The sequence below is a fragment of the Pseudomonas sp. FW305-96 genome (assembly GCF_058783825.1).
In genome coordinates this window covers 1-55,177 of record NZ_JBYSYW010000028.1, presented here as the reverse complement: position 1 = coordinate 55,177, position 55,177 = coordinate 1, and the positions used below count along the sequence as shown (strand labels likewise).

Annotated in this window: 56 protein-coding genes and 1 pseudogene (1 of these 57 cut by a window edge); 32 read left to right on the top strand and 25 right to left on the bottom strand. The window is 64.0% G+C overall.

Annotated features, from left to right (window positions below):
* On the top strand, positions 1–361 hold the end of the coding sequence (locus AC3WL2_RS19365) for a phospholipase D family protein (protein ID WP_102684796.1). The gene continues 1,190 nt to the left of window position 1, outside the view; the window shows 361 of its 1,551 coding nt (coding positions 1,191–1,551); the start codon falls outside the window, past its left edge; its stop codon occupies positions 359–361.
* A gap of 34 nt (positions 362–395) precedes the next feature.
* On the opposite strand, the gene AC3WL2_RS19360 is transcribed toward AC3WL2_RS19365, so the two are convergent.
* Both AC3WL2_RS19360 and AC3WL2_RS19355 read right to left on the bottom strand, forming a co-directional pair.
* Complete coding sequence (locus AC3WL2_RS19360) at positions 396–1,535, bottom strand: MFS transporter (protein WP_102684797.1); 1,140 nt, start codon at positions 1,533–1,535, stop codon at positions 396–398.
* A gap of 133 nt (positions 1,536–1,668) precedes the next feature.
* Positions 1,669–3,162, bottom strand: coding sequence for an aldehyde dehydrogenase (locus AC3WL2_RS19355; RefSeq protein WP_102684798.1), 1,494 nt, complete (start codon positions 3,160–3,162; stop codon positions 1,669–1,671).
* Between the two features lie 195 nt (positions 3,163–3,357).
* Between AC3WL2_RS19355 and AC3WL2_RS19350 the strand changes: the two genes are divergently transcribed.
* Positions 3,358–3,717 (top strand): cupin domain-containing protein, encoded by a 360-nt coding sequence (locus AC3WL2_RS19350; RefSeq protein WP_046857580.1) that lies wholly within the window; start codon positions 3,358–3,360, stop codon positions 3,715–3,717.
* A 105-nt stretch (positions 3,718–3,822) separates the two neighbouring features.
* Here the strand turns inward: AC3WL2_RS19350 and rpmG are convergent, their stop codons facing one another.
* Together rpmG and rpmB are read right to left on the bottom strand one after the other, a co-directional pair.
* Positions 3,823–3,978 (bottom strand): 50S ribosomal protein L33, encoded by a 156-nt coding sequence (gene rpmG, locus AC3WL2_RS19345; RefSeq protein WP_003253507.1) that lies wholly within the window; start codon positions 3,976–3,978, stop codon positions 3,823–3,825.
* An 11-nt stretch (positions 3,979–3,989) separates the two neighbouring features.
* A complete protein-coding gene (gene rpmB / locus AC3WL2_RS19340; RefSeq protein ID WP_023629974.1) occupies positions 3,990–4,226 on the bottom strand; it encodes a 50S ribosomal protein L28 in 237 nt (78 codons plus the stop codon).
* A 372-nt stretch (positions 4,227–4,598) separates the two neighbouring features.
* Here rpmB and AC3WL2_RS19335 point away from each other — a divergent pair, with 372 nt between their 5' ends.
* Positions 4,599–6,188 (top strand): ABC transporter substrate-binding protein, encoded by a 1,590-nt coding sequence (locus tag AC3WL2_RS19335; protein ID WP_102684799.1) that lies wholly within the window; start codon positions 4,599–4,601, stop codon positions 6,186–6,188.
* 57 nt (positions 6,189–6,245) lie between these two features.
* On the opposite strand, the gene radC is transcribed toward AC3WL2_RS19335, so the two are convergent.
* Complete coding sequence (gene radC, locus AC3WL2_RS19330; RefSeq protein WP_102684800.1) at positions 6,246–6,926, bottom strand: RadC family protein; 681 nt, start codon at positions 6,924–6,926, stop codon at positions 6,246–6,248.
* Between the two features lie 127 nt (positions 6,927–7,053).
* On the opposite strand from radC, the gene coaBC reads away from it, so the two are divergent.
* The 8 genes and pseudogenes from coaBC to AC3WL2_RS19290 all read left to right on the top strand — a co-directional run bounded on the left by coaBC (position 7,054) and on the right by AC3WL2_RS19290 (position 13,457).
* Positions 7,054–8,265, top strand: coding sequence for a bifunctional phosphopantothenoylcysteine decarboxylase/phosphopantothenate--cysteine ligase CoaBC (gene coaBC, locus AC3WL2_RS19325; protein WP_102684801.1), 1,212 nt, complete (start codon positions 7,054–7,056; stop codon positions 8,263–8,265).
* Positions 8,266–8,270: 5 nt separating this feature from the next.
* Complete coding sequence (gene dut / locus AC3WL2_RS19320; protein WP_102684802.1) at positions 8,271–8,726, top strand: dUTP diphosphatase; 456 nt, start codon at positions 8,271–8,273, stop codon at positions 8,724–8,726.
* A gap of 135 nt (positions 8,727–8,861) precedes the next feature.
* Positions 8,862–10,235, top strand: a pseudogene (locus tag AC3WL2_RS19315) (phosphomannomutase/phosphoglucomutase); the annotation flags it as partial.
* 30 nt (positions 10,236–10,265) lie between these two features.
* On the top strand, positions 10,266–11,171 hold the full coding sequence (argB, locus tag AC3WL2_RS19310) for an acetylglutamate kinase (protein WP_023629901.1): 906 nt from the start codon (positions 10,266–10,268) through the stop codon (positions 11,169–11,171).
* A 206-nt stretch (positions 11,172–11,377) separates the two neighbouring features.
* On the top strand, positions 11,378–12,058 hold the full coding sequence (locus tag AC3WL2_RS19305) for a CsgG/HfaB family protein (RefSeq protein WP_102684804.1): 681 nt from the start codon (positions 11,378–11,380) through the stop codon (positions 12,056–12,058).
* Between the two features lie 30 nt (positions 12,059–12,088).
* Complete coding sequence (locus AC3WL2_RS19300; RefSeq protein WP_102684805.1) at positions 12,089–12,457, top strand: DUF4810 domain-containing protein; 369 nt, start codon at positions 12,089–12,091, stop codon at positions 12,455–12,457.
* Positions 12,454–13,113: a DUF799 domain-containing protein gene (locus AC3WL2_RS19295; RefSeq protein WP_102684806.1), complete on the top strand. Its 660-nt coding sequence runs from the start codon at positions 12,454–12,456 to the stop codon at positions 13,111–13,113. The genes AC3WL2_RS19300 and AC3WL2_RS19295 overlap by 4 nt, the downstream gene beginning before the upstream one ends.
* A gap of 137 nt (positions 13,114–13,250) precedes the next feature.
* Positions 13,251–13,457, top strand: a complete 207-nt coding sequence (locus tag AC3WL2_RS19290) for a hypothetical protein (RefSeq protein ID WP_102684807.1) — start codon at positions 13,251–13,253, stop codon at positions 13,455–13,457.
* Between the two features lie 56 nt (positions 13,458–13,513).
* On the opposite strand, the gene pyrE is transcribed toward AC3WL2_RS19290, so the two are convergent.
* A complete protein-coding gene (gene pyrE / locus AC3WL2_RS19285) occupies positions 13,514–14,155 on the bottom strand; it encodes an orotate phosphoribosyltransferase (RefSeq protein WP_102684575.1) in 642 nt (213 codons plus the stop codon).
* Between the two features lie 80 nt (positions 14,156–14,235).
* Here pyrE and crc point away from each other — a divergent pair, with 80 nt between their 5' ends.
* Positions 14,236–15,015, top strand: coding sequence for a catabolite repression control protein Crc (gene crc / locus AC3WL2_RS19280; protein ID WP_023629898.1), 780 nt, complete (start codon positions 14,236–14,238; stop codon positions 15,013–15,015).
* A 47-nt stretch (positions 15,016–15,062) separates the two neighbouring features.
* On the opposite strand, the gene AC3WL2_RS19275 is transcribed toward crc, so the two are convergent.
* Together AC3WL2_RS19275 and rph are read right to left on the bottom strand one after the other, a co-directional pair.
* Positions 15,063–15,431, bottom strand: coding sequence for a DUF4870 domain-containing protein (locus AC3WL2_RS19275; protein WP_102684576.1), 369 nt, complete (start codon positions 15,429–15,431; stop codon positions 15,063–15,065).
* Between the two features lie 24 nt (positions 15,432–15,455).
* Positions 15,456–16,178 carry a ribonuclease PH gene (rph, locus tag AC3WL2_RS19270; RefSeq protein WP_046857587.1) on the bottom strand — a complete coding sequence of 241 codons (723 nt, stop codon included), beginning with the start codon at positions 16,176–16,178 and terminating at the stop codon, positions 15,456–15,458.
* A 225-nt stretch (positions 16,179–16,403) separates the two neighbouring features.
* Here rph and AC3WL2_RS19265 point away from each other — a divergent pair, with 225 nt between their 5' ends.
* Entirely contained in the window at positions 16,404–17,267 is an 864-nt protein-coding gene (locus AC3WL2_RS19265; protein ID WP_102684577.1) for a YicC/YloC family endoribonuclease, read from the top strand.
* Positions 17,268–17,280: 13 nt separating this feature from the next.
* Positions 17,281–17,901 carry a guanylate kinase gene (gene gmk, locus AC3WL2_RS19260; protein ID WP_102684578.1) on the top strand — a complete coding sequence of 207 codons (621 nt, stop codon included), beginning with the start codon at positions 17,281–17,283 and terminating at the stop codon, positions 17,899–17,901.
* 132 nt (positions 17,902–18,033) lie between these two features.
* Here the strand turns inward: gmk and AC3WL2_RS19255 are convergent, their stop codons facing one another.
* The 3 genes from AC3WL2_RS19255 to AC3WL2_RS19245 all read right to left on the bottom strand — a co-directional run bounded on the left by AC3WL2_RS19255 (position 18,034) and on the right by AC3WL2_RS19245 (position 21,848).
* Entirely contained in the window at positions 18,034–19,575 is a 1,542-nt protein-coding gene (locus tag AC3WL2_RS19255) for an APC family permease (protein ID WP_046857590.1), read from the bottom strand.
* 112 nt (positions 19,576–19,687) lie between these two features.
* A complete protein-coding gene (locus AC3WL2_RS19250) occupies positions 19,688–20,461 on the bottom strand; it encodes a gamma-glutamyl-gamma-aminobutyrate hydrolase family protein (protein WP_102684580.1) in 774 nt (257 codons plus the stop codon).
* Positions 20,462–20,465: 4 nt separating this feature from the next.
* The gene (locus AC3WL2_RS19245; protein WP_102684581.1) at positions 20,466–21,848 is read right to left on the bottom strand and encodes a glutamine synthetase family protein; all 1,383 of its coding nucleotides are present in this window, start codon (positions 21,846–21,848) and stop codon (positions 20,466–20,468) included.
* Positions 21,849–22,055: 207 nt separating this feature from the next.
* Between AC3WL2_RS19245 and AC3WL2_RS19240 the strand changes: the two genes are divergently transcribed.
* From AC3WL2_RS19240 to AC3WL2_RS19220, 5 genes are all read left to right on the top strand, one after another.
* Positions 22,056–22,931, top strand: a complete 876-nt coding sequence (locus AC3WL2_RS19240) for a LysR family transcriptional regulator (protein WP_102684582.1) — start codon at positions 22,056–22,058, stop codon at positions 22,929–22,931.
* A 235-nt stretch (positions 22,932–23,166) separates the two neighbouring features.
* Positions 23,167–23,430, top strand: coding sequence for a DNA-directed RNA polymerase subunit omega (gene rpoZ, locus AC3WL2_RS19235; protein WP_008091595.1), 264 nt, complete (start codon positions 23,167–23,169; stop codon positions 23,428–23,430).
* A gap of 59 nt (positions 23,431–23,489) precedes the next feature.
* Positions 23,490–25,598 (top strand): bifunctional GTP diphosphokinase/guanosine-3',5'-bis pyrophosphate 3'-pyrophosphohydrolase, encoded by a 2,109-nt coding sequence (gene spoT, locus AC3WL2_RS19230; RefSeq protein WP_102684583.1) that lies wholly within the window; start codon positions 23,490–23,492, stop codon positions 25,596–25,598.
* Positions 25,599–25,621: 23 nt separating this feature from the next.
* Positions 25,622–26,002, top strand: a complete 381-nt coding sequence (locus AC3WL2_RS19225; RefSeq protein WP_102684584.1) for a RidA family protein — start codon at positions 25,622–25,624, stop codon at positions 26,000–26,002.
* Positions 26,003–26,056: 54 nt separating this feature from the next.
* Entirely contained in the window at positions 26,057–26,782 is a 726-nt protein-coding gene (locus tag AC3WL2_RS19220; protein ID WP_102684585.1) for a hypothetical protein, read from the top strand.
* 46 nt (positions 26,783–26,828) lie between these two features.
* Here the strand turns inward: AC3WL2_RS19220 and AC3WL2_RS19215 are convergent, their stop codons facing one another.
* A complete protein-coding gene (locus AC3WL2_RS19215; protein ID WP_102684586.1) occupies positions 26,829–27,686 on the bottom strand; it encodes an SDR family oxidoreductase in 858 nt (285 codons plus the stop codon).
* A 191-nt stretch (positions 27,687–27,877) separates the two neighbouring features.
* Here AC3WL2_RS19215 and exbB point away from each other — a divergent pair, with 191 nt between their 5' ends.
* The 6 genes from exbB to AC3WL2_RS19185 all read left to right on the top strand — a co-directional run bounded on the left by exbB (position 27,878) and on the right by AC3WL2_RS19185 (position 34,607).
* Entirely contained in the window at positions 27,878–28,858 is a 981-nt protein-coding gene (gene exbB, locus AC3WL2_RS19210) for a tonB-system energizer ExbB (protein ID WP_102684587.1), read from the top strand.
* Positions 28,859–28,861: 3 nt separating this feature from the next.
* Complete coding sequence (gene exbD / locus AC3WL2_RS19205; RefSeq protein ID WP_023632733.1) at positions 28,862–29,290, top strand: TonB system transport protein ExbD; 429 nt, start codon at positions 28,862–28,864, stop codon at positions 29,288–29,290.
* Complete coding sequence (locus AC3WL2_RS19200; RefSeq protein WP_046857596.1) at positions 29,287–30,021, top strand: energy transducer TonB; 735 nt, start codon at positions 29,287–29,289, stop codon at positions 30,019–30,021. The genes exbD and AC3WL2_RS19200 overlap by 4 nt, the downstream gene beginning before the upstream one ends.
* 94 nt (positions 30,022–30,115) lie before the next feature.
* Positions 30,116–31,042 carry a hydrogen peroxide-inducible genes activator gene (locus AC3WL2_RS19195; RefSeq protein ID WP_102684588.1) on the top strand — a complete coding sequence of 309 codons (927 nt, stop codon included), beginning with the start codon at positions 30,116–30,118 and terminating at the stop codon, positions 31,040–31,042.
* Between the two features lie 4 nt (positions 31,043–31,046).
* Positions 31,047–33,125 (top strand): ATP-dependent DNA helicase RecG, encoded by a 2,079-nt coding sequence (recG, locus tag AC3WL2_RS19190; protein ID WP_102684589.1) that lies wholly within the window; start codon positions 31,047–31,049, stop codon positions 33,123–33,125.
* A 78-nt stretch (positions 33,126–33,203) separates the two neighbouring features.
* Positions 33,204–34,607, top strand: coding sequence for an aminoacyl-tRNA deacylase and HDOD domain-containing protein (locus tag AC3WL2_RS19185; protein WP_102684590.1), 1,404 nt, complete (start codon positions 33,204–33,206; stop codon positions 34,605–34,607).
* Positions 34,608–34,697: 90 nt separating this feature from the next.
* On the opposite strand, the gene AC3WL2_RS19180 is transcribed toward AC3WL2_RS19185, so the two are convergent.
* The 4 genes from AC3WL2_RS19180 to AC3WL2_RS19165 all read right to left on the bottom strand — a co-directional run bounded on the left by AC3WL2_RS19180 (position 34,698) and on the right by AC3WL2_RS19165 (position 37,043).
* Positions 34,698–35,075 carry a helicase gene (locus tag AC3WL2_RS19180; protein ID WP_102684591.1) on the bottom strand — a complete coding sequence of 126 codons (378 nt, stop codon included), beginning with the start codon at positions 35,073–35,075 and terminating at the stop codon, positions 34,698–34,700.
* Positions 35,076–35,208: 133 nt separating this feature from the next.
* On the bottom strand, positions 35,209–35,505 hold the full coding sequence (locus AC3WL2_RS19175) for an HU family DNA-binding protein (RefSeq protein WP_046857600.1): 297 nt from the start codon (positions 35,503–35,505) through the stop codon (positions 35,209–35,211).
* Between the two features lie 188 nt (positions 35,506–35,693).
* Positions 35,694–36,842, bottom strand: coding sequence for an NAD(P)/FAD-dependent oxidoreductase (locus tag AC3WL2_RS19170; RefSeq protein ID WP_102684592.1), 1,149 nt, complete (start codon positions 36,840–36,842; stop codon positions 35,694–35,696).
* Positions 36,843–36,875: 33 nt separating this feature from the next.
* A complete protein-coding gene (locus tag AC3WL2_RS19165) occupies positions 36,876–37,043 on the bottom strand; it encodes a rubredoxin (RefSeq protein WP_102684606.1) in 168 nt (55 codons plus the stop codon).
* 193 nt (positions 37,044–37,236) lie between these two features.
* Between AC3WL2_RS19165 and AC3WL2_RS19160 the strand changes: the two genes are divergently transcribed.
* On the top strand, positions 37,237–37,794 hold the full coding sequence (locus AC3WL2_RS19160) for a chorismate--pyruvate lyase family protein (protein ID WP_102684607.1): 558 nt from the start codon (positions 37,237–37,239) through the stop codon (positions 37,792–37,794).
* Entirely contained in the window at positions 37,794–38,684 is an 891-nt protein-coding gene (ubiA, locus tag AC3WL2_RS19155; RefSeq protein ID WP_102684593.1) for a 4-hydroxybenzoate octaprenyltransferase, read from the top strand. Before AC3WL2_RS19160 ends, ubiA begins: the two co-directional genes overlap by 1 nt.
* Before the next feature lie 54 nt (positions 38,685–38,738).
* Here ubiA and AC3WL2_RS19150 read toward each other — a convergent pair whose 3' ends face one another.
* The gene (locus AC3WL2_RS19150; RefSeq protein ID WP_102684594.1) at positions 38,739–39,110 is read right to left on the bottom strand and encodes a COG4315 family predicted lipoprotein; all 372 of its coding nucleotides are present in this window, start codon (positions 39,108–39,110) and stop codon (positions 38,739–38,741) included.
* Positions 39,111–39,284: 174 nt separating this feature from the next.
* Between AC3WL2_RS19150 and phoB the strand changes: the two genes are divergently transcribed.
* The 3 genes from phoB (at position 39,285) to AC3WL2_RS19135 (ending at position 42,866) form a co-directional block, all read left to right on the top strand.
* Positions 39,285–39,974 (top strand): phosphate regulon transcriptional regulator PhoB, encoded by a 690-nt coding sequence (phoB, locus tag AC3WL2_RS19145; protein ID WP_003253341.1) that lies wholly within the window; start codon positions 39,285–39,287, stop codon positions 39,972–39,974.
* Positions 39,975–40,046: 72 nt separating this feature from the next.
* The gene (phoR, locus tag AC3WL2_RS19140) at positions 40,047–41,318 is read left to right on the top strand and encodes a phosphate regulon sensor histidine kinase PhoR (RefSeq protein ID WP_256582483.1); all 1,272 of its coding nucleotides are present in this window, start codon (positions 40,047–40,049) and stop codon (positions 41,316–41,318) included.
* A 207-nt stretch (positions 41,319–41,525) separates the two neighbouring features.
* Entirely contained in the window at positions 41,526–42,866 is a 1,341-nt protein-coding gene (locus AC3WL2_RS19135; protein ID WP_102684596.1) for a hemolysin family protein, read from the top strand.
* Between the two features lie 50 nt (positions 42,867–42,916).
* On the opposite strand, the gene AC3WL2_RS19130 is transcribed toward AC3WL2_RS19135, so the two are convergent.
* From AC3WL2_RS19130 to AC3WL2_RS19095, 8 genes are all read right to left on the bottom strand, one after another.
* A complete protein-coding gene (locus tag AC3WL2_RS19130) occupies positions 42,917–43,816 on the bottom strand; it encodes a peptidoglycan DD-metalloendopeptidase family protein (protein ID WP_102684597.1) in 900 nt (299 codons plus the stop codon).
* Between the two features lie 151 nt (positions 43,817–43,967).
* Positions 43,968–44,879 carry a response regulator gene (locus tag AC3WL2_RS19125; protein WP_102684598.1) on the bottom strand — a complete coding sequence of 304 codons (912 nt, stop codon included), beginning with the start codon at positions 44,877–44,879 and terminating at the stop codon, positions 43,968–43,970.
* A gap of 162 nt (positions 44,880–45,041) precedes the next feature.
* On the bottom strand, positions 45,042–45,812 hold the full coding sequence (phoU, locus tag AC3WL2_RS19120) for a phosphate signaling complex protein PhoU (protein ID WP_023630537.1): 771 nt from the start codon (positions 45,810–45,812) through the stop codon (positions 45,042–45,044).
* A 73-nt stretch (positions 45,813–45,885) separates the two neighbouring features.
* Positions 45,886–46,719: a phosphate ABC transporter ATP-binding protein PstB gene (gene pstB, locus AC3WL2_RS19115; protein WP_031315066.1), complete on the bottom strand. Its 834-nt coding sequence runs from the start codon at positions 46,717–46,719 to the stop codon at positions 45,886–45,888.
* 72 nt (positions 46,720–46,791) lie between these two features.
* Positions 46,792–48,462, bottom strand: coding sequence for a phosphate ABC transporter permease PstA (pstA, locus tag AC3WL2_RS19110; RefSeq protein ID WP_038707069.1), 1,671 nt, complete (start codon positions 48,460–48,462; stop codon positions 46,792–46,794).
* 17 nt (positions 48,463–48,479) lie between these two features.
* Entirely contained in the window at positions 48,480–50,768 is a 2,289-nt protein-coding gene (locus tag AC3WL2_RS19105) for an ABC transporter permease subunit (protein ID WP_102684599.1), read from the bottom strand.
* Positions 50,769–50,911: 143 nt separating this feature from the next.
* Entirely contained in the window at positions 50,912–51,910 is a 999-nt protein-coding gene (locus AC3WL2_RS19100; RefSeq protein ID WP_102684600.1) for a phosphate ABC transporter substrate-binding protein PstS, read from the bottom strand.
* Between the two features lie 166 nt (positions 51,911–52,076).
* On the bottom strand, positions 52,077–53,366 hold the full coding sequence (locus tag AC3WL2_RS19095; RefSeq protein ID WP_102684601.1) for an MFS transporter: 1,290 nt from the start codon (positions 53,364–53,366) through the stop codon (positions 52,077–52,079).
* A 362-nt stretch (positions 53,367–53,728) separates the two neighbouring features.
* On the opposite strand from AC3WL2_RS19095, the gene AC3WL2_RS19090 reads away from it, so the two are divergent.
* Both AC3WL2_RS19090 and AC3WL2_RS19085 read left to right on the top strand, forming a co-directional pair.
* On the top strand, positions 53,729–54,127 hold the full coding sequence (locus tag AC3WL2_RS19090; RefSeq protein WP_003253317.1) for an acyl-CoA thioesterase: 399 nt from the start codon (positions 53,729–53,731) through the stop codon (positions 54,125–54,127).
* Positions 54,128–54,200: 73 nt separating this feature from the next.
* Positions 54,201–55,097, top strand: coding sequence for a D-hexose-6-phosphate mutarotase (locus AC3WL2_RS19085; RefSeq protein WP_102684602.1), 897 nt, complete (start codon positions 54,201–54,203; stop codon positions 55,095–55,097).
* The last annotated feature ends 80 nt before the right edge of the window (positions 55,098–55,177 follow it).

Below are 55,177 nucleotides of genomic sequence, written 5' to 3'. Positions count from 1 at the left end.
TCCACGACCACGGCTGGGTTTCCACGGCAGCTCCGATTCGAGCCTGCACAGCAAGGCGATGGTGTTCGACCGAAGCAAGACCTTCATCGGCTCGTTCAACTTCGACCCGCGTTCCGTGCTGTGGAACACCGAAGTAGGCGTGATGGTGGACAGCCCTGAGCTGGCCGAGTACACCCGCGAACTGGCGCTACAAGGCATGGCTCCAGCGCTGAGTTACCAGGTGAAGCTGGTGGACGGAAGGATGGTCTGGGCGACCGAGGACAACGGCCAGCGGCACATGTTGGTGACCGAGCCCGGGGGGATATGGCGACGCTTCAATGCCTGGATCAGCAAGGCGGTCGGGTTGGAGAAGATGTTGTAGAACGCAGCGCGGGCAAGCCCGCGATTGCAATCGGTCAGGCAGACGCCGGCTCGAAGGCATCCCGCCGCCGCGTCAGCAGCACCAACCCCGCCGCGCCCACTGCCATCAGCAACGGCAGCGCATGCCCGCTGATCCACTGGCTTCCCGCCCCGGCCAGCAAAGGTCCGAGCAGGCAACCGATACCCCACAGCTGCGCCACATGGGCATTGGCACGCACCAGTTCGTCATCCCGGTAGCGCTCGCCGATCAGCACCAGCGACAAGGTGAACAACCCACCCGCACTGGCACCGAACAGCACCCACAGCGGCCAGATCACCGGTGTGTGCAACAGCAGGGGAATCGCCAGGCTGGACACCATCAAGGTCAGTGCGCAACCGCTGAACAACGTGCGCCGCGACATGCGGTCGGCCAAGGCGCCAATCGGCAATTGCAACACCGCATCACCCACCACCACGGTGCTGACCATGAACAACGCCACCTCCGTGGTGAACCCTTGCTGCAGGCAGTACACCGGCAGCAACGTCAGGATCATCGCCTCGAATGCCGCGAACAGCGCGATGGCCCAGGCGATCACCGGCAGACGCCGACAGAAGCCGAACAGGTCGGCGAAGGTGACGCTGCACGCCTCGGTGGTCGGTGCACCGCCGCGCCCCAGCAGGATCAGCGGCGCGACCAGCAATAACCCGGTCGCGGCCCAGAAACCGAAATCGTCGTCCGAACCCAGAAAACCCAGCACCAGCGGCCCGGCCAACTGGCTCAGCGCATAGCTGCTGCCATACAGCGCCACCAATCGGCCACGCCACTGCTCGACCACCAACTGGTTGATCCAGCTCTCACCAAGGATGAACACCACCGTCAGCGACATACCGATCATCAAACGCAGCACCAGCCACAGGGCATAGCTGGGCAGCACCGCCACCAGGCCGATCGACAGCGCCCCACCCCACAGGCACAGGCGCATGGCCATGGGCACGCCGACCCAGCCGGCAAGGCGGCTGGCCAGGCTGGCACCGACCAATACTCCGAGGGCCGGCATCGCCGCCATCACACCGATGGCGAACCCACCGTAGCCCCAGCCCTCCAGGCGCAGGGAGACCAGCGGCATGCTCACGCCGAGCGCAAGCCCGACACTGAGCACCGACGCCAGGACGGCAAAGTAGGTTCCCCAACGCATCACAGCCTCCTTTCAGCGCAAATCGTGTATGACAGAGACGACAAAGCCGGGACGGCGTGAACCGGCCCGGCTGTCTGCGGCTCATCGCGGGGCAAGCCCGCTCCCACGAGTACCGCGATGAGACGTTACTGAATCACAGCTTGATCCAGGTCGCCTTCAGCTCGGTGTACTTCTCCAGCGCGTGCAGCGACTTGTCACGGCCGTTGCCCGACTGCTTGAAGCCACCGAACGGCGCGGTCATGTCGCCACCGTCGTACTGGTTGACCCAGACACTGCCGGCGCGCACGGCGCGAGCAGTCTTGTGTGCCTTGGAGATGTCCGAGGTCCAGATGCCTGCCGCCAGGCCATATGGCGTGTCGTTGGCGATGGCCACGGCCTCTTCGGCGGTATCGAAGGTGATCACCGACAGTACCGGGCCGAAGATCTCTTCCTTGGCGATCTTCATGGCGTTGGTCACGCCGTCGAAGATGGTCGGCTCGACGTAGGTGCCGCCGCTCTCCTCGAGGGTACGCTTGCCACCGGCCAGCAGCTTGGCGCCATCCTGATGGCCGGCCTCGATGTAGGACAGCACGGTGTTCATCTGCTGGGTGTCGACCAGCGCGCCGACGGTGGTCGCCGGGTCCAGCGGGTTGCCCGGTTTCCAGGCCTTGAGGGCCTCGACCACCATGGGCAGGAACTTGTCCTTGATCGAGCGCTCGACCAACAGGCGGGAACCTGCGGTGCAGACTTCGCCCTGATTGAAGGCAATGGCGCTGGCGGCAGCCTCGGCGGCGGCCTGCAGGTCAGGGGCGTCGGCGAAGACGATGTTCGGGCTCTTGCCACCGGCTTCCAGCCAGACACGCTTCATGTTCGACTCACCGGCATAGACCATCAGCTGCTTGGCGATCTTGGTCGAGCCGGTGAACACCAGGGTGTCGACGTCCATGTGCAGGGCCAGGGCCTTGCCCACGGTGTGGCCGTAGCCTGGCAGCACGTTCAGCACGCCAGCCGGAATACCGGCCTCGATGGCCAGCTGGGCGATGCGGATCGCGGTCAGCGGCGACTTTTCGGACGGTTTGAGCACGATGGAGTTACCGGTGGCCAAGGCAGGGCCCAGCTTCCAGCATGCCATCAGCAAAGGGAAGTTCCACGGTACGATGGCACCGACCACACCCACTGGCTCGCGGGTCACCAGGCCGAGCTGGTCGTGCGGGGTCGGCGCGACTTCGTCGTAGACTTTGTCGATGGCTTCGGCGGTCCAGTGGATGGCGTTGGCCGCCCCCGGGATATCGATGGTGGAGGAGTCACCGATCGGCTTGCCCATGTCGAGGGTTTCGAGCAGGGCCAGTTCCTCGACGTTCTTGCGCAGCAAGTCGGCGAAGCGGATCAGCTTGGCCTTGCGCTTGGCGGGGGCCAGGCGCGACCAGGCGCCGGATTCGAACACGGCGCGGGCGTTGTCGACAGCGCGGTTGGCGTCGGCCAGGTCGCAGCTGGCGACCTTGGCCAGGAAGCGTCCGTCCACCGGGCTCAGGCAGTCGAAGGTTTCACCGGATGCGGCATCGGTGTATTCGCCGTTGATGAAGGCGCGACCTTCGATCTTCAGTTGCTGGGCACGCTGTTCCCAGTCCGCACGAGTCAGGGTGGTCATAGGAAACTCCTCTCTTGTTAAGGTGCAACGCCGCACTGAGGACTCACGGGCGCTGTCAGAAATTCTGGCCGGGTGACGACGCACACGGGCACCTGCCACCCTAAACCAGGGCGGGGAAACTATCAATATATTTGACACCAACGGCTCAAATGCCTACTGATGTTCATTTTATTAAACAACAACAGGGTAACCACCATGAGTATCACCAGCATCGTCGACTTTGCCCAGGTTCTGACCGAAGCCGAACGCTACCGCCCAGCGGCGGAGAAAATCCTTAAGGGCGAGCCTGACCAGGCTGTCTACAACCACTACGCCAGCCCGTGCGGGCAATTCGCCGCGGGCGTCTGGGAGGGCGAGGTGGGCCAGTGGACGGTGAACTACACCGAGCACGAGTACTGCGAGATCGTCCAGGGTGTGTCGGTGCTGCGCGACCAGGACGGTGGCGCCAAGACCTTGCGTGCCGGCGATCGCTTTGTGATCCCCGCAGGCTTCAAGGGCACCTGGGAAGTGCTGGAGCCGTGCCGCAAGATCTATGTGATGTTCGAGCAGAAATGAACCGATCGCGGGACCCGGCTTTATGCAGGCCCCGCGATGACTTTGCTGGAGACATAAAAAAACCCGCCACCTTGCGGTTGCGGGTTTTTTCAGGTTGCCGATCAATTACTTGATCTTGGCTTCCTTGTACACCACGTGCTTGCGGACGACCGGATCGTACTTCTTGATCTCGATCTTGTCCGGAGTGGTGCGCTTGTTCTTGTCGGTGGTGTAGAAGTGGCCGGTACCGGCACTCGAAACCAGACGGATCAATTCACGCATGATGTTCTCCTTTAAACCTTGGCGCCAGCGCGACGGATGTCGACCAGAACGGCATCGATGCCGCGCTTGTCGATGATACGCATGCCTTTGGCGGAAACGCGCAGACGCACGAAGCGCTTCTCGGATTCAACCCAGAAACGGTGGTGCTGCAGGTTCGGCAGGAAACGACGACGGGTTTTGTTGTTTGCGTGGGAAATATTGTTCCCAGTTACCGGACCCTTACCGGTAACTTGACAGACTCTCGACATGCCTCAGCCCTCTAAAACCACATGCCCAACCCGGCATGGGTTGGCCGCTTAATCTCTCAGTCAATGGCGCCAAGGCGCCGTGTTCCTGGGGGTCTTATCGGTCGGGTGCGCTTACGCGACAGACCGAGCCCCTAGAAAAGAGCGCTGCTTTATACCAGAAAGACTCCGCCACAACAACAGAATATGAGAGTTCCGGTCGGGCCGAGCGCGCCTGGGCAGCATAACGACTGGGGCGGCAAGCTGTCGACCGCCCGTCGCCGAATTAATGCGAAAGGGTGTGGTCATTTGCCCATGCCCGCACTAGGGTAGGACATTTCCTCAATTTTCCAGACTGCACCGGCAGATGGGCCACCGACCAGCCAAGGAGTCACCATGCGTGCCGCCGCCCTTTCCCTCCTGTTCACCACCCTGTGCGCCGCGGGCTTTGCCCAGGCCGCAGCGCTGTCGGTGTGCACCGAAGCCAGCCCCGAAGGCTTCGACGTGGTGCAGTACAACTCGCTGACCACCACCAACGCCTCGGCCGACGTGCTGATGAACCGCCTGGTCGAGTTCGACGCCGCCGAGGGCAAGGTGGTGCCGAGCCTGGCGCAAAGCTGGACGGTGTCGCCTGACGGCCTGGTCTACGACTTCAAGCTGCGCCCGGACGTGAAGTTTCACACCACCGCTTACTTCAAGCCGACCCGCGAACTGGACGCCGACGACGTGCTGTTCAGCTTCCAACGCATGCTCTACCCGGCCCACGCCTGGCACAAGACCGCCCCGGGCGGCTACCCGCATGCCCAATCTCTGCAACTGGGCAGCCTGATCAAGGCCATCGACGCACCCGAGCCGCACACCGTGCGCTTCACCCTGACCCACGCCGACGCCACTTTCCTGGCCACCCTGAGCATGGGCTTTGCCTCGATCTACTCCGCCGAATATGCCGACAAGCTGCTCAAGGCCGGCACCCCCGAGAAACTCAACAACCAGCCAGTGGGCACCGGCCCGTTCGTCTTCCAGCGTTTCCAGAAAGACGCCGTGGTGCGCTACCGCGCCAACCCTGACTATTTCGCCGGCAAGCCGTCGATCGACCCGCTGATCTACGCCATCACCCCGGACGCCAACGTCCGCCTGCAAAAGATCAGGCGCGGCGAATGCCAGGTGGCCCTGTCGCCCAAGCCGCTGGACATCGCCGAGGCCGGCAAGGACGGCAACCTCAAGGTCGCCACCACCCCGGCATTCATGACCGCCTTCGTCGCCATCAACAGCCAGCACCCGCCACTGGACAAGCCTGAAGTGCGCCAGGCCATCAACCTGGCCTTCGACAAGCCGGCCTACCTCAAGGCCGTGTTCGAAGATACCGCCACTGCCGCCAACGGTCCCTATCCGCCGAATACCTGGAGCTATGCCAAGGACTTGTCCGGCTACACGCTCGATCACAAGAAAGCCAAGGCACTGCTGGCCAAGGCCGGCCTGGCCAAGGGTTTCGAGACCACTATCTGGACCCGCCCGTCGGGCAGTCTGCTCAACCCCAACCCCAGCCTGGGCGCACAGATGCTGCAGGCCGACCTTGCGAAAATCGGCATCAAGGCCGAGATCCGCACCATCGAGTGGGGCGAGCTGATCCGCCGCGCCAAGGCCGGCGAGCACGACCTGCTGTTCATGGGCTGGGCGGGTGACAACGGCGATCCGGACAACTTCCTCAGCCCGCAGTTTGCCTGCGCCGCGGTCAAGTCCGGGACCAACTTCGCCCGGTTCTGCGACAACCGCCTGGACCAGCTGATCAACGCCGGACGCACCACCAACGACCAGAGCGTGCGCAGCCGCCTGTACCAGCAGGCTCAGACGCTGATTCAGCAGCAGGCGCTGTGGCTGCCGCTGGCGCATCCGACTGCGGCCGCGCTGCTGCGCCAGGACGTACAGGGTTACCAGGTGAGCCCGTTCGGGCGGCAGGATTTCAGCAAGGTCTCAGTCAACCGCTGACGCCCAATCGCGAGGCAAGCCCACAGTCATTGTGAACGCGAGCTTGCCCCGCGCCGCCTAACCGGCCAGCCATCCATGCTCGACCATCGACAACGGCTCGCCATCACCCACGATGACGTGGTCCAGCACCCTCACATCGATCAATGCCAGCGATCGTTTCAAAACAAGCGTCAGGTGCACATCATCCTGACTTGGCTCGCAATTGCCCGACGGATGGTTGTGACAGAGGATCAAGGCCGCAGCGTTGTGCAGCAAAGCCCGTCGCACCACTTCGCGCGGATAGATGCTCGCCCGGTCGATCGTGCCGCGGAACAGGATCTCGAACGCCAGCGGCCTGTGCTTGGTGTCCAGGAACAGACAACCGAACACCTCGCTGGCCTCATGCCGCAGCATCGCCTTCAGGTAACGCCGCACAGCCAGCGGGCTGTCCATGACCGACTCGCGCTCGATGGACGTCGCCAGGTTCCTGCGCCCGATTTCAAGCAAGGCCTGCAACTGGCTGTATCTCACTGGCCCCAGCCCCAGTTCGCCAAGAAACGCCTGTCGATCAGCCTCGAGCACCTGACGCAAGCCGCCGAATTTCAGCAAGAGCCCGCGCGCCAGCTCCAGCACGTTGCGCCCTTTCACGCCGGAGCCGAGAAATACTGCCAGCAGTTCTGCATCGGAAAGGCTGCCAGACCCGCGCTGCAACAACTTCTCCCTCGGCCGTTCTTCAGCCGGCCACTCCCTGATGTTCATTTCCCCTCCTCGCCTGCCACTACGGCCCCTTTGGACGCTGTGTTAATCTAGTTCGCTTCGAAAATGCGACGATCTGCCGCAGGCAGCCGTCGTCGCCACCCGCTTTCACTGGAATAAGGCAAGGCCTATGCAGCGGTTGTATCGCAAGCGCATCGTTCTCGGCGTGGGTGGCGGCATCGCCGCCTACAAGAGCGCCGAGCTGATTCGCCGACTCCTGGAACACGGCGCGCAGGTGCGCGTGGTCATGACCCGTGGTGGCGCCGAGTTCATCACCCCGCTCACGCTGCAGGCGCTGTCCGGCCACCCGGTCCATCTGGACCTGCTCGACCCTGCGGCCGAAGCGGCCATGGGCCATATCGAGCTGGCCAAATGGGCCGACCTGGTGCTGATCGCCCCGGCCACCGCCGACCTGATGGCACGCATGGCCCAGGGCATGGCCGACGACCTACTGACCACCCTGGTACTGGCTACCGACGCCACCGTCGCCGTCGCCCCGGCGATGAACCAGGCCATGTGGCGCGACCCGGCGACCCAGGCCAACCTCGAGCTGCTGAAAAGCCGCGGCATCCAGGTATTCGGCCCGGCCTCCGGCAGCCAGGCCTGTGGCGACGTGGGCCTGGGCCGCATGCTCGAAGCCACCGACCTGGCCTGGTGCGCCGCCGAAAGCTTCAAGCGCCAGGCCCTGACCGGCAAGCACGTGCTGATCACCGCCGGCCCTACGCAAGAGAACATCGACCCGGTGCGTTACATCACCAACCATAGTTCAGGGAAGATGGGCTTCGCCCTGGCCGAGGCTGCCGCCGAAGCCGGGGCCCGGGTGACCCTCGTCACCGGACCTGTGCACCTGCAGACCCCCGACCGGGTCAGCCGTATCGACGTGGTGAGCGCGCGGGACATGCTCGCGGCCTGCGAAGCTGCCATGCCTTGCGACCTGTTCATCGCCTCGGCTGCGGTCGCGGACTACCGCCCTGAGGTCGTCGCCTCACAGAAGCTCAAGAAAGATCCCACTACCGGCGACGGCATGCTGCTGCAGATGGTGCGCAATCCCGATATCCTTGCGACCATTGCCGGCCGCGCCGATCGCCCGTTCAGCGTCGGTTTCGCCGCCGAGACCGAGCACCTGCTCGACTACGCCACGCGCAAGCTCAAGGACAAGAACCTCGACCTGATCGTCGCCAATGATGTGGCCAACCCCAGCATCGGCTTCAACAGCGAGGAAAACGCCCTGACCGTGATAGACCGGCAGCAGCATCAAACCCTCTTCGCGCAGACCAGCAAAGGCAAGATTGCCCGTCAGCTGGTCGCCTTCATCGCCGAACGGCTCAACCAGGTTCAATAAGTTACATGCACGCTCTTCAAGCCAAGATCCTCGACCCTCGCCTGGGCACCGAATTCCCCCTGCCGCAGTACGCCACTCCAGGCTCGGCAGGCCTCGACCTGCGCGCCCTGCTCAAAGAAGACACCGTCCTCGAGCCAGGCCAGACCCTGCTGATCCCCACCGGCCTGTCGGTGTACATCGGCGACCCGGGCCTGGCGGCCATGATCCTGCCGCGCTCAGGCCTGGGCCATAAGCACGGCATCGTACTGGGCAACCTGGTCGGCCTGATCGACTCCGACTACCAGGGCGAGCTGATGGTGTCCTGCTGGAACCGCGGCAGCACGCCGTTCACCATCACCGTCGGCGAGCGCATCGCGCAGCTGATCCTGGTGCCGGTGGTGCAGGCGCACTTCGATATCGTCGAGCAGTTCGACGAAACCCAGCGTGGCGCCGGCGGCTTCGGCCATTCGGGCACCCGCTGAGCCGACGACAGACCGTTCGGGCCATGGATGGCGAACTCTGCGGCGAAACCACCGTCCAAGCGTTCAGTTTGTGCCTGCCCAGAAGCCTTTGAATACTTGGAGTCCCCAGAGATGAACGACATGGCCCAGCTGGTCCCCGCACTGCCCGACAGTATCTTCCGCGCCTATGACATCCGTGGCGTGGTCGGCAAGACCCTGCATGCCGAGACCGCTTACTGGATCGGCCGCGCCATTGGCGCCCAGACCCTCGCCCAGGGCGAACCGCAGATCTCGGTCGGCCGCGACGGTCGCCTGTCCGGCCCGATGCTGGTCGAGCAACTGATCAAGGGCCTGGCCGACGCCGGTTGTCAGGTCAGCGATGTCGGCCTGGTGCCGACCCCGGCGCTGTACTACGCCGCCAATGTGCTGGCCGGCAAGTCGGGCGTGATGCTCACCGGCAGCCACAACCCGTCGGACTACAACGGTTTCAAGATCGTCATCGCCGGCGACACCCTGGCCAATGAACAGATCCAGGCCCTGCTGACCCGCCTGAAGACCAATGACCTGACCCGTGGCGATGGCCGCGTGGAAAAGGTCGAGATCCTTGAGCGCTACTTCCAGCAGATCGTCGCCGATGTGAAACTGGCCAAGCGCCTGAAGGTGGTTGTCGACTGCGGCAACGGCGCGGCCGGCGTGGTCGCTCCGCAACTGATCGAAGCGTTGAACTGTGAGGTGATCCCACTGTTCTGCGAAGTCGACGGCAACTTCCCCAACCACCACCCGGATCCGGGCAAGCCCGAGAACCTGGAGGACCTGATCGCCAAGGTGAAAGAGACCGGCGCCGATATCGGCCTGGCCTTCGATGGCGACGGTGACCGCGTAGGTGTGGTGACCAACACCGGCAGCATCGTCTACCCCGACCGCCTGCTGATGCTGTTCGCCCAGGACGTGCTGTCGCGCAACCCGGGCGCCGAGATCATCTTCGACGTCAAATGCACGCGCCGCCTGACCCCGCTGATCGAACAGCACGGTGGCCGCGCGCTGATGTGGAAGACCGGCCACTCGCTGATCAAGAAGAAGATGAAACAGACCGGCTCGCTGCTGGCCGGCGAGATGAGCGGGCACATCTTCATCAAGGAGCGCTGGTACGGTTTCGACGACGGCATCTACAGCGCCGCGCGCCTGCTGGAGATCCTCAGCAAGGCCGGGCAGGACGCCGAAAGCCTGTTCGCCGCGTTCCCCAATGATATTTCCACGCCGGAAATCAACATTGATGTGACCGACGAGGGTAAATTCAGCATCATTGATGCACTGCAACGCGACGCCGATTGGGGCGAAGCCAGCCTGACCACCATCGACGGTGTGCGGGTCGACTACCCCAACGGCTGGGGCCTGGTTCGCGCCTCCAACACCACACCGGTGCTGGTGCTGCGCTTCGAGGCCGACAGCGCCGCAGAACTCGACCGAATCAAGGCTGTATTCCGCACGCAGCTGCTGCGGGTCCAACCAGGCCTGCAACTGCCGTTCTGACGACTATCCGTTCCTTACCTGGAGCCCTGCATGACCCTCGATCGCGATGCCGCTTCCCATGTAGCCGAGGTTTTGTCCGAAGCACTGCCTTACATCCGCCGCTTCGTCGGCAAGACCCTGGTGATCAAGTACGGCGGCAACGCGATGGAGAGCGAGGAGCTCAAGACCGGCTTCGCCCGTGACATCGTGCTGATGAAGGCCGTTGGCATCAACCCGGTGGTGGTGCACGGTGGCGGCCCGCAGATCGGCGACCTGCTCAAGCGCCTGTCGATAGACAGCCACTTCATCGATGGCATGCGCGTGACCGACGCGGCGACCATGGACGTGGTGGAAATGGTCCTGGGCGGCCAGGTGAACAAGGACATCGTCAACCTGATCAACCGCCACGGCGGCAGCGCCATCGGCCTGACCGGCAAGGATGCTGAGCTGATCCGCGCCAAGAAGCTCACCGTCACCCGCCAGACGCCGGAGATGACTACCCCGGAAATCATCGACATCGGCCATGTCGGCGAGGTCGTCAGCGTCAACACCGACTTGCTGAACATGTTGGTCAAGGGTGACTTCATCCCGGTGATCGCGCCGATCGGCGTGGGCGCCAACGGCGAGTCGTACAACATCAACGCCGACCTCGTGGCCGGCAAGGTGGCCGAAGCGTTGAAGGCCGAGAAGCTGATGCTGCTGACCAACATCGCCGGCCTGATGGACAAGCAGGGCGAGGTCCTCACGGGGCTGAGCACCGAGCAGGTCAACGAACTGATCGCCGATGGCACCATCTACGGCGGCATGCTGCCGAAGATCAAGTGCGCACTGGATGCCGTCCAGGGTGGCGTGAACAGCTCGCACATCATCGACGGTCGCGTGCCGAATGCCGTGCTGCTGGAGATCTTCACCGACAGCGGCGTGGGCACGCTGATCAGCAACCGCAAACCACGCTGATCCAGCTGTAATCCTATCGCGGGGCAGGCCCGCTCCCAGCTGGGAGCAGGCCTGCCCCGCGATGCATCCATCCCCGCCCACTCAAAAAGATGGCTTATAGCCATTACCCTTGATGTTTGACTATCAAGAATCCCGGTAGACTGCCGAAACAACGTGACAGCATGCTTGCTCGTTACGAATAGTTTCTATTTACCTGGAGAACACGCGTGAAATACGCATCACAAGGACTCGTGCTGGCAGCCGCCCTGGCTGTCGGGTCCATCGCCGGCTGTGCCACCGAAACCTCCACCGCTGTTGCCGTGCAACAGGTCGAAAGCGTCAGTCGTCCCTACAGCGGCGTGCGCACGCCGATCGCCGTGGGCAAGTTCGACAACCGCTCCAGCTACATGCGCGGCATCTTCTCCGACGGCGTCGACCGCCTCGGCGGCCAGGCCAAGACCATCCTGATCACCCACCTGCAGCAGACCAACCGCTTCAACGTGCTGGACCGCGACAACATGGGCGAGATCCAGCAGGAAGCGGCCATCAAGGGCCAGGCCCAGCGCCTGAAGGGCGCCGACTTCGTGGTGACCGGCGACGTCACCGAGTTCGGCCGCAAGGAAGTCGGCGATCACCAGCTGTTCGGCATCCTCGGCCGCGGCAAGACCCAGATCGCCTACGCCAAGGTCGCCCTGAACATCGTTAACATCAGCACATCCGAAGTGGTCTATTCGAGCCAGGGCGCCGGTGAATACGCCCTGTCCAACCGTGAAGTCATCGGCTTCGGCGGCACCGCCAGCTACGACTCGACCCTCAACGGCAAAGTGCTCGACCTGGCCATGCGCGAAGCTGTCAACAAGCTGGTGGGCGCAGTCGAAAGCGGCCAGTGGAAACCACAGGCGCAATAACAAGCACAACACGACAAGGAAGACCGTTCGATGAGCATCACCTACCCGGCCTGGCGCACTGTCGCCGGGCTGCTGCTGGGCAGCGTCCTGCTGGCCGGCTGCAATTCGCCCAAGACCCTGTACCAGTGGGAAAGCTACCAGCCCCAGGTATACGGCTACCTCAAAGGTGACGCCAAGGAAGAACAGGTCACCGCCCTGGAGCGCGACCTGGAGAAGATCAAGGCCAAGAACGGCGCAGTGCCACCGGGCTACCACGCGCAGCTGGGCCTGCTGTACTCCAGCCTGGGCAAGGATGACCAGATGATCCAGCAGTTCCGTACCGAAAAAGCGCTGTTCCCTGAGTCGGCGGCCTACATGGACTTCCTGATGAGCAACGCCAGCAAGGGAGCCCAGCAATGATCAAGCGCCTGACCCAACTGATCGTCGGCGCCTGCGTGCTGGCCCTGTTCGCCGGCTGCGCCGAGCGCAAGAGCATCGACTATTCGGCCTACAAGCAGAGCCGACCGAAGTCGATCCTGATCCTGCCGCCGCTGAACGAGTCGCCCGACGTCAAGGCCACCTACAGCATGCTGTCCCAGGTCACCTATCCGCTGGCCGAGGCCGGCTACTACGTGATGCCGGTGGCGCTGGTGGACGAGACGTTCCGCCAGAACGGCCTGACCACGCCGGCCGATATCCACCAGTTGCCCACAACCAAGCTGAACGAGATCTTCGGCGCCGACGCCGGCCTGTACGTGACCGTCAGCGACTACGGCACCCGCTACATGGTGCTGAGCAGCGCGACCATCGTCACCGCCAGCGCCAAACTGGTCGACCTGAAGACCGGTGCCACCTTGTGGACCGGCAGTGCCACGGCCTCCAGCGAGGAAGGCAAGCAGAACCAGGGTGGCCTGATCGGCATGCTGGTGGCGGCGGCCATCAACCAGATCATCAGCAGCGTGCAGGATGATGCCGGCTACCCGATCGCCGGGATGACCAGCGCACGCCTGCTGACGCCCTACCCGAATGGCGGGATCCTCTACGGGCCACGTTCGCCGAAGTACGGCACAGACTGACACGACGCGCAGGCGGCCCAAGGGCCGCCTTTCTTTTCCAGTTCGGAAAAATCCTACCGCCAGCACGGACAGGCACTACAACACGCATCTCTGCCAGCCGACTAGCATTCCAACTCCACCCCATCGGAGATACAGCGATGCAGAAAGAACTGGTCAAATATGGCAGCGATGTTTCCGCAGGCAGCTACGAATGCGCCGACTGCGGACGCAAGTACTCCAACCAGGGCAAGACCTCGATGCCTCCCTACCCTGACTTCACCCCCGGCACCCACCCCAAGCGTGGCTGGAAGATCCTCACCGGCGTCGGTGATGCCGTGCAGGACCCTTACCCGAACCGCAGCTGAACCGCAGGCACGAAAAAGGCGACCCGAAGGTCGCCTTTTTCGTGCCTGCGGGCCGGTCAGATACCGTACTGCGCGCGGTAGGCCTCGACCGCCGGCAGGTGCTGCTTGAGCTGCGGATCGTCGGCCAGGAACTCCAGCACCTGGGTCAGCGAGACGATGCTGACCACCGGGATACCAAAGTCGCGTTCGACTTCCTGGATCGCCGACAGCGCGCCATTGCCGCGCTCTTCGCGGTTCAGTGCGATCAGCACACCGGCGGCCTTGGCCTGCTGGGCGTTGATGATCTGCATGACCTCGCGGATCGCGGTGCCGGCGGTGATCACGTCGTCGATGATCAGCACGTCACCGGCCAGCGGGGCGCCGACCAGGCTGCCGCCCTCGCCGTGGTCCTTGGCCTCTTTGCGGTTGAAGCACCACGGCACGTCGAGCTGGTGCTGCTCGGCCAGGGCCACGGCAGTGGCCGCCGCCAGGGGAATGCCCTTGTAGGCCGGGCCGAACAGCACGTCGAAGGGGATCTTGCTGTCGACGATGGCCGCCGCGTAGCAACGTCCCAGCTGCGCCAGGGCGGACCCGGTATTGAACAGGCCGGCATTGAAGAAGTACGGGCTGGTACGCCCCGATTTCAGGGTGAACTCACCGAAGCGCAGAACGCCGCGATCGATGGCAAAACGGATGAAGTCGCGCTGATACGGCTGCATGAAAGGTCCCGGACACCACGGATTTAGCTAAATGTGTTGAGCTCGGGTATCATACACGCACGAGATTTTTGGGGCCATTTATGCGGATCATCAGTGTGAACGTAAATGGCATTCAGGCTGCGGCCGAGCGTGGATTGCTCAGCTGGTTGCAAGCCCAGAATGCCGACGTCATCTGCCTTCAGGATACCCGCGCCTCGGCCTTTGAACTCGACGACCCAGCTTTCCAGCTCGATGGCTATTTCCTTTACGCCTGCGACGCGGAGGTGCCCACCCAAGGTGGCGTGGCACTTTACTCGCGCATGCAGCCCAAGGCAGTCATCACCGGCCTGGGCTTCGAGACAGCCGACCGCTACGGGCGTTATCTGCAAGCAGATTTCGACAAAGTCAGTATTGCCAGCCTGTTGCTGCCTTCGGGCATGAACGGGGACGAAGACTTGAACCAGAAGTTCAAGTTGATGGACGACTTCGCCAAGTACCTGGACAAGCAACGCCGCAAGCGTCGCGAGTACATCTACTGCGGCTCGTTCTACGTGGCGCAGCAGAAGCTCGACATCAAGAACTGGCGTGACAGCCAGCAGTCGCCGGGCTTCCTGCCGCCCGAACGCGCCTGGATGGACGCCATCGTCGGCGACATGGGTTACGTCGATGCCCTGCGCGAAGTCAGCCGTGAAGGCGACCAGTACAGCTGGTGGCCGGACAACGAGCAGGCCGAGATGCTCAACCTGGGTTACCGGTTCGACTACCAGATCCTCACCCCAGGCCTGCGCCGTTTCGTGCGCAACGCCCGCCTGCCGCGCCAGCCGCGCTTCTCCCAGCACGCGCCGCTGATCGTGGACTACGACTGGACGCTGACCATCTGAGAATGGCACGCACAAAAAAGCCGACCATCAGGTCGGCTTTTTTGTGTCTATCTGATCGGCCGCCAGATGAAGGGATAGCGATACGGCTGCCCTTCATTGGCCTTGACCGCTGCCAGGATGATCAGGATCAGCACCGTCACCATCAGCACGGCGAACAGCAGGATGCCGATGAACACGAACATCAGCAGGAAGCAGACGAAGCCGGCGATGGTCACGCTGATTTGAAAGTTCAACGTCTCCTTGCCCTGGGCATCGATGAACGGATCCTGCTCGCGCTTGAGGTGCCACAGCACCAGCGGGCCCAGCAAATGCCCAAGGGGCAGCACCAGCCCCAGGAGCGCCGAGAGGTGGCAGAACATCGCCCATTGCCGGACATCGGCGCTGGGCGGGGTGATCGGTAGATCCGAATCGTTCATGTCCCGCACCTCCCTGGCGTCTGCTCAGTCGGCGAGCGCCGCTTTCTGCAGTTCGAAGATCTCGTCCATGCCCTTCTGCGCCAGCGCCAGCATGGCGTTGAAGTCGGCAGGCTGGAACGGCGCGCCCTCGGCAGTGCCCTGTACCTCGATGAAACCACCGGCGCTGGTCATGACCACGTTCAGGTCGGTCTCGGCGGCGGAGTCCTCGAGGTAGTCGAGGTCGAGCACGGCCTCGCCCTGGTACATGCCCACCGATACCGCGGCAATCATGTGCTTGAGCGGGTTGCCACCCTTGAGGCCGCCACGTTTCTTGATCACCGCCAGGGCGTCGCACAGGGCAACCATGGCGCCGGTGATCGAGGCAGTGCGGGTGCCGCCGTCGGCCTGGATCACGTCGCAGTCGACGTACAAGGTGATGTCGCCGAGCTTGCTCATGTCCAGCGCAGCGCGCAGGGAGCGGCCGATAAGGCGCTGGATCTCCAGGGTGCGGCCGCCTTGCTTGCCACGGCTGGCCTCGCGCTGGTTACGCTCGCCGGTGGAGCGCGGCAGCATGCCGTACTCGGCGGTCAGCCAACCTTGGCCCTGGCCTTTGAGGAAGCGGGGAACACCGTTCTCGACGCTGACCGTGCAGATGACCTTGGTGTCACCGAACTCGACCAGAACCGATCCTTCGGCGTGCTTGGTGTAGTTGCGGGTAATGCGGATCGAGCGGAGCTGATCGGCGGCGCGACCACTTGGACGTTTCATCTGGAATACCTGTACGGGGACATTTGAATCTGCCGAGCATTATAGAGCCCGACGCCCGGCGAAGGCACGCCTGTCGTCGCGCTTGCGCAGCCTGTCGTGTTTTCCGACAGGTTTCGGGGCGACCGTTAGCATGGCTGGATTGGGCGCCCACGCCGCACTGCGCTACAATCCTGCGCCTTGCAGCCGACAGGCTCTCCGTCCACCTGAATACGCGAGGTACTCCCCATGGTGCATAGCATGACCGCTTTTGCTCGTGTCGAGCGCGCTGGCAGCCAAGGCACCCTGGTCTGGGAGCTGCGCTCGGTCAACCACCGCTATCTCGAACCCCACCTGCGCCTGCCCGAGGCCCTGCGCGACCTCGAAGGCGCCGTACGCGAAGGCCTGCGCCAAGGCCTCTCGCGCGGCAAGGTCGAGTGCACCCTGCGTCTGAGCGAGGACAGCACCGGCAAGCCACTGCAGGTCGATCGCGAACGTGCCGCGCAACTGGTCGCCGCCGCCGAAACCGTCGCCAGCCTGATCAAGCAACCGGCACCGCTCAACCCGCTTGAAGTACTGGCCTGGCCGGGCGTGCTGGTGGCCGACGCCACCGACCCGCAAGCGCTCAATGCCGAAGCCATCGCACTGTTCGACGAAGCCCTGACCGAACTCAAAGCCGGCCGCCAACGCGAAGGCGCCGAACTGGCCCGGCTGATCAACGAGCGCCTGGACAGCATGGCCGGCGAAGTCGCCACCCTGCGCGCCCTGGTGCCGCAGATGCTCGCCGCACAGCGGCAGAAGGTCCTCGACCGCTTCAGCGACATGCAGGCCGAGCTCGACCCACAACGCCTGGAACAGGAGATGGTCCTGCTGGCGCAGAAAAGCGACGTCGCCGAAGAGCTGGACCGCCTCAGCACTCACGTCACCGAAGTACGCCGGGTACTCAAGTCGGGCGGCGCCGCCGGCCGGCGCCTGGACTTCCTGATGCAGGAGCTCAACCGCGAAGCCAACACCCTTGGCTCCAAGGCATTCGACCCACGCAGCACGCAGGCGGCAGTCAACCTGAAGGTGCTGATCGAACAGATGCGTGAACAAGTACAGAACATCGAGTAAGGCCACCCCTACCATGAACCACAGCAGCGGCACCCTCTACATCGTCTCGGCCCCGTCCGGCGCCGGCAAGACCAGCCTGGTCACGGCCCTGATCAAGGACGACGAGCGCGTCCGCGTCTCGGTCTCCCACACCACCCGCGCCATGCGCCCGGGCGAGGAACACGGGGTCAACTATCACTTCGTCGTCCACGAAGAGTTCAAGGCACTGATCGCCCAGGGCGATTTCCTCGAGCACGCCGAAGTGTTCGGCAACTTCTACGGTACTTCGCGCAGCGCCCTGCAGGAAACCCTCGACCAGGGCTACGACCTGATCCTGGAGATCGACTGGCAAGGTGCCCAGCAGGTGCGCAAGCTGATGCCCGAGGCGCGTTCGATCTTCATCCTGCCGCCAAGCCAGGAGGCCCTGCGCCAACGTCTGGACGGCCGCGGCCAGGACAGCGAGGAAATCATCGCCGGACGGATGAAAGAGGCGGTCAGCGAGATGGTGCACTACGACGAATATGAGTACGTCATCATCAATGATGACTTCGATGTGGCGCTGGATGACCTGAAAGCGGTGTTCCGCTCGAACCGGCTACTGCTCAAGAAACAACAACAGCGCCATGAGGCGCTGCTGAAACAACTGGTCGGCTGAAGACAGCCGGGGTCTCTGCGAGGCCCATTCGCCGGCAAGCCGGCTCCCACATGGATCACGCCACCTCGAGTCAAGCATCGTACCTGTGGGAGCTGGCTTGCCAGCGAATGGGGCGCAAAGCGCCCCCAGCTGTTATTCCTGCAACTGGATAGTGGCCTGCTGACGCAGGGTAGCCCCCAGGAAGTACGCCGGCGCACGCAGCCGCGACAGCAGCATCAGCACGATGCCCAGCGCCGAGATGATCGCCGCGATCACGAATACCAGCCCCAGCCCCCCAACATGCGAGCCACTGCCGAAGTCCGGCGAGGCGCTGTCGATCGCCGTGCGCAGGAAGATCACCGACAGGATCAGACCACCCACCAGCGGGCACACACCGCGCATGAAGAAGTGGCGCACGCTGTCGAACAGGCTGCGGCGGAAGTACCACACGCAGGCGAAGGCGGTCAGCGAATAGTAGAAGCAGATCATCATGCCCAGGGCGGTGATGGTGTCGGCCAGCACGTTCTCGCTGAGGGTACGCATGGTCACGTAGAACAGGCCTGCGGCAATACCGGCACAGATGGTCGCGTAGCGCGGCGTCTGCGAACGCGGGCAAACAGTGGCGAAGCGTTGCGGCACTGCGCCGTAGTAACCCATGGCAAGCAGGGTGCGCGCCGGCGAGACGAAGGTCGATTGCAGCGAGGCGGCGGTGCTGGCCAGCACCGCGATCGACATCAGGATCGCCAGCGGCCCCATGACCGGGCCGGCCAGGTGGGCGAACACGTTCTCCTGGATGCGCGGATTGTTCAGGCCCAGGCCGTGCTCACTGATCCCGGCAAACTGCAGGGTGGCGATGGCGGTGAGCAGGTACAGGCCGAGAATCAGCAGCACGGTCCAGGTTGCCGCCTTGCCCGGTACTTCATCGCTGCCGATCGACTCTTCGCTGACGGTCAGGCACACGTCCCAGCCCCAGAAAATGAAAATCGACAACGACAGGCCGGCGGCAAAGGCCGAGAACGACTCGACACCGAACGGGTTGAACCAGGCCAGGTCGAACGCCAGCGGCGGCGGCGCGGTGGTCTCGCCGAACGCTGCGAAGGCGAAGCCGATCAGCACCAGCAACTGCAAGGCCACCAAGCCGTACTGCACCGTCATGGTGGTGGCCATGCCGCGACAGCAGATCCACACCGCCAGGGCGATGAACACGCAACAGGTGGTGACGTTGATCAACAGGTTGTCCGCCAACGCGGCCAGCTCCTGGTTGCCGGTGATCTGGGCCAGGAACAGGTAGAAGAAGTCCACCGCCACGCCTGCCAGGTTGGATAGCACGATGGTGGTGGCGACCACCAGCCCCCAGCCGCCGATCCAGCCGATCATCGGGCCGAAGGCCCGGGCCGACCAGGTGAAGGACGTGCCGCTGTCGGGCTCCGCCGAGTTCAGCTCGCGGTAGCCCAGGGCGACCAGCAGCATCGGCAGGAAGCCGACGATGAACACCGCCGGCAGGTGGGCGCCGACTTCACGCACGGTCGGGCCGAGCGCGCCAGTCAGGGTGTAGACCGGCGCAATGGTGGAAATGCCCAGCACGACGCTGGCCAGCAGACCGAGGCGGCCCTTGGCCAGGCCCTTGCTGCGCTGGGTGTTGCCCGAGTCGGCCGCCACGTCGGGGGGGCGGCCGGCTTCTGTGTAATCGCTCATGAGTATTTGCCGTAACTATTGGAATTGTTTTCACAGGCCCGCCGTAGCGGGCCCGCTTCCACTCATTGAAAGCTCACTGCCGGGGTGGGTCATCCGAGACTACCGGGTGACGTCAGAGGATCTTCTGGCGCACACCCTCCCGTGCAGCATGGGCAATGCAGGCCTCGCGGAACGCCTCGAACAGGCGCAGCGAAACCGGGTTTTCGGCGAAACGCCATTCAGGGTGCCACTGCACGCCGAGTACAAAGCCCGGCGCATCAGGCATCGACACCGCTTCGATCAGGCCATCCGGGGCCCGTGCCTCGACGCGCAGGCCCGGGGCCAGGCGGTCGATGCCCTGGCTGTGCAGCGAGTTGACCTCGAACCGCGCAGCCAGGCCCAGGCGCTCGAGCACCCCACCCGGCTGTATGCCGACGGGGTGACGAGGGCCGTATTGCACCTCCAGGGGTGCGTCCTCAGGTTCGCGGTGGTCCAGGTAGCCGGGCAATTCCTGCACCCGTTGGTGCAGGCTGCCACCGAGGGCCACGTTCAGTTCCTGGAAGCCACGGCAGATGCAGAACACCGGCACACCCGCGGCAATGGCCGCCTGCAGCAGCGGCAAGGTCAGGCGGTCACGTGCAAGATCGTGCCGGGTGCCTTCCGCGCTGGGCGCGCCATTGTAATGATGCGGCTCGACATTTGAAGGCGAACCGGTAAAAAGAATGCCATCGAGCCTGGCCAGCAGCGTCTGCGTGTCGCTGCCGCCGTCACGGGCCGGCAGGATCAGCGGCAGCCCGGCAAAGCCCGCGGCCTCGACATACTTGTCGCCCACCGTGTGCGACGAGTTCTTCCCCACCTGCTGGCGGCAGGCGCTGACACCGATCAAGGGGACCGCAATTGCGCTCATGGGCTTACACCGTGTGCAGGTACCAGTTGTACTCGAGGTCGGAGATCGACACTTCGAACTCGGCCAGCTCGCTTTCCTTGCAGGCCACGAAGATGTCGATGTAGTCCGGGCTGATGTATTGGTTGAGGACTTCGCTGTCATCCAGCGCGCGCAGGGCATCACGCAGGTTGTTCGGCAGGCTCTGCTCCAACTGCTCGTACGAGTTGCCCTCGATCGGCGCGTCCGGCTCGACCTTGTTGGTCAGGCCGTGGTGGATGCCGGCGAGGATCGCCGCGAGCATCAGGTACGGGTTGGCATCGGCGCCGGCCACGCGGTGCTCGATGCGCACGTTCTCGCTGCTGTCGGTCGGCACGCGGACAGCCACCGTGCGGTTGTCCAGGCCCCAGCTCGGCGCGTTGGGCACATAGAACTGTGCACCGAAGCGACGGTACGAGTTGATGTTCGGGCAGAGGAATGCCATCGATGCCGGCATGGTTTCCAGCACGCCACCAATGGCGTGGCGCAGGGCGTCGCTTTGCAGCGGGTCGGCATTGGCGAAGATGTTCTTGCCGGTTTTCTTGTCCAGCAACGAAATGTGTACGTGCAGGCCATTGCCCGCCTGGCCCGGATAGGGCTTGGCCATGAAGGTGGAGTCCATCTCATGGTCGTAGGCGACGTTCTTGATCAGGCGCTTGAGCAGGATCGCATAGTCACAGGCCTTCAGCGGGTCGGCGACGTGGTGCAGGTTCACCTCGAACTGCGCCGGGGCGCTTTCCTTAACGATGGCGTCAGCCGGCAAGCCCTGCTCCTTGGCAGCTTCGAGCATGTCCTGCAGGCAGTCGGCGTATTCGTCGAGATCATCGATCAGGTACACCTGGGTCGACTGCGGGCGCTTGCCTGAAATCGGCGAGCGCGGCGGCTGCGGGCGACCGTTGAGGTTGTCCTGGTCGATCAGGTAGAACTCCAGCTCGAACGCGGCGCAGATATCCAGGCCCAGGTCGTCGAACTTGCTCACCACCTGGCGCAGCACTTCCCGCGGGTCGGCGAAAAACGGCGCGCCGTCCAGCTCATGCATGGTCATCAGCAACTGGGCGGTCGGGCGTTTCTGCCAGGGTTCGTCGCACAGCGTGCCGGCAATCGGGAAACAGATGCGGTCGGCGTCACCGATGTCCAGGCCCAGCCCGGTGCTTTCGACGGTCGAGCCGTTGATATCCAGGGCAAACAGCGACGCCGGCAGGTTGATGCCCTTCTCGTACACCTTGTGCAGGCTGGCGCGCTCGATGCGCTTGCCGCGCACCACGCCGTTCATGTCGGAGATCAGCAGGTCGACGTACTGGGTATCCGGATGGGCATCCAGGAATTCATTCATCTCGCGGGAAGAACTGGCGCACGGGGAGACCGACGTCATGGCTGTACATCCTTTGATTCGGAGCGGCGATGTGGGAACTGCGGATGACGCCTTGTAGGGCGACGATGGTGCTGCTGTTGTTCTTTTCACTGGCCCATCGTTGGGGGCTGGTTGCCGACCGGCTGCATTGATTCCCGGGGGCCGTTCCACTATAAAATGGCCAAAACGCAACAGACATTGGCATTTAGGCAAGCAGAGCGTGCACCGATGCAATATCAGATCAACCATGCGGACCTTTCCCTGGTCCTGGCACTGGAGCGCGGCCGCTCGCTGGCCAAGGCAGCCGAACTGCTCAAGGTCGACGTTTCGACGGTGTTCCGCTCGATCCGCCGGCTGGAGTCGGCGCTGGGCACCGCCTTGTTCGTCAAGAGCCGTAAAGGCTACCTGCCCACCGACACCGCCCAGGCCCTGGCCGAGCAGGCCGAGCGCGCCGAACAGGCACTGGATGCGGCGCGCATCGCCCTGACCAGCGGCGAACAGGTGGTCAGCGGCACCGTGCGCCTGACCTGCACCGAGGCCGTGCTGCACAGCCTGCTGCTGCCGGCGCTGGCCGAGTTCATGCCCAACTATCCGGCGTTGTCGCTGGAGATGGGCACCTCCAACACCTTCGCCAACCTCAGCCGTCGCGATGCCGACATCGCCCTGCGCCTGACCAACACGCCGCCGGAGCATCTTGTCGGGCGCTGCCTGGGCTCGACCTCCTACGTGGTCTGCGGCCAGCCGGCGCTGCGCGAGCGGCTGCAGGAGGCGCCCCTGAGTGTGCCCTGGATCGCCCCCGACGATTCCATGCAGGACCACGCCACCGTGGTCTGGCGCAACCAGCAGCATCCCGGCCTGATCCCGCGCTACCAGTGCAGCGGCATGTCGACCATCGCCCAACTGGTGACCACCGGCCTGGGCGTGGCGGCGCTGCCCGACTACATGGTCCACGACCTGCCCGGCGTCGAGGCGCTGAGCGGCCCGCTGCCCGGCTGCGACACCCAGTTGTGGCTGCTGACGCGGCCCGATTGCCGTGCCCTGCGTTCGGTGCAGACGCTGTTCGAGGAGCTGACCCCGCGCCTGCGCGACGCAATGTTGCGTTAACGCGCCAAGGACGGTTGTTTTCGGGCAACAAGAACCGTTATCGTCCGAATCAGGACACGGGCTGCTTCGCGGGCAAGTCCGCTTCCACAGGGCCCGCAAAGCGATTCCAACAGCATCGGAGGAAGGCCACCCGATAAAACAGTCCTTCCCTATTGGCTGGTGATTTTTTAAACTATCGAGTCCGCCTGCCCATTCTGGGCTGCACGCCTAACCGCATTTGCTACTGAGGAAGACCATGGCCCGCGTAACTGTTGAAGACTGCCTGGAACACGTGGATAACCGCTTTGAGCTGGTCATGCTCTCGACCAAGCGCGCCCGCCAGCTGGCTACCGGCGGCAAAGAGCCACGCGTTGCGTGGGAAAACGACAAGCCTACCGTCGTCGCCCTGCGTGAAATCGCCGAAGGCATCGTCACGCCAGAGTTCATCGCCGCCGAAGAGATCGTCACCGAGGATCCGGTATTCGCCGCGTTCGAGGACGAGAACAACGAGGCCGTCTGATTGATGCCCAGTCGACACCGTGCGGCGCAAGGCCCTCTTCTACTGCAAGAGGTGAAACCATGCCGGGTATAGAAGCCCTCGCCGAACGGCTGTCGACCTATCTGGGCCCCGAACAGGTCAACCTGGTTCGTCGGGCCTACTTCTACGCCGAACAGGCCCACGATGGCCAGCGCCGCCGCAGCGGCGAGCCCTACGTGACCCATCCGCTGGCGGTCGCCAGCATCCTCGCCGACATGCACATGGACCATCAGAGCCTGATGGCGGCCATGCTGCACGACGTGATCGAAGACACCGGCATCGCCAAGGAAGCCTTGAGCCAGCAATTCGGCGAGACCGTCGCCGAACTGGTCGACGGGGTCAGCAAGCTGACCCAGATGAACTTCGAGACCAAGGCCGAGGCGCAGGCCGAGAACTTCCAGAAGATGGCCATGGCCATGGCCCGCGATATCCGCGTGATCCTGGTCAAGCTGGCCGACCGCCTGCACAACATGCGCACCCTGGAAGTGCTCTCCGGCGAGAAACGCCGGCGCATCGCCAAGGAAACCCTCGAAATCTACGCCCCCATCGCCAACCGGCTGGGGATGCACACCGTGCGCGTGGAATTCGAGGACCTCGGCTTCAAGGCCATGCACCCGATGCGCTCGTCGCTGATCCACCGGGCGGTGAAGGCCGCGCGCGGCAACCGCAAGGAAATCGTCGCCAAGATCGAGACCTCGCTGGCCAACTGCCTGGCCGCCGACGGTATCGAAGGCGAGGTCAGCGGCCGGCAGAAACACCTCTATGGCATCTACAAGAAGATGCGCGGCAAACGCCGCGCCTTCACCGAGATCATGGACGTGTACGCCTTCCGCATCATCGTCGACAAGGTCGACACCTGCTACCGCGTGCTCGGCGCCGTGCACAACCTGTACAAGCCACTGCCGGGTCGCTTCAAGGACTACATCGCGATCCCCAAGGCCAACGGCTACCAGTCGTTGCACACCACGCTGTTCGGCATGCACGGCGTGCCCATCGAAATCCAGATCCGCACCCGCGAAATGGAAGAGATGGCCAACAATGGCATCGCCGCGCATTGGCTGTACAAGTCCAACGAGGAAGAGCAGCCAAAAGGCAGCCATGCCCGCGCCCGCCAATGGGTCAAAGGCATCCTCGAGCTGCAGCAGCGCGCCGGCAACTCGCTGGAATTCATCGAGAGCGTGAAGATCGACCTGTTCCCGGACGAGGTCTACGTCTTCACCCCCAAAGGCCGGATCATGGAGCTGCCCAAAGGCTCCACCGCGGTCGACTTCGCCTACGCGGTGCACACCGACGTCGGCAACAGCTGCATCGCCTGCCGCATCAATCGCCGCCTGGCGCCGCTGTCCGAGCCGCTGCAGAGCGGCTCCACCGTCGAGATCGTCAGCGCACCGGGCGCCCGGCCGAATCCGGCCTGGCTCAACTTCGTGGTCACCGGCAAGGCGCGCACGCACATCCGCCACGCTCTCAAACAGCAGCGCCGCTCCGAGTCCATCAGCCTTGGCGAGCGCCTGCTGAACAAGGTACTGACCGGCTTCGACAGCAGCCTGGAAAAGATTCCCCAGGAGCGTATCCAGTCGATCCTCACCGAGTATCGCCTGGAGCTGGTCGAGGACCTGCTCGAAGACATCGGCCTGGGCAACCGCATGGCCTACGTGGTCGCCCGACGCCTGTTGTCCGCCGAAGGCGAGCAGCTTCCGGCCCCGGAAGGCCCGCTGGCGATCCGCGGTACCGAGGGCCTGGTGCTCAGCTACGCCAAATGCTGCACGCCGATCCCGGGCGACCCGATCGTCGGCCACCTGTCGGCGGGCAAAGGCATGGTCGTGCACCTGGAAGACTGCCGTAACATCAGTGAAGTCCGCCATAACCCGGAAAAGTGCCTGCAGCTCTCCTGGGCCAAGGACATCACCGGCGAGTTCAACGTCGAGCTGCGCGTCGAGCTGGAACACCAGCGCGGCCTGATCGCCCTGCTGGCCAGCAGCGTCAATGCCGCCGACGGCAACATCGAGAAAATCAGCATGGACGAACGCGACGGCCGTATCAGCGTGGTCCAACTGGTGGTCAGCGTGCACGACCGCGTGCACCTGGCCCGTGTGATCAAGAAGCTGCGCACCTTGACCGGCGTGGTCCGCATCACCCGGATGCGTGCGTAGTCCGCCAACCGCAAGGAGTCATCATGAGCAAGACCGTCATCACCAGCGAAAAAGCCCCTGCCGCCATCGGCACCTACTCGCAAGCGATCAAGGCTGGCAACACCGTGTACATGTCGGGTCAGATCCCTCTCGACCCGAAGACCATGGAGCTGGTCGAAGGCTTCGAAGCCCAGACCGTCCAGGTGTTCGAGAACCTGAAGTCGGTGGCTGAAGCTGCTGGCGGTTCGTTCAAGGACATCGTCAAGCTGAACATCTTCCTCACCGACCTGAGCCACTTCGCCAAGGTCAACGAGATCATGGGCCGTTACTTCGAACAGCCTTACCCGGCCCGCGCCGCCATCGGCGTGGCCGCGCTGCCGAAGGGTGCCCAGGTCGAGATGGACGCCATCCTGGTCCTCGAGTAATACCCCGGTGACGGGCCGAGGCCCGTCACCCCCTCCTGCCTCAAGGTTTTCACCATGCGCCACGCATTGCCTCTCACGCTGGCAGCCCTGCTCCTGGGCGGCTGCGCCAGCCACAAGCCTGAAGATTTCAACGGCACCTGGATCAACCAGGCCGCCATCGATGCCGCCAGCAAAGGCACCAGCCTGCGCCAGGCCCTGGATGCCAAGGGCCCGGTGTTCGAGTGGAAGATCGACGTCAAGAACCAGCAGGCCAGCTTCAGCAATGGCTTCGAGGCCGCCGACGGGCGCCTGAGCGCCAACGAGAAGGACTGGCAGGTCACCTTCGAAGGCGACCTGACCGAACAGCTCAAGCTCGATGGCGACGAACTCGTGGCGATCGACCCCTCCGGCCATGAGCAGACCTTCGTGCGCAGCAAGGCGTCAGAAGGCGCTGCACTGGGCGGCAGCTTCGAGAAGGCGCTGTATCAGCAATACCTGGGCGGCGACTGGAAGATCGTCGAGGGCCAGGGCAAGGGCGCGCTGGTGCGCTTCAGCGATACCGGCAACGTCACCGGCCTGCCCGGCCCGGACCGCTTTGCCCTGTGCCTGGCGGGTGACTGCGCGACCATGGGCGATGGCAACGACAGCCTGTGGCTGGAGCGCAACCAGCGTGGCGCCCCGTGGATCTTCAAGCGCGATGGCGACACCCTGGAGATCTTCCAGGCAGTCAACCGCGCCCAGCCGGATGAGATGCCGCAACTGACTGCCGGCGCCCGGCAGTGGGTGCTGGAAAAGGATTAGCCATCAGCGCGGCGACCCGACTGGCCCCGTGATGGGGCCGGCTCTCTCAACCACGCCCTTGGAGAATGGCCGCATAGCCTTCTTTATAACTCGGATACTGCGGCCCCCATCCTAGCGCCCGCGCCCGCGCATTGCTGCAACGCTTGCTGCCGGTACGCCGCACCCGCTGCTGGTCCGACCACTCGGTGACCCCCAGGTACTCGCGCAGCCAGCCCACCACGTCAGCCAGCGCTGCCGGGTCGTCATCGACACCGATATAGCAGTCGTCCAGCACCACACCCCGGGCATCGGCCTGCAGCAGGTGCGCCAGCAAACCAGCGGCATCCTCGGCGTGAATGCGGTTGCCGTACAATGGCGGCTCCTCGGCCACTCGGTAGCCTTGGCGTACCTGGCTCAGCAACCACTCACGTCCCGGTCCGTAGATGCCGGTCAGGCGCACGATGCTGGCGGGGATGCCGCTACCCAGCGCCAGGCGCTCCGCTTCGAGCATCACCTTGCCTGAATACCCCTCAGGTGCGGTGGCTGCGCTCTCGTCGATCCACTCACCATCCTGTTGTGCATAGACACTGCTGCTGGAAACGAACAGCAGGCGACGCGGCCGCTGACCCTTGGTTTTCAACCAATCGAGCACATGGCGCAAACCGTCGACATAGGCGGCCTGGTAGCCCGCTTCGTCATGCTGGCTGGCCGCCACGCAGTACACCAGGTAGTCCGGCGCGCGCGTGGGCCACGCTTCCGGCAGGCGCGGGTTCGACAGGTCGGCGGCAACGGGCCGCACCCCTTCGGGCAGGTCCCGCACCGACCGGCGCAGGCCATCGACCTGCCACCCATCGGCGAGCAACTGGCGGGCCAGACGGCCTCCCACATCGCCGCAGCCGACGATCAACGCACTCAGGTCCGACATCATGAAACTCCAAATCCAAAGGTTCACGCTAACCGGATTTAGCGATCAGCGGCTAGACAAAGGTTAAAAAAAGCGCTCTCCATTCTTTTGTTAACAAGAATTACTTGCAATAATGGCGGCCCTGTCTGTTCTCGGCCTGCTTCGAGGCCTTGAAGAACTCAACCCATTTCTCTTCATCAGGTCCGGCCAGCATGACACGTACTCAACCTTCCGCTTCGCCAACCCCGTCGCGCGCCTGGCGCGCCATTGCCGCGCTGATGTTCAGCCTGGTACTGGCCCCTGTGGCCATGGCCGATGAGCCCACCGCCGCCGCACCGGCAGCCGCCAGCGCCCCGGCCGCGCCAGCCGCCGAAGGCCAGGCACCGGTAGCCGCGCCAACCGACGCGCCTGCCGACGCCAACGCCCCAGTGGATGGCCAGGCACCGGCCGACGAGAACGTGCAGGCGATGGTCGAAGACACCTCGCTGGGCATGGCCCACGACCTGTCCCCATGGGGCATGTACAAGAACGCCGACGTGGTGGTGAAGGCCGTGATGATCGGCCTGGCCATCGCCTCGATCATCACCTGGACCATCTGGATCGCCAAAGGCTTCGAGCTGATGGGCGCCAAGCGCCGCCTGCGTGGCGAGATCGCCGCCCTGAAACGCTCGGTGAGCCTGAAAGAGGCCAGCGAGGTGTCGAACAAGGAAGGCACCCTGGCCCACACCCTGGTGCATGACGCCCTCGAAGAGATGCGCCTGTCGGCCAACGCTCGCGAGAAAGAAGGCATCAAGGAGCGCGTCAGCTTCCGCCTCGAGCGTCTGGTGGCCGCCAGCGGTCGCACCATGAGCAGCGGTACCGGCGTGCTGGCCACCATCGGCTCCACTGCCCCGTTCGTCGGTCTGTTCGGTACCGTGTGGGGCATCATGAACAGCTTCATCGGCATCGCCAAGACCCAGACCACCAACCTCGCCGTGGTCGCCCCAGGCATCGCCGAAGCCCTGCTGGCCACCGCCCTGGGCCTGGTTGCCGCGATCCCGGCCGTGGTCATCTACAACGTCTTCGCCCGCTCCATCGCCGGCTACAAGGCACAGGTGTCCGACGCCTCCGCCCAGGTCCTGCTGCTGGTCAGCCGTGATCTGGACCACCAGGGTGGCGAACGCGCCGCCCCGCACATGGTGAAAGTGGGGTAAACCATGGGCCTGCATCTCAACGAAGGTGGCGACGACCTCGCCGAGAACCACGAAATCAACGTCACGCCGTTCATCGACGTGATGCTGGTGCTGCTGATCATCTTCATGGTCGCGGCGCCCTTGGCCACGGTCGACATCAAGGTCGACCTGCCCGCCTCGACCGCCAAGCCCGCGCCGCGGCCCGAGAAGCCGGTGTTCGTCAGCGTCAAGGCCGACAAGAAGCTCTACCTGGGCGACGACGAGGTGGCCCAGCGCGACCAGCTTGGCGCGATGCTCGATGCCAAGACCAAGGGCGACAAGGAAACCACCATCTTCTTCCAGGCTGACAAGGGCGTCGATTACGGCGACCTGATGGAAGTGATGAACACCATGCGTGCCGCTGGCTACCTCAAGGTCGGCCTGGTCGGACTCGAGACGGCAGCCAAGAAATGACGAAAACGCGCTCAAACATGGCGCGCTACGGTGGCAGCCTGGCGATCGTGCTGGGAGTGCACGCGGTCGCCGTGCTGCTGACGCTCAACTGGTCGGTGCCCCAGGCCCTCGAGTTGCCGCCGGCAGCGATGATGGTCGAGCTGGCACCGCTGCCAGAGCCCGCGCCACCGCCACCGCCCAAGGCCGCCCCGAAACCGCCGACGCCGATCGAGGAGCCGCCGCTGCCCAAGCTGGCAGAGGCGCCGAAGCCGAAGATCGCCATCCCCAAGCCGCCCAAGCCCAAGGCCAAGCCACAGCCGCCCAAGCCTGAGAAAAAGCTGGAGCCGCCGAAGGACGAACCGCCGGCCAAGGACGATGTGGCGGATACACCGCCCAGCAACACGCCACCGCAGAAGTCGGCGGCGCCGCAGCCAAGCATCGCGTCCAACAGTAATGCCCTGCCGAGCTGGCAGAGCGACCTGCTGCGCCACCTGGCCAAGTACAAGAAGTACCCCGAGGACGCTCGCCGCCGTGGATTGCAGGGCATCAACCGCCTGCGTTTCGTGGTCGACGCCGAAGGCAAGGTGGTGTCGTACACGCTGGCCGGTGGTTCGGGCAGCGCGGCGCTGGACCGGGCCACGCTGGAGATGATCCGCCGTGCCGGCACGGTACCCAAGCCTCCGGCGGAGTTGCTGAACAATGGCACGATCGAAGTGGTTGCGCCGTTCGTGTACTCGCTGGACCGACGCTGACGTTTTTGTTTCTGTCACAAAACGGCAAGTCTGATAACGTGCGTCTATCGATTGCAGCCGCTATGCTGGGGCCGCAACTTCATGGACGCACGTTATGACCCTCACCGAACTTCGCTACATCGTTACCCTCGCGCAGGAGCAGCACTTCGGCCACGCGGCCGAGCGTTGCCACGTCAGCCAACCGACCCTGTCGGTGGGCGTGAAGAAGCTCGAGGACGAACTCGGCGTGCTGATCTTCGAGCGCAGCAAGAGCGCGGTGCGCCTCACGCCGGTCGGCGAGAGCATCGTCGCCCAGGCGCAGAAGGTACTGGAGCAGGCTCAGGGCATCCGCGAGCTCGCCCAGGCCGGCAAGAACCAGCTGACCGCCCCGCTCAAGGTCGGCGCCATCTACACCGTCGGCCCCTATCTCTTCCCGCACCTGATCCCGCAACTGCACCGCGTGGCGCCGCAGATGCCGTTGTACATCGAAGAGAACTTCACCCATGTGCTGCGCGAAAAGCTGCGCAACGGCGAACTGGACGCGGTGATCATCGCCCTGCCGTTCAACGAGGCCGACGTGCTGACCCTGCCGCTGTACGACGAACCATTCTGTGCGCTGATGCCGGCCGACCATCCCTGGACCGCCAAGGACACCATCGACACCGCCATGCTAAACGACAAGAGCCTGCTGCTGCTGGGCGAGGGGCATTGTTTCCGCGACCAGGTGCTCGAAGCCTGCCCGACACTGAACAAGGGCGGCGAAGCCTCCAAGCACACCACGGTCGAGTCCAGCTCACTGGAAACCATCCGCCACATGGTCGCCTCCGGCCTGGGCGTCTCGATCCTGCCGCTGTCGGCCGTACACAGCCATCACTATGCACCGGGCGTCATCGAAGTTCGCCCGCTGACCGCGCCCGCACCGTTCCGCACCGTGGCCATCGCCTGGCGCGCCAGCTTCCCGCGGCCGAAGGCCATCGAGATCCTCGCCGACTCGATCCGCCTCTGCTCGGTGGCCAAGCCGCCCGTGGAACAACCGGCCTGAACCCATGACCGAGCTGTCGAACGTCCCGGTCACCACACTCAAGGGTGTTGGTGAAGCCATGGCAGAGAAACTCGCCAAGGTCGGTCTGGAGAACCTGCAGGACCTGCTGTTCCACCTGCCGTTGCGCTATCAGGACCGAACCCGCGTAGTCCCCATCGGCCAACTGCGTCCCGGCCAGGACGCGGTGATCGAGGGCGTGGTCAGCGGGGCTGACGTGACCATGGGCAAGCGCCGCAGTCTGGTGGTGCGCCTGGGCGATGGCAGCGGCACGCTGAGCCTGCGCTTCTACCATTTCAGCAATGCGCAGAAGGAGGGCCTCAAGCGAGGCACCCACCTGCGTTGCTATGGCGAAGCACGTCCGGGCGCCTCGGGCCTGGAAATCTACCACCCCGAATACCGTGCGCTGAACGGCGAAGAAGCGCCACCGCCGGTCGAACAGACGCTGACGCCGATCTACCCGACCACCGAAGGCCTCACCCAACAACGCCTGCGTCTGCTCTGCCAGCAGAGCCTGGGCCTGCTCGGCCCGCGCAGCCTGCCCGACTGGCTGCCCGACCAACTGGCCCGCGACTACCAATTGGCGCCGTTGAGCGATGCCATTCGCTACCTGCACAACCCGCCTGCCGACGCCGACCTCGACGAACTTGCCGAGGGCCATCACTGGGCCCAGCACCGCCTGGCCTTCGAGGAGCTGCTGACCCATCAGCTCTCCCAGCAGCGCCTGCGTGAGAGCCAGCGCAGCCTGCGTGCGCCGGTATTGCCCAGGGCTACCCGCCTGCCAGCGCAATACCTGGCCAACCTCGGCTTCAACCCGACAGGTGCCCAGCAGCGCGTCGGCAACGAGATCGCCTACGACCTCAGCCAACCCGAACCGATGATGCGCCTGGTACAGGGTGACGTGGGCGCCGGCAAGACCGTGGTCGCCGCCCTCGCGGCTCTGCAGGCCCTGGAGGCTGGCTACCAGGTGGCGCTGATGGCCCCCACCGAGATCCTTGCCGAGCAGCATTTCATCACCTTCAAACGCTGGCTCGAGCCGCTGGGTATCGAAGTCGCCTGGCTGGCCGGCAAGCTCAAGGGCAAGGCCCGCGCCAGCGCCCTGGAGCAGATCGCCAATGGCGCGCCCATGGTGGTCGGTACCCACGCGCTGTTCCAGGACGAGGTGCAGTTCAAGCACCTGGCCCTGGCGATCATCGACGAACAACACCGTTTCGGCGTGCAGCAGCGCCTGGCCCTGCGCAAGAAGGGCGTCATGGGCCAGCTGTGCCCGCACCAGCTGATCATGACCGCCACGCCGATCCCCCGCACCCTGGCCATGAGCGCCTACGCCGACCTGGACACCTCGGTCCTCGACGAGCTGCCCCCCGGGCGTACCCCGGTGAATACCGTGCTGGTCGCCGACAGCCGCCGTTTCGAAGTGGTCGAGCGAGTCCGCGCCGCTTGTGCCGAAGGGCGCCAGGCCTACTGGGTGTGCACCCTGATCGAGGAATCCGAGGAACTGACCTGCCAGGCTGCCGAAAGTACCTTCGAGGAGTTGGGCAGCGCCCTGGGCGAACTGCGCGTGGGCCTGATCCATGGGCGCATGAAGCCTGCGGAAAAAGCGGCGGTCATGGCCGAGTTCAAGGCCGGTGAGCTGCAACTGCTGGTCGCCACCACGGTGATCGAGGTCGGTGTCGACGTGCCCAATGCCAGCCTGATGATTATCGAGAACCCCGAGCGCCTGGGCCTGGCGCAGTTGCACCAGCTGCGCGGCCGGGTCGGCCGGGGCAGCGCGGCAAGCCACTGCGTGCTGCTCTATCACCCGCCACTTTCGCAGATCGGCCGCGAACGCCTGGGTATCATGCGCGAAACCAACGATGGTTTCGTCATAGCAGAGAAGGATCTGGAGCTGCGTGGCCCCGGCGAGATGCTCGGGACCCGCCAGACCGGCCTGCTACAGTTCAAGGTCGCCGACCTGATGCGCGACGCCGACCTGTTGCCGGCCGTACGCGACGCCGCCCAGGCCCTGCTGGCACGCTGGCCCGACCACGTCAGCCCGCTACTCGACCGCTGGTTGCGCCACGGCCAACAATATGGCCAGGTGTGACGCCCGTCCCATAATGGATCCAGCTTGGCGGTCAGGCTGGTTATACTTCGCGTTTACAGAAATGATTGGATACAGGCCATGACTGAAGTTGCCCTGGATACCGCAACCCTACACGCACCGTCTGTTATCCGGCAGTTGCTCGAAAAGCTCGACGTCAGCTTCCGCGAGGTGCCCGAGCACCCGGGGCTGCCGGCCAACTCGCGCGTTCAGGCCGTACTGCTCGATGACGCGATCGGTGCCTTGATGGTGCTGTTCCCGCAAAGCCAGTTGCTGGACCTCAAGCGCCTCGAGGAGTTGACCGGCCGCAAGCTAAAGGCCGTGCCGCTGGAGCGCTTGAAGCAGATGCTCGACAAGCATCATCTCAAGGCCCTGCCCGCCATTCCCGCATTGACCAGCTCGCCGTGCCAGTACGAAAAGAGCCTGCTCGACAACGAAACCCTGCTGATCCAGTCCGGTGAAGCCGGGCTGCTCCTGGAAATTGGCCGGACGGCTTTCAAGAAAATGCTGGTCAAGGCCAGCGCCAGCACCTTCGGCCAGCCGATCAGCGATATTCGCCTCAGTTTCGATCAGTTGGACGGCCCTCCCAGGGAAGTCATCCGCGCGGTCCAGGCTTTCACCGCCCGGCGCATCCAGCAACGCCTGGAGCAGACCATCGAAATTCCGCCGCTGGCCGACACCGCGCAGAAGATCATCAAGCTGCGCGTCGACCCCAATGCCAGCATCGACGACATCACCGGCGTAGTCGAAACCGACCCTGCCCTGGCCGCACAGGTCGTCAGCTGGGCGGCATCACCCTACTACGCATCCCCCGGCAAGATCCGTTCGGTGGAAGATGCCATCGTCCGGGTATTGGGCTTCGACCTGGTGATCAACCTGGCCTTGGGCCTGGCCCTGGGCAAGACCCTGAGCCTGCCCAAGGACCACCCGCAACAGGCCACGCCGTACTGGCAGCAGTCGATCTACACTGCGGCGGTGATCGAGGGCCTGACCCGCGCCATGCCGCGCGCAGAGCGCCCGGAAGCAGGCCTTACCTATCTCGCCGGGCTGCTGCACAACTTCGGCTACCTGCTGCTGGCCCACGTCTTCCCGCCACATTTCTCGCTGATCTGCCGCCATCTGGAGGTCAACCCGCACCTGTGCCACAGCTATGTAGAACACCACTTGCTGGGGATCAGCCGTGAACAGATCGGTGCCTGGCTGATGAAGCTGTGGGACATGCCTGACGAACTCTCCACAGCCTTGCGTTTCCAGCATGACCCGACCTATGACGGTGAGCACTCGGCCTTCCCGAACCTGGTGTGCCTGGCTATTCGCTTGCTGCGCTCGCGCGGGATTGGTTCGGGACCACAGGGCGAGATCCCGGATGCCCTGCTCGAGCGCCTGGGGCTGACCCGGGACAAGGCGCAAGAAGTGGTGAACAAGGTGCTGGAGGCCGAGGCGTTGCTACGTGAGCTGGCCTCGCAGTTCCACGCGCCGCATTGATGTGTTGGGGCGCCTTGCGCCCCTTTTTGCCAGCCAGCCCGCTCTGTGGGAGCTGGCTTGTCGTGGCGACAAACCGCAGCCCCGGTGATCTCAACCCTTTTTCTTCTTCGGTTTCAGGTACTTCATCAAGCCCTGGAACCAGATCACCAGCGCCGGATTGCCCTTGATCTGGATGTCTTTCTCCTGAATCCCCTGCATGAACGCCAGCTGCTTGTTACCGGCCTGCAGCGTGGCGAAACCGAAGGCGGCATCTTTGAAGGCAATGGCGAACGCCGGCTGCGGGTGCAGGCCGCCCTTGCTGCTGATGCGCAGGTCCTTGACGATGAAGTGCCGGGCAACCTTGCCGTCGAGCGTCTGCATCTGGAAGACCAGGTCCTTGTCCTGCAGCTGCTGCTGGAACGCCGGGTTGTTGCGGCTGGCCTTGGCCATCAGCAAGCCCATGGCCCAGAGAAGAAAACGAAACTTCATCAACGCGCCTCGAGTGAAAAATGACTGAGTCGCGCAGTTTATCCGTTTATCGCCCTGTTTATGCAAGTTCGCCGCATTTGCTTACCAGAAACACAACGGGCGCCTTAAGGCGCCCGTCTCGATGGCTTGTCGATCACTTTTTCTTGGCAGGCTTGGCCGGTGCGTTGACGCTGTCACGCAGGCCCTTGCCAGGCTTGAAGGCGACAGTGTTGCTGGCCTTGATCTTGACCGGCTCGCCCGTCTGCGGATTCTTGCCGGTGCGGGCACCGCGGTGGCGTTTTTCGAAGGTGCCGAAGCCGACCAGGGTGACGGTGTCCTTGTCGAGTGCGCCGGTGATGCTGTCGAGAATCGCGTTGAGGACCTGGTTGGCCTTTTCCTTGGTCAGATCGGCCTTTTCGGCGATGACGGCGGCGAGTTCTGGTTTACGCATAGTGAAGCCTCTTTGACGGGATTTCTTGTTGTTATGCCGTGCTGCCGAAGGGAGCAGCGTTCAAGGCACCGCAGGCTCTAGGCTGCGGCAGACGCCAGTGAGGATGGCACGCCGACCGGGGCCGCGCCAGTATCTGGGCGGCCATTGTCGCGGCAAGAACAGGATAATTCCGACAGAACGCCCGCTATTTACGCCATCAAGGGTGGCAACTGGCGATTCAACGCCAGTTTCTCCATGACTTCGCCGCCGGTCAGGGCGTAGCCCAGCAGCTGGCCATCGGCGCCATGGCAGAGCACTTTCAGGTCGCCACCACTACCTTCCACCACCCAGGTGCCCTCGTGGCCTGCCGGCACGGGGGACACCACCAGCGGACAGGCCGGGGTCTTCACGGTGACCGGCATTGGCCCATAGGCCACCGCGGTCGGGTTGCCGAACAGGGTCTGGGCCAAGGCACGGGCACAGGTCATCAATGGCATGACGTACAGCAGGTTGATGCCATCGACCTCGGCGCAGTCGCCCAGGGCGAAGATGTTGGCGTGAGAAGTGCGCAGCTGGCGATCCACCACCACCCCGCGGTTGACCTGCAGGCCCGCTGCGGCCGCCAGGTCGGTGCGCGGCCGCAGGCCGATCGCAGACACCACCAGGTCGCACGGGATGACGCTGCCGTCGGACAGGTGCGCCTCCAGTGCCGCCCCGGAGCGTTGCAGGCGGGTCAGCACCGGGCCGAGATGGAAACGCACCCCCAACCCTTCCAGGCCTGCCTGCACCGCGGCGGCCGCCGCCGGGTGCAGCAAGGTCGGCATTACCTGTTCGCACGGCGCCACGATCTCGCACTGCAGGCCGCCCAAGGTGAGGTCGTTGGCGAATTCGCAGCCGATCAGGCCGGCGCCGAGGATCAGCACCCGTTGCTTGCCTGCGGCAGCGGCACGAAAACGTGCGTAGTCCTCAAGGTCGTTGATCGGGAAGACCAGCTCGCCCGCATCGCCTTCCACAGGCACCTGCACAGTCTGCGCGCCCCAGGCCAGTACCAGGTCGCGGTACGCCACCGCTTCTTCGCCGATCCACAGGCGCTTGTGGCCGGGGTCGATGCCGCTGATGCGGGTGTGGGTGCGGATCTCGGCCTTGAGCTGCTCGGCCATGGCGCCCGGTTCGGCCATGCACAGGCCGTCGGCGTCCTTCTGCTTGGCAAAGCCGGTGGACAGCATCGGCTTGGAGTAGGAGCGACCGTCGTCAGCGGTGATCAGCAGCAGCGGCGTGTCGCCGTCCAGCTTGCGAAACTCTCGCGCCAGGTTATAACCGGCAAGACCGGTACCAATGATCACCACGGGGGACGTCATGTCGTGCGTTCCTTGTTCAGACCAGGGTTGCGATCAGCCAATGGCGATCATTTCGAAGTCACTCTTGCCTACGCCACAATCAGGGCACAGCCAGTCTTCCGGCACGTCTTCCCAGCGAGTGCCGGGCGCGATGCCGTCGTCCGGCCAGCCGTCCGCTTCGTTATAGATCAGGCCACAGACAATACATTGCCACTTTTTCATCGGGTGCTGTTCCTCGGTCAGGCTCATTGGTGCGTTGCAGTTGGTGGCCTGGTCGCGGGGCACGCCCGCGCCTGCAAGTGACCACCGTGCAATCTCTGGTCGGCTTTTGTACTGGGCCTGCTGGCAGTATGCAAGCCAGGACGGCAATCATGCTAAGCTCGCCGCCTCTCTGGCCTGTATCAAGCATACCGACGTGCCGTACGAAACCCCGCAAGCAGCCGCTGTCGCGTGGCTGGCGTATCCGCAACTGGCGCCCCTGCCCGATCAGCCGACCCTGAACTGGCTGTTCGATGAAGGCTCCCTGACCCGTCGCCTGACCGGTCTGTCCCATGACCACTTCAGCGTCACTCCTTTGTGCGAGGGCTGGCAGCCACTGCGTGACGATGAATGCGCCGCGTTGGGCCTGCGTCCTGGCGCGCAGGGCTGGGTGCGCGAGGTCTACCTGCGCGGCCATGACCATCCCTGGGTGTTCGCTCGCAGCGTGGCCAGCCGCACGGCGCTGGAACGCGGCGGGCTGGACCTGGAGACCCTGGGCAGCCGCTCGCTGGGCGAGCTGCTGTTCTGTGACCAGGCGTTCGTCCGCCACCCTATCGAAGTGTGTAGTTATCCACAGGGCTGGCTGCCCGCCGAGGTCGCCAGCGCCGGGCTGTGGGGACGGCGCTCGCGCTTCGAACGCGACGGCCTCGACCTGCTGGTGGCCGAGGTGTTCCTGCCCGCCCTGTGGCACGCGGCCAAGGAGGAAAAACGCTGATGTACCTGCAACTGCTCAAGTCGCTCAACCACCTTCACCCGCGCGCCTGGGACTTTGTCCAGCTCAGCCGCATGGACCGCCCCATCGGCATCTATCTGCTGCTGTGGCCGACGCTGTCGGCGGTGTGGATCGCCGGCAACGGCTCGCCGACCCTGGCCAACGTGCTGATTTTCGGCCTCGGCGTGGTGCTGATGCGTGCCGCCGGCTGCTGCATCAACGACTTCGCCGACCGCAAGGTGGACGGCCACGTCAAACGCACCGCCGACCGGCCACTGGCCAGCGGCCGGGTAAAGCCCCGCGAAGCACTCATGCTGTGCGCTTTGCTGGTGGGGGTGAGCTTCCTGCTGGTGCTGTGCACCAACGCAACAACAGTATGGCTGTCGTTCGGCGCGGTGGCCCTGGCCTTCTGCTACCCGTTCATGAAGCGCTACACCTACTACCCGCAGGTTGTGCTGGGCGCGGCGTATTCCTGGGGAATCCCGATGGCTTTCACCGCCGCGGGTGGCGAGCTGCCGGCCAGCGCCTGGCTGCTGTACATCGCCAACCTGCTGTGGACGGTGGGGTATGACACCTACTACGCCATGGTCGACCGTGACGACGACCTGAAGATCGGCGTGAAATCCACCGCCATCCTGTTCGGCGAGGCAGACCGGGTGATCATCCTGAGCCTGCAGTTGCTGTCGCTGGGCTGCCTGCTCCTGGCGGGCAACCGCTTCGAACTGGGCGCCTGGTTCCACCTGGGGCTGCTGGCGGCGGCGGTATGCTTCGCCTGGGAATTCTGGTCGACGCGCAAGCTGGACCGCGAGTCGTGCTTCAAGGCGTTCCTGCACAATCACTGGGCGGGGTTGTTGATCTTCATGGGTGTGGTGCTGGACTACGCGCTGCGCTGAAATTGTGCAGGCCAATGGTGGGAGCGGCGGAGCGGCGCTCCCACGCCTGGTGCATCAAGGCTTGGCGACGTGCCAGACATCCTTCATGCCATCGCCGGTGGTCTCGCCGGCCTTCTTGTCCTTGACGAAGGTGTACAGCGGCTTGCCGTCATAGGCCCACTGCATCGAGCCATCGTCGCGGGTGACGTGGGTCCACTTGTCCTTCGGCGCCTCGTCGTCCTTCTTCACCATCAACGGCGGCCAGTTCTTGGCGCACTCGCCATTGCACATGGACTTGCCACCAGCGTCCTTGTCAAAGGTGTACAGCGTCATGCCATCGTGGTCGACCCACATGCCATCCTTCTCCATGGCGTGATGAGCCGACGCCACCCCCGGCACTGCCAGCGCAGCGCAAAGGGCCATCCAGCTCAGCGTATGTCGTGTCATTGGAATCACCATTGTTTCAGGGGTGGATTGAATGTTCGCGCCGCCCTCGCGGCCCCTTGTAGCCTAGTCCAGTCACGCAATGTCGCCAGAACCGCCCACGCCCTGTCACACAGCTGCAATAATTCCGTTATCTAATGCGGGCCAAGACATCGTTCCTGGGAGAGGTAATTGAGCATGGTTGGCAGAAACATTCTGATCGTCGACGACGAAGCGCCTATCCGCGAGATGATCGCCGTTGCATTGGAAATGGCCGGCTATGACTGCCTCGAGGCCGAGAACTCGCAACAGGCCCACGCCATCATCGTCGACCGCAAGCCGGACCTGATCCTGCTCGACTGGATGCTGCCGGGCACCTCCGGCATCGAGCTGGCCCGCCGCCTCAAGCGCGACGAGCTGACCGGCGACATCCCGATCATCATGCTCACCGCCAAGGGTGAAGAGGACAACAAGATCCAGGGCCTGGAAGTCGGCGCCGACGACTACATCACCAAGCCGTTCTCGCCCCGTGAACTGGTGGCGCGCCTCAAGGCCGTGCTGCGCCGTACCGGCCCAAGCGACAGCGAAGCGCCGATCGAAGTCGGCGGCCTGCTGCTCGACCCGATCAGCCACCGCGTGACCATCGATGGCAAACCGGCCGAGATGGGCCCCACCGAGTACCGCCTGCTGCAGTTCTTCATGACTCACCAGGAGCGCGCCTACACCCGCGGCCAGTTGCTCGACCAGGTCTGGGGCGGCAACGTCTATGTCGAGGAGCGCACCGTCGACGTGCATATCCGCCGCCTGCGCAAGGCACTGGGTGAAGCCTACGAAAATCTGGTACAAACCGTCCGCGGCACTGGCTATCGCTTCTCGACCAAAAGCTGATCGAAGCCCAAGCGCCCGCTGTACAAGGACTGTCAATTGAACCAGAACTGGCACGCGACCCTGATTCGCCACATGCTCCTGCTGATCACCGTCTGCCTGATCGGCGGGCTGGTCAGCGGTTACTATGGCTGGAGCCTGGCCATCGGCCTGGCCTTCTACCTGGGCTGGACACTGAAGCAGTTGCTGCGCTTGCACGACTGGTTGCGCAATCATCAACCCGATGAAGCGCCACCCGATGGCTACGGCCTGTGGGGCGAAGTGTTCGACAGCATCTATCACCTGCAGCGCCGCGACCAGCGCGTGCGTGGCCGCCTGCAGGCAGTGATCGACCGGGTCCAGGAGTCCACCGCTGCCCTTCGCGATGCGGTGATCATGCTCGACAGCGACGGCAACCTTGAGTGGTGGAACCGCGCCGCCGAGACCCTACTGGGCTTCAAGACCCCGCAGGACGGCGGCCAGCCGGTGACCAACCTGGTGCGCCACCCGCGCTTCAAGGAGTACTTCGAGTCGGAGAACTACGCCGAGCCGCTGGAGATCCCTTCGCCGATCAACGACCGCCTGCGCGTGCAACTGCACCTCACCCGCTACGGCAACAACGAGCACCTGATGCTGGTGCGCGACGTGACCCGCATCCACCAGTTGGAACAGATGCGCAAGGACTTCGTGGCTAACGTTTCCCACGAGCTGCGCACGCCATTGACAGTGATCACCGGCTACCTCGAGACGCTGCTGGACAACGTCGAGGACGTGAACCCGCGCTGGAGCCGGGCCTTGCAGCAGATGAGCGCGCAAGGCTCACGCATGCAGACGCTGCTCAACGACCTGTTGCTGTTGGCCAAGCTCGAAGCTACCGACTATCCCTCGGACAACCAGCCAGTGCTGGTCGACACCCTGCTCACCGCCATCAAGAACGACGCCCAGGCCCTGTCCGGCCCGCGCAACCAGCGGATCAGCCTGGAAGCAACGCCTGGCATACGCCTCAAAGGCAGCGAGTCGGAGCTGCGCAGCGCGTTCTCCAACCTGGTGTTCAACGCGGTCAAGTACACCCAGGACGAAGGCAATATCCGCATCCGCTGGTGGGCCGACGAACAAGGCGCGCACCTCAGCGTGCAGGACTCGGGGGTCGGTATCGAGGCCAAGCACCTGCCACGCCTGACCGAACGCTTCTACCGCGTCGATTCCAGCCGAGCCTCCAACACCGGCGGCACCGGGCTGGGCCTGGCGATCGTCAAGCATGTGCTGATGCGCCATCGCGGGCGCCTGGAAATCAGCAGCGTGCCGGGCCATGGCAGCACCTTCACCTGTCATTTTGCGCCAGCACAATTGGTCGTGAACAAGGGCTGAGATCCGAGGGCCGCTTCGCGCCCCATCGCCGGCAAGCCGGCTCCCACAGGAAAGATGCGGCCCTCGTGGGAACCGGCTTGCCGGCGATGGGGCGCGAAGCGGCCCTTTGCTTTTGCAGCCTCAGCCGCTACATTGGATCCCCTGTGCCAGCAAACGCTGGCACTTTTTTTCTTACATTTCAGCAGACGGACCCCGTAAAACCCCATCATGGACCCTTCCCCAGGTATCAGCCTCACCTCGTTGTTCGCCGATTTCGGCATGATTCTCTTTGCTTTGTTCCTGGTGCTGCTCAACGGCTTCTTCGTGGCTGCCGAGTTCGCCATGGTCAAGCTGCGCTCCACCCGCGTCGAATCCATCGCCGAGCTGCATGGCTGGCGTGGCAGCATCCTGCGCAAGGTGCACAACCAGCTCGACGCCTATCTCTCGGCCTGCCAGCTGGGCATCACCCTCGCCTCCCTAGGCCTGGGCTGGGTCGGCGAGCCGGCGTTCGCCCACCTGCTCGAGCCGCTGCTGGCTTATGTCGGCGTGGACAGCCCGGAGCTGATCAAGGCGATCTCTTTCTTCGTCGCCTTCTTCGTGATCTCCTACCTGCACATCGTGGTCGGCGAGCTGGCCCCCAAGTCGTGGGCGATCCGCAAGCCCGAGCTGCTGTCGCTGTGGACCGCCGTGCCGCTGTACCTGTTCTACTGGGCGATGTACCCGGCGATCTACCTGCTCAACGCCAGCGCCAACACCATCCTGCGCATCGCCGGTCAAGGCGAGCCCGGGCCGCACCACGAGCACCACTACAGCCGCGAGGAGCTCAAGCTGATCCTGCACTCCAGCCGTGGCCAGGACCCAAGCGACCAAGGCATGCGCGTACTGGCCTCGGCCGTGGAGATGGGCGAGCTGGAGGTGGTCGACTGGGCCAACTCGCGCGAGGACATGGTCAGCATCGATGCCCATGCGCCGCTGAAGGAAATCCTCGCCCTGCTGCGCCGTCACAAGTTCAGTCGCTACCCGGTATATGACGCCGAGCGCGAGGAATTCACCGGCCTGCTGCACATCAAGGACCTGCTGCTGGAGCTGGCAGAGCTCGACCACTTGCCGCAAACCATCGACCTTGCAGACCTCGCCCGCCCGCTGGAACGGGTATCCCGGCACATGCCGCTGTCCCAGCTGCTGGAGCAGTTCCGCAAGGGTGGCGCGCACTTCGTGCTGGTCGAGGAAGCCGACGGCAAAGTGATCGGCTACCTGACCATGGAAGACGTGCTGGAAGTGCTGGTGGGCGATATCCAGGACGAACACCGCAAGACCGAGCGCGGCATCCTCGCTTACCAGCCGGGCAAGTTGCTGGTGCGCGGTGATACGCCGCTGTTCAAGGTGGAGCGCTTGCTGGGTATCGACCTGGACCACATCGAGGCGGAAACCCTCGCCGGGCTGATCTACGAGACGCTTAAGCGCGTGCCCGAGGAAGAGGAAGTGCTGGAAGTCGAAGGCCTGCGCATCATCATCAAGAAGATGAAAGGGCCTAAGATCGTGCTGGCCAAGGTGCTCAAGCTCGATTGACCTGAGAGCCCGCGCCTACATCTGTGGGTGCGGGCTTGCCTCGCGATGCGTCATGGATTCCCTGCGGTAAAGTCCGGCAGTCCACCGATTGGCCGGTCGAACTGATACGGGATCGACTCCAGCGCCAGCCCCACATTGCGCTGCACCACGAAATGCAGGTGCGGCCCGCTGCTGTTACCGGTGTTGCCCGATTTGGCCAGCGCCTGCCCCTGGGCCACACGCTGCCCCTCGCCCACCACCACCGAGCCGCGCATCAGGTGCAGGTAAACGCCCATGGTGCCGTCCGGGTGCAGGATCCTGACGAAATTGCCCGCCGGATTGTTGCCCCGCCCGCTCTGGTTGTTCTCGATCTTCACCACCACTCCACCGCGTGCCGCGATGATCGGCGTGCCTTCGGGCATGGCGATATCCATGGCGTAGCGGCCCTTGGGCCCGAAGTGGCTGAAACGGCCGTTGGGGCCCTGGCTCAGGCGGAACGGCCCGCCCTTCCAGGGGAACGGATAACGGTAGCCCTGCGGGCGCTGGCCCGGGTCGCCCATGGCGTAGCGGACCTTGGTGTCGTACTTGAGGCGAGCCCCTTGGCGAGCCTGTACCACGCTGAGGATCAGGTTCGAGCGTGGCGGCACCAGGCGCCGGACGATGCGCGGGGCGTTACCGCCCTGGGCATTGGCCAGGCGCTCCACACGCAGTTCAACTTCCATCGGCACGAACAGCTCGTTGCGCGCGACAAAACGCACGCCACCGGCGAAATCCTCGGTCTTCAGCCGCACCTGGCCGTCCAGGCGCTCGACCATGGGTTCGCGGAACACGAAAACCTTGGCGCCCACGCTGGGTCGGTCGGAATAGGAAACCACGCCATAGGTATCGGTGGTCTTGTAGATGGTCATGCCCAGGCTCGACGCCGAGGCCGTGAGCAAGGCACAGAACAGCAGCAGTCGGGAGGGCGGCATGATGGTGGCTTTTTGACAGTTGCGTTCTGTCGAAGCCTAGCAGCCGGATTTGAGAGGGATATGACAGTTGGTCGGGATGCCGGAAATGTAACGTGGGAGGGGACTAGCCCGCTCCCACTACATCCGCTCCGACGCGGTGCTCAAGCGGCCATCAGGCGCCAGGCGTGAAGTGCTTCTGCGCCGTGCCGCGGGCGATTAGCCGCGACAGGTAGTCGAGTTTCTGCGCATCCTGGTCGACGAACTTGAAGGTCAGTTGCAGCCAGTCGCTCTCAGGCTTGGGCTCCAGCGCCGCAATGGCGTGCAGGTAGCCGTTCAGGCGCGCCGTTTCGGCATTCTCGCCTTGCTCCAGGTCCAGCACCGCGCCTTCGAGCACCTGTGGTAGGTTGGTACCGCGGCGCACCACCAGCAGGGCTTCCTTGAGGCTCAGGGCCTTGATCATGCACGGCTGGGTTCCGCTGGACAGACGCAGTTGGCCCTGGCCACGACCAGCCTGGGCCGCCGCAGCGGCAGTCTTCGGAGTGGGGGCGTTGAGCAGCGGCTTGGCCGCCGCTGCCACGGGCGCGGCGACGGGCGCGTTCACCTTGGCCGCCTCCGGGCGACCACCGGTCAGGGCGCTGAGCGAGTCATTGGCGAACGCCGAGTTGACCCGCGCCGGCGCGCTGGACATCAGGCTGTCGAGCTTGCCGATCTTGGTCAGCGACTTCTTCACCTTGGTCAGCAGCTGCTCGTTGGTGAAGGGCTTGCCGACGAAGTCGGAAACGCCGGCCTGGATGGCCTGGATCACGTTTTCCTTATCACCACGGCTGGTCACCATGATGAACTGCATGGTCTTCATCTCTTCCTGCTGGCGGCACCAGGTCAGCAGTTCGAGGCCGGACATCTCCGGCATTTCCCAGTCGCACAGGACCAGGTCGAAACGTTCCTTGCTCAGCATGGCCATGGCCTTGCGACCGTTGACCGCGTCCTCGATCACCATGCCGGGGAAGGCATTGCGCAGGCACTTCCTTACCAGGTCGCGGATGAACGGGGCATCATCCACGACCAGCACATTCACTTTACTCATCGATACTCCTCTTGATCCCGGCTAGCATACCGCCGACTGATGGCCATTTGCCAAACCACTGGTCACGCCGGGACTTCTCACACGGTTCGCGGGTGCCTGCTGGTGCTCGACCGCAAACGAAAACGCCCGGCGGTTGCCGGGCGTTCATGCTCGGGAGCAATCCTATTTATCGTCCGGTTCGGCCGGAACATTAGCGATTTCGCCCTCATCGAACGCTTCGCCCTGCACCTCGGCCTTCATGCGCTTGAGGCCCATGTGGCGCACGTCGGTACCACGCACCAGGTAGATCACCAGCTCGGAGATGTTGCGTGCGTGATCGCCAATACGCTCCAGCGAACGCAGGGCCCAGATCACGCTCAACACGCGGGAGATCGAGCGCGGATCTTCCATCATGTAGGTGACCAGCTCACGCAGCGCTGTCTTGTACTCGCGGTCGATGGTCTTGTCGTACTGGGCCACCGACAGCGCCAGGTCGGCGTCGAAACGGGCGAAGGCGTCCAGCGCGTCGCGGACCATGTTGCGCACCTGGTCGCCGATGTGGCGCACCTCGACGTAGCCACGCGGCGACTCGCCTTCCTCGCACAGCTGGATGGCACGGCGGGCGATCTTGGTGGACTCGTCACCGATGCGCTCCAGGTCGATCACCGACTTGGAGATGCTGATGATCAGGCGCAGGTCGGAGGCCGCCGGCTGGCGACGGGCGAGAATGCGCACGCACTCCTCGTCGATGTTGCGCTCCATCTGGTTGATCTGTTCGTCGACCTCGCGCACCTGCTGCGCCAGGCCCGAGTCGGCCTCGATCAGCGCGGTGACGGCATCGTTCACCTGTTTCTCCACCAGCCCGCCCATGGCCAGCAGGTGGCTGCGCACCTCCTCGAGCTCGGCGTTGAACTGCTGGGAGATGTGGTGGGTAAGGCTTTCTTTGTTGATCATCGTTTCGCTCCGCGAAGCAGCTGCAGGCTTCAAGTCGTTCGTGTCGTTCCCTGGCGTTCCTACCTTGCCGGTCTTAGCCGTAGCGACCGGTGATATAGTCTTCGGTCTGCTTCTTCGCCGGGTTGGTGAACAGGGTGTCGGTATCACCGAATTCGACCAGTTTGCCCATGTACATGAAGGCGGTGTAGTCCGAAACACGGGCCGCCTGCTGCATGTTGTGGGTCACGATGACGATGGTGTACTTGGATTTCAGTTCGTAGATCAGCTCTTCGACCTTCAGTGTCGAGATCGGGTCCAGTGCCGAGCACGGCTCGTCGAGCAACAGCACTTCCGGCTCAACGGCAATGGTACGGGCGATTACCAGACGCTGCTGCTGGCCACCTGACAGGCCCAGCGCCGACTCGTGCAGGCGGTCCTTGACCTCATCCCACAGGGCCGCGCCCTTCAGCGCCCACTCGACGGCCTCGTCGAGCACGCGCTTCTTGTTGATGCCCTGGATACGCAGGCCGTAGACCACGTTCTCGTAGATGGTCTTGGGGAACGGGTTGGGCTTCTGGAACACCATGCCCACGCGGCGACGCAGCTCAGCCACGTCCTCGCCCTTGCGGTAGATGTTGTTGCCGTACAGGTTGATGGCGCCTTCGACACGGCAGCCGTCGACCAGGTCGTTCATGCGATTGAAGGTGCGCAGCAGCGTGGACTTGCCGCAGCCGGACGGGCCGATGAAGGCGGTCACGCGCTGCTTGGGGATGTTCATGCTGACGTCGAACAGCGCCTGCTTGTCGCCGTAGAACAGGGACAGGCCGGGTACTTCGATGGCCACGGTCTCTTCAGCCAGGCGCAGGCTCTGCTTGTCGCGGCCCAGGGCCGACATGTCGATGCCGTGGGCGTGGGATTCATGCTGCATGGTCAACTCCATACGCTATCAATTCGTTTCAAAGGGCCGCCCGGCATCCGGGCGGCGCGCTTGCAATCAGGATCAGTGGTCCAGGGCCTTGTACTTCTCGCGCAGGTGGTTACGGATCCACACCGCCGAGAGGTTGAGGGTGGCGATCACCAGCACCAGCAGCAGCGCGGTGGCGTACACCAGCGGCCGCGCGGCCTCGACGTTGGGGCTCTGGAAGCCGACGTCGTAGATGTGGAAGCCCAGGTGCATGATCTTCTGGTCCAGGTGCAGGTACGGGTAGTTGCCGTCCACCGGCAGCGATGGCGCCAGCTTCACCACACCCACCAGCATCAGCGGGGCCACTTCGCCGGCGGCGCGGGCCACGGCGAGGATCATGCCGGTCATCATGGCCGGGCTGGCCATCGGCAGGACGATCTTCCACAGGGTCTCGGCCTTGGTTGCGCCCAGGGCCAGCGAGCCCTCGCGCACGGTGCGCGGAATACGCGCCAGGCCTTCCTCGGTGGCCACGATCACCACCGGCACGGCCAGCAGCGCCAGGGTCAGCGAAGCCCACAGCAGGCCCGGCGTACCCAGCGTAGGTGCCGGCAGCGACTCGGGGAAGAACAGCCGGTCGATGGAGCCGCCCAGCACGTAGACGAAGAAGCCCAGGCCGAACACGCCGTAGACGATCGCCGGAACGCCGGCGAGGTTGTTCACGGCGATGCGGATCAGCCGGGTCACCGGGCCCTGCCTGGCATATTCACGCAGGTAGACGGCAGCCAGCACGCCGAACGGGGTGACGATCACCGCCATGATCAGGGTCATCATCACGGTGCCGAAGATGGCCGGGAAGATACCGCCTTCGGTGTTGGCCTCACGCGGGTCGTCGCTGAGGAACTCCCACACCTTGGCGAAGTAGGCGCCCATCTTGGTAAAACCGGACATGGCGTTCGGCTGGATGGCGTGGACCACCTTGCTCAGGTTGATCTCCACTTCGCGGCCGTTGCCGTCGCGGGCTACCAGGCTGTCGCGGGCGAACTCCTGGTGCAGGCCGTTGAGGCGCTCTTCGATGGCCTTGTAGCGGTTGTTCAGTTCGGCGCGCTCGGCGTCCATGTCGGCCTGTGCAGCGGCGTCGAGCTTGCCGTCCAGCTCCAGCTTGCGGCTGTGCAGGCGCAGGCGCTCCAGGCCGTGGTTGATGGCACCGATGTCCTTCTTCTCGAGCTTCACAAGCTGGTCGTTGAGTTGGCTGGCGCGTTTGAGGCGGGCCTGCAACTCGTTCCAGGCTTCCGGTCCCTGGGCGACCACGCGGCCTTCTTCCTTGACGCTGACCAGATAGCCGTAGAAGTTGCCCCATTCGCGGCGCTCCAGGGCAATCAGGTCGGCAGGTTTCTGCTGGTCGACCAGCCACTCGCCGACCACCCAGGTGAAGTCGCTGCCATTGAGGTCGCGGTTGCCCACCTTGATCAGCTCGCGGGTCATGAACTCCGGGCCTTGGTCGGGCACCGGCAGGCCGGCACCCTTGAGGCGTTCCCGGGGCACTTCTTCCTTCTGCACCACTTCACCGATGACAATGTGGTCAGCCTGGCCCGGCACCTTGTAGGTGGCCTGGACCAGGTCGGCCGGCCAGAAGTGGCCCAGGCCGCGGACGGCGATCACGGCCAGCAGGCCGACGGTCATGATGACCGCCATGGCCACCGCGCCGCCACTGATCCAGACGCCGGGGGCGCCGCTCTTGAACCAGCCTTTGAGGGAATCCTTTTTCACGGATCTCTACCTTTCTATCAAAGCGACGAGTATTTCTTGCGCAGGCGCTGGCGAATCAGCTCGGCCAGGGTGTTCATCACGAAGGTGAACAACAGCAGCACGAGGGCGGCGAGGAACAGCACACGATAGTGGCTGCCGCCGACTTCCGATTCGGGCATTTCCACGGCCACGTTGGCGGCCAGGGTGCGCATGCCCTCGAACAGGTTCAGCTCCATCACCGGGGTGTTGCCGGTGGCCATCAGCACGATCATGGTCTCACCTACCGCACGGCCCATGCCGATCATCAGCGCCGAGAAGATGCCCGGGCTGGCGGTGAGGATGACCACGCGGGTCAAGGTCTGCCATGGTGTCGCGCCCAGGGCCAGCGAGCCCAGGGTCAGGCTGCGCGGCACGCTGAACACAGCGTCCTCGGCGATGGAGTAGATGTTCGGGATGACCGCGAAGCCCATGGCGATACCCACTACCAGGGCGTTGCGCTGGTCATAGGTGATGCCGAGGTCGTTGCTGATCCACAGGCGCATGTCGCCCTTGAAGAACCAGCTCTCGAGGAACGGACTCATGTACAGGGCAAACCAACCGATCACCAGGATCACCGGGATCAGGATCGCCGCTTCCCAGCCATCAGGGATGCGCAGGCGGATCGACTCCGGCAGGCGGCTCCAGCTGTAGCCGGCAAGCAGGATACCGATCGGCATGATCAGGAACAGGCTGAACACGCCCGGCAGGTGGCCTTCGAGGTACGGCGCGAGGAACAGGCCGGCGAAGAAGCCGAGGATCACCGTCGGCATTGCTTCCATCAACTCGATCACCGGCTTGACCTTGCGGCGCATGCCCGGGGCCATGAAGTAGGCGGTGTAGATGGCGGCGGCGATGGCCAGCGGGGCAGCCAGGATCATCGCGTAGAACGCGGCCTTGAGCGTACCGAAGGTCAGCGGCGACAGGCTCAGCTTGGGTTCGAAGTCAGTGTTCGAGGCGGTCGACTGCCAGACGTACTTGGGCTCGTCGTAGTTCTCGTACCAGACCTTGCCCCACAGCGCGCTGAAGGAGACTTCCGGGTGCGGGTTCTTCAGGCTCAGCGGCAGCAGCTTGCCACCTTGCTCGATGATGATGCGATTGGCGCGCGGCGACAGGGCGAGGATGCCCGCGCCTTCGGCGACCGGCTCGACCAGCAGGGTGCGGTGCGCGGTGCTGTGGAACACGCCGAGCTTGCCTTCGCTGTCCAGGGCGATGAAGCCCTTGCGGCGCTCCTCGGCGTCGATCTGCACCACCGGGGCCTTGCCCAGCTGGAAGCTGCGGATCAACTTGAAGCGCGACTCGCCATCGGGGTCGCGGGCCATGAACCACTGGCTCAGGCCACCCTTGGAGTCACCGAAGATCAGCGAGATGCCGCCAACCAGCTGGGCGGTCGCGGTGATTTCGGCGTTGCCGTCCTCGAGCAGCTTGTAGCGGCCGTTGAGGCTCTTGTCGCGCAGGCTGAACACGTCGGCGGTGGCGCGGCCGTTGACCACGTACAGCCACTGCTGGCGCGGGTCGATGAAGATGTTCTTCACCACCTCGGTCATCTGCGGCAGTTCGATACGGTTCTGCTCGACAGTGACCTCGTCAGTCATCATGTTCTCGGTGCGCGACAGTTCGATCACCTGCAGGTGCGCACCGGTGGAACCGGCCAGCAACAAGGTGTCGCCGTTGACGTTGACGCTCACATGCTCCAGCGCGCGGCCTTGTTCATCCAGGGTGAACAGGTCCTGACCATAGGGGAAGTCGATGCCCGCCTCGATGGTCTTCTTGTTGTCCGGATAGGTGATCTTGTAGGTGTGGTGGAACACCAGCGCCTGGCCATTGGACAGGCCCACCACCACCAGCGGGCTGCCCGGCTGGTCGGTGCTGATCGAGCTGACCTGGGCGCCGGCCGGCAGCGGCAGGTCGACGCGCTTCAGTTCGTTGCCGGTCTTGGTGTCGAAGAACAGGGCCTGGCCCTTGTCGGATACACGCATACCCACGAGGTTCTGTTCCTCGAGGGCGATCAACAGCGGTTTACCGGCGTCCTGCTGCAGCCAGGTCGGCTCCAGCGCCTTCTTGCTGGAAAGCGTGGCGCCCTGGAACAGCGGCAGCACCACATAGGCCAGGTAGAAGAAGATCAGCGTAATCGCCGCCAGGACGGCAAGCCCGCCCACCAGGACGTACCAGCGGGTCAGGCGATCCTTGAGGGCGCGCAGGCGGCGCTTGCGTTGCAACTCGGGCGTATTGAAGTCAATGCGCACGGGAGGAGAATTTTGGGTCATTGTGGAGTTGGCCAGATCATTCATGCGCACACCCTAGCGGTCCCGTATGACAAAAACATGACAGTGCAGTGACGCAAAAAAGCCCGCCGCGCAGGAGCCCTGGCTTCGGACTAAGGAATTCGTGGAAGAGGCCGGTATTATTAGTCGCCGGCCTCAACCTCAATTACTTACTTCTTTGCAACGTTACCCGCGTGGGACAGGCCCAGGTCGGCCAGGGTCTTGTCGACCACTTTGGCTGGCAGCGGGATGTAGCCGTCCTTCACGACAACTTGCTGGCCGGCCTGCGACAGCACCAGCTTGACGAACTCGGCTTCCAGCGGGGCCAGAGGCTTGTTCGGCGCCTTGTTGACGTAGACGTAGAGGAAACGCGACAGCGGGTAGGTGCCGTTCAGGGCGTTGGCTTCGTTGTCTTCGACGAACGCGCCGCCTTCTTTCTTGGCCAAGGCAACGGTCTTGACGCTGGCGGTCTTGTAGCCGATGCCCGAGTAGCCGATGCCGTTCAGCGACGAGCTGATCGACTGCACTACCGAGGCCGAGCCAGGCTGTTCGTTGACGTTAGGCTTGAAGTCGCCTTTGCACAGGGCTTCTTCCTTGAAGTAGCCGTAGGTGCCCGATACCGAGTTGCGGCCGAACAGCTGGATTGGCTTGTTGGCCAGGTCGCCGGTCACACCGATGTCGCCCCAGGTCTTGACGTCAGCCTTGCCGCCGCACAGGCGGGTGGAGGAGAAGATAGCGTCAACCTGAGCCATGGTCAGGCCCTTGATCGGGTTGTCCTTGTGCACGAACACGGCCAGGGCGTCCACGGCAACCGGGATGGCGGTCGGCTTGTAGCCGTACTTCTGCTCGAACGCCTGCAGCTCGACGTCCTTCATCTTGCGGCTCATCGGGCCCAGGTTGGCGGTGCCTTCGGTCAGGGCGGGTGGCGCGGTCGAGGAACCGGCGGCCTGGATCTGAATGTTTACGTTCGGATATTCCTTCTTGTAGGCCTCGGCCCACAGGGTCATCAGGTTCGCGAGGGTGTCGGAACCGACGCTGGAGAGGTTGCCCGAAACACCGGTGGTCTTGGTGTAGGTCGGGATTGCAGGATCGACAGCGGCGACCGCATTGGCGGCAGCGACGCCAGCGGCGGCAAAGGTCAGGGCCGCCATCAAACGCTTCAGTTTCATGCCTTGCTCCTAGCAGGAATATCGTGGGTTGTGAGATGGAACGGGCCCAAGTATCTGCAGGCCGCATGAACACTCTATGACTCGAATGTGACAATTGGATGAAAGGCCATCACCGGTAACCGGGATGGCCTTTACAGGATGTTGCAGAGGGGATCTAGAGCGGGATTCAGCGTTTGCGTGCAAGCAGATAGATGCCCACCAACAGACCGACGGCGCACAGGCACGCCACATAGTAAGCCGGCGCCATAGGACTGAACTTCAGCAGCGCGGTCACCACCATCGGCGTCAGACCACCGAAGATCGCATAGGCCAGGTTGTAGGAGAACGACAGGCCACTGAAGCGCACCACCGGCGGGAAGGCCTTGACCATCACGTAAGGCACCGCGCCGACGATGCCCACGCACAGGCCGGTCAGGGCGTACAGCGGGAACAGCAGGTCAGGGCGGGTCGGCAGGCTGTGGTAGAAGGCCCAGGACGACGCCAGCAGCGCCAAGCTGCCGACGATGAACACGCGCCCGGCGCCGAAACGGTCGGCCAGGCTGCCAGCGCCGACGCAGCCCAGGCTGAGCAGCACGATGGCCAGGCTATTGGCCTTGAGCGAGTCGGTGGGGCTGACGTGGTAGAGGCTCTGCAGCAACGCCGGGGTCATGAGGATAATCACCACGATGCCGGCCGACAGCAGCCAGGTGAGCAGCATCGACAGGATGATCGCGCCGCGATGATCACGCAGCACCGCGCGCAGCGGCAGCTCTTCGGCCAGGGCCTTGCGCGCCTGCATTTCGGCGAAAACGGGGGTCTCATGCAACCAACGGCGCAGGTAGACCGCGAAGAAGCCGAACACCCCACCGAGCAGGAACGGGATACGCCAGGCGTAGTCCGCCACTTCCTCGGGGGTGTAGAGCGTATTGATCAGCGTTGCCACCAGCGAGCCAAGCAGGATGCCCGAGGTCAGGCCGGCGGTCAGCGTGCCGCAGGCATAGCCGGTGTTGCGCGCCGGCACGTGCTCGGAGACGAACACCCAGGCTCCTGGCACCTCGCCACCGATGGCCGCGCCCTGAATCACCCGCATCAGCAGCAGCAGGATCGGCGCCCACAGGCCAATCTGCGCATAGGTGGGCAACAGGCCCATCACCAGGGTCGGCACGGCCATCATGAAAATGCTCAGGGTGAACATCTTCTTGCGTCCGAGCAGGTCGCCGAAGTGGGCCATGACGATACCGCCCAATGGCCGGGCCAGATAGCCGGCGGCGAAGATGCCGAAGGTCTGCATCAGGCGCAGCCATTCGGGCATGTCGGCGGGGAAGAACAACTTGCCCACCACCGTGGCGAAGAACACGAAGATGATGAAGTCGTAAAACTCCAGGGCACCGCCCAGGGCGGACAGCGAGAGGGTCTTGTAGTCACTGCGGGACAACGGCCGGGACGGCTGCTCGATACTGCTCTGCACGGAGGTCATCGCTGTTCTTTCTCTTGTTGGTCTGCGGACCGCTTGGCATGCGGCTTCTGGATTGAGTAGTCGGCGAAGATAGCAAATTGCCGAGCCGCGCTCATAGCGGTACAAAATCCATACAGATATTCATGAATGTGCGGTCGTCGCTGGCTGTGCAGGTATATATACTGCCCGCTCGTAGGAAAAGGTTGCTTATCCTGAGGGATGCTGTGCGAAAACGTCGGTCATTGTTGTCAGACTGTTTCGCAGAGTTTCCCTGAGGCCGCCCCCTGAAGCGAAATCAGCGTAGTATGCGTGTTGCTGAATCGTTTTTACGGCGTCCGTTATTGCGCCACCAACGAAGCGTCACGGGTCAGAGGCCCCACGGCATGATTGAGCTCGAACAAGAAGATCCTATCCCGCAAGGCGACCTGGCCTTGCAGATCACCGCGCTGCCGCGCGAGACCAATGGTTTCGGCGATATCTTCGGCGGCTGGCTGGTCGCCCAGATGGACCTGGCCGGCACCGCCATGGCCAGCCGCGTCGCCGGAGGCCGAGTGGCCACGGTAGCCATCGACCGCATGGCGTTCCTGGTGCCGGTGGCGGTGGGCGCGCAGCTGTCCTTCTATACCCAGACCCTGGAAATCGGCCGCAGCTCGATCCAGATGATGGTCGAAGTGTGGAGCGACGACCCGCTGTCCAGCGAATGGCGCAAGGTCACCGAGGCAGTGTTCGTGTTCGTCGCCATCGATGGCAGTGGTCGCACCCGCTCCGTACCTCGTCGCTGAGCCTGGCGAGCGGTAAACTCATTGCACGTCACCGGGTCCAACGGCCTGACAGACAATCAATGAGACGAACGCAATGGCTAACTTCACGGTCGAGACCGAGCTGCACGGCGAACTCAACTGCTGGCGCATCACCAGCGATCATGCCGAACTACTGATTGCCCAACAGGGCGCCCAGGTCCTGAGCTATCAGCGCCTGGGCGAGCCACCGCTGCTGTGGCTGAGCGACCAGGCCATCTTCCGCCAGGGCAAGTCGGTGCGTGCCGGCGCACCCGTGTGCTGGCCGTGGTTCGGTATCTTCGAGCGCAATCCCGATTCGGTCAAAGCCATGTTCAAGGGCGAGCAGCCGCCCGCCCACGGCCTGGTGCGTGGCCGTGACTGGCAGTTGTTGCGCGCCGAGGAACACGGCGACCACCTGCAGTTCGAGTTCGAATTGCCCGAAGCCCAGGGTGAGCTGCCGGGTTGGCCTCATGACGTCCAACTCAAGCTCCTGGTAGAACTGGGCGACCAGCTGAAGCTCACCCTGACCAGCTACAACCTCGGCAATACCGACGTTATCCTGAGCCAGGCCCTGCACAGCTACTTCGCCGTGAGCGATGTGCGCCAGGTGCAAGTGGAAGGCGTGGACGGGTTGGCCTACATCGAAACACTGGCCAACTGGGAACAGCGCAAACAACAGGGCAACCTGGGTTTCGCCGGCGAGACTGATCGCATCTACCTGAACGCGCCTGAGCGACTGGCGATTGTCGACCCACACTGGAGCCGACGCATCATCCTGCAGGCCGGCGGCTCACGCACCGCGGTGATCTGGAACCCCTGGACCGACCGCGCCCGCGACCTGCCCGACATGGCCGACGATGGCTGGCAGCGCATGCTATGCATCGAGACGGCGAATGTGATGGATGACGTGGTGGTGCTCAAACCAGGGGCGACTCATGCGATGAGCGTGGCAATCGGTAGCGAAGCGCTCTGACCCGATAGTTTCAGCCGCCTGTACTGGCCCTATCGCCGGCAAGCCGGCTCCCACAGGATTGCGCGGTCGCCTGTGGGAGC

What these genes read in the sequence shown, in the direction of transcription:
- AC3WL2_RS19360 (WP_102684797.1), bottom strand. Translation starts at nt 1,535, where the DNA reads ATGCGTTGGGGAACCTACTTTGCCGTCCTGGCGTCGGTGCTCAGTGTC.
- AC3WL2_RS19355 (WP_102684798.1), bottom strand. Translation starts at nt 3,162, where the DNA reads ATGACCACCCTGACTCGTGCGGACTGGGAACAGCGTGCCCAGCAACTG.
- AC3WL2_RS19350 (WP_046857580.1), top strand. Translation starts at nt 3,358, where the DNA reads ATGAGTATCACCAGCATCGTCGACTTTGCCCAGGTTCTGACCGAAGCC.
- rpmG (WP_003253507.1), bottom strand. Translation starts at nt 3,978, where the DNA reads ATGCGTGAATTGATCCGTCTGGTTTCGAGTGCCGGTACCGGCCACTTC.
- rpmB (WP_023629974.1), bottom strand. Translation starts at nt 4,226, where the DNA reads ATGTCGAGAGTCTGTCAAGTTACCGGTAAGGGTCCGGTAACTGGGAAC.
- AC3WL2_RS19335 (WP_102684799.1), top strand. Translation starts at nt 4,599, where the DNA reads ATGCGTGCCGCCGCCCTTTCCCTCCTGTTCACCACCCTGTGCGCCGCG.
- radC (WP_102684800.1), bottom strand. Translation starts at nt 6,926, where the DNA reads ATGAACATCAGGGAGTGGCCGGCTGAAGAACGGCCGAGGGAGAAGTTG.
- coaBC (WP_102684801.1), top strand. Translation starts at nt 7,054, where the DNA reads ATGCAGCGGTTGTATCGCAAGCGCATCGTTCTCGGCGTGGGTGGCGGC.
- dut (WP_102684802.1), top strand. Translation starts at nt 8,271, where the DNA reads ATGCACGCTCTTCAAGCCAAGATCCTCGACCCTCGCCTGGGCACCGAA.
- argB (WP_023629901.1), top strand. Translation starts at nt 10,266, where the DNA reads ATGACCCTCGATCGCGATGCCGCTTCCCATGTAGCCGAGGTTTTGTCC.
- AC3WL2_RS19300 (WP_102684805.1), top strand. Translation starts at nt 12,089, where the DNA reads ATGAGCATCACCTACCCGGCCTGGCGCACTGTCGCCGGGCTGCTGCTG.
- AC3WL2_RS19295 (WP_102684806.1), top strand. Translation starts at nt 12,454, where the DNA reads ATGATCAAGCGCCTGACCCAACTGATCGTCGGCGCCTGCGTGCTGGCC.
- AC3WL2_RS19290 (WP_102684807.1), top strand. Translation starts at nt 13,251, where the DNA reads ATGCAGAAAGAACTGGTCAAATATGGCAGCGATGTTTCCGCAGGCAGC.
- pyrE (WP_102684575.1), bottom strand. Translation starts at nt 14,155, where the DNA reads ATGCAGCCGTATCAGCGCGACTTCATCCGTTTTGCCATCGATCGCGGC.
- crc (WP_023629898.1), top strand. Translation starts at nt 14,236, where the DNA reads ATGCGGATCATCAGTGTGAACGTAAATGGCATTCAGGCTGCGGCCGAG.
- AC3WL2_RS19275 (WP_102684576.1), bottom strand. Translation starts at nt 15,431, where the DNA reads ATGAACGATTCGGATCTACCGATCACCCCGCCCAGCGCCGATGTCCGG.
- rph (WP_046857587.1), bottom strand. Translation starts at nt 16,178, where the DNA reads ATGAAACGTCCAAGTGGTCGCGCCGCCGATCAGCTCCGCTCGATCCGC.
- AC3WL2_RS19265 (WP_102684577.1), top strand. Translation starts at nt 16,404, where the DNA reads ATGGTGCATAGCATGACCGCTTTTGCTCGTGTCGAGCGCGCTGGCAGC.
- gmk (WP_102684578.1), top strand. Translation starts at nt 17,281, where the DNA reads ATGAACCACAGCAGCGGCACCCTCTACATCGTCTCGGCCCCGTCCGGC.
- AC3WL2_RS19255 (WP_046857590.1), bottom strand. Translation starts at nt 19,575, where the DNA reads ATGAGCGATTACACAGAAGCCGGCCGCCCCCCCGACGTGGCGGCCGAC.
- AC3WL2_RS19250 (WP_102684580.1), bottom strand. Translation starts at nt 20,461, where the DNA reads ATGAGCGCAATTGCGGTCCCCTTGATCGGTGTCAGCGCCTGCCGCCAG.
- AC3WL2_RS19245 (WP_102684581.1), bottom strand. Translation starts at nt 21,848, where the DNA reads ATGACGTCGGTCTCCCCGTGCGCCAGTTCTTCCCGCGAGATGAATGAA.
- AC3WL2_RS19240 (WP_102684582.1), top strand. Translation starts at nt 22,056, where the DNA reads ATGCAATATCAGATCAACCATGCGGACCTTTCCCTGGTCCTGGCACTG.
- rpoZ (WP_008091595.1), top strand. Translation starts at nt 23,167, where the DNA reads ATGGCCCGCGTAACTGTTGAAGACTGCCTGGAACACGTGGATAACCGC.
- spoT (WP_102684583.1), top strand. Translation starts at nt 23,490, where the DNA reads ATGCCGGGTATAGAAGCCCTCGCCGAACGGCTGTCGACCTATCTGGGC.
- AC3WL2_RS19225 (WP_102684584.1), top strand. Translation starts at nt 25,622, where the DNA reads ATGAGCAAGACCGTCATCACCAGCGAAAAAGCCCCTGCCGCCATCGGC.
- AC3WL2_RS19220 (WP_102684585.1), top strand. Translation starts at nt 26,057, where the DNA reads ATGCGCCACGCATTGCCTCTCACGCTGGCAGCCCTGCTCCTGGGCGGC.
- AC3WL2_RS19215 (WP_102684586.1), bottom strand. Translation starts at nt 27,686, where the DNA reads ATGTCGGACCTGAGTGCGTTGATCGTCGGCTGCGGCGATGTGGGAGGC.
- exbB (WP_102684587.1), top strand. Translation starts at nt 27,878, where the DNA reads ATGACACGTACTCAACCTTCCGCTTCGCCAACCCCGTCGCGCGCCTGG.
- exbD (WP_023632733.1), top strand. Translation starts at nt 28,862, where the DNA reads ATGGGCCTGCATCTCAACGAAGGTGGCGACGACCTCGCCGAGAACCAC.
- AC3WL2_RS19200 (WP_046857596.1), top strand. Translation starts at nt 29,287, where the DNA reads ATGACGAAAACGCGCTCAAACATGGCGCGCTACGGTGGCAGCCTGGCG.
- AC3WL2_RS19195 (WP_102684588.1), top strand. Translation starts at nt 30,116, where the DNA reads ATGACCCTCACCGAACTTCGCTACATCGTTACCCTCGCGCAGGAGCAG.
- recG (WP_102684589.1), top strand. Translation starts at nt 31,047, where the DNA reads ATGACCGAGCTGTCGAACGTCCCGGTCACCACACTCAAGGGTGTTGGT.
- AC3WL2_RS19185 (WP_102684590.1), top strand. Translation starts at nt 33,204, where the DNA reads ATGACTGAAGTTGCCCTGGATACCGCAACCCTACACGCACCGTCTGTT.
- AC3WL2_RS19180 (WP_102684591.1), bottom strand. Translation starts at nt 35,075, where the DNA reads ATGAAGTTTCGTTTTCTTCTCTGGGCCATGGGCTTGCTGATGGCCAAG.
- AC3WL2_RS19175 (WP_046857600.1), bottom strand. Translation starts at nt 35,505, where the DNA reads ATGCGTAAACCAGAACTCGCCGCCGTCATCGCCGAAAAGGCCGATCTG.
- AC3WL2_RS19170 (WP_102684592.1), bottom strand. Translation starts at nt 36,842, where the DNA reads ATGACGTCCCCCGTGGTGATCATTGGTACCGGTCTTGCCGGTTATAAC.
- AC3WL2_RS19165 (WP_102684606.1), bottom strand. Translation starts at nt 37,043, where the DNA reads ATGAAAAAGTGGCAATGTATTGTCTGTGGCCTGATCTATAACGAAGCG.
- ubiA (WP_102684593.1), top strand. Translation starts at nt 37,794, where the DNA reads ATGTACCTGCAACTGCTCAAGTCGCTCAACCACCTTCACCCGCGCGCC.
- AC3WL2_RS19150 (WP_102684594.1), bottom strand. Translation starts at nt 39,110, where the DNA reads ATGACACGACATACGCTGAGCTGGATGGCCCTTTGCGCTGCGCTGGCA.
- phoB (WP_003253341.1), top strand. Translation starts at nt 39,285, where the DNA reads ATGGTTGGCAGAAACATTCTGATCGTCGACGACGAAGCGCCTATCCGC.
- phoR (WP_256582483.1), top strand. Translation starts at nt 40,047, where the DNA reads ATGCTCCTGCTGATCACCGTCTGCCTGATCGGCGGGCTGGTCAGCGGT.
- AC3WL2_RS19135 (WP_102684596.1), top strand. Translation starts at nt 41,526, where the DNA reads ATGGACCCTTCCCCAGGTATCAGCCTCACCTCGTTGTTCGCCGATTTC.
- AC3WL2_RS19130 (WP_102684597.1), bottom strand. Translation starts at nt 43,816, where the DNA reads ATGCCGCCCTCCCGACTGCTGCTGTTCTGTGCCTTGCTCACGGCCTCG.
- AC3WL2_RS19125 (WP_102684598.1), bottom strand. Translation starts at nt 44,879, where the DNA reads ATGAGTAAAGTGAATGTGCTGGTCGTGGATGATGCCCCGTTCATCCGC.
- phoU (WP_023630537.1), bottom strand. Translation starts at nt 45,812, where the DNA reads ATGATCAACAAAGAAAGCCTTACCCACCACATCTCCCAGCAGTTCAAC.
- pstB (WP_031315066.1), bottom strand. Translation starts at nt 46,719, where the DNA reads ATGCAGCATGAATCCCACGCCCACGGCATCGACATGTCGGCCCTGGGC.
- AC3WL2_RS19105 (WP_102684599.1), bottom strand. Translation starts at nt 50,768, where the DNA reads ATGAATGATCTGGCCAACTCCACAATGACCCAAAATTCTCCTCCCGTG.
- AC3WL2_RS19100 (WP_102684600.1), bottom strand. Translation starts at nt 51,910, where the DNA reads ATGAAACTGAAGCGTTTGATGGCGGCCCTGACCTTTGCCGCCGCTGGC.
- AC3WL2_RS19095 (WP_102684601.1), bottom strand. Translation starts at nt 53,366, where the DNA reads ATGACCTCCGTGCAGAGCAGTATCGAGCAGCCGTCCCGGCCGTTGTCC.
- AC3WL2_RS19090 (WP_003253317.1), top strand. Translation starts at nt 53,729, where the DNA reads ATGATTGAGCTCGAACAAGAAGATCCTATCCCGCAAGGCGACCTGGCC.
- AC3WL2_RS19085 (WP_102684602.1), top strand. Translation starts at nt 54,201, where the DNA reads ATGGCTAACTTCACGGTCGAGACCGAGCTGCACGGCGAACTCAACTGC.